At 67.1% G+C, this 57,468-nt stretch carries 52 protein-coding genes (1 of these 52 only partly in view); 31 read left to right on the forward strand and 21 right to left on the reverse strand.

The genetic code is table 11. The features are described 5' to 3' along the window. Positions 1 to 200, forward strand: a 200-nt coding sequence (locus AB0L57_RS20400; RefSeq protein WP_364965093.1) for a hypothetical protein, incomplete at its 5' end; no start/stop codon positions are given. On the opposite strand, the gene AB0L57_RS20405 is transcribed toward AB0L57_RS20400, so the two are convergent. The 3 genes from AB0L57_RS20405 to AB0L57_RS20415 are packed head-to-tail and all read right to left on the reverse strand — an operon-like array spanning position 131 to position 2,580. Then, the gene (locus AB0L57_RS20405) at positions 131 to 793 is read right to left on the reverse strand and encodes a TetR family transcriptional regulator (protein WP_364964343.1); all 663 of its coding nucleotides are present in this window, start codon (positions 791 to 793) and stop codon (positions 131 to 133) included. The two genes, AB0L57_RS20400 and AB0L57_RS20405, sit on opposite strands and share 70 nt — an antisense overlap. Positions 794 to 840: 47 nt before the next feature. Next, positions 841 to 1,740, reverse strand: coding sequence for an alpha/beta hydrolase (locus AB0L57_RS20410; RefSeq protein WP_364964346.1), 900 nt, complete (start codon positions 1,738 to 1,740; stop codon positions 841 to 843). 54 nt (positions 1,741 to 1,794) lie between these two features. Then, complete coding sequence (locus tag AB0L57_RS20415) at positions 1,795 to 2,580, reverse strand: glucose 1-dehydrogenase (RefSeq protein WP_364964348.1); 786 nt, start codon at positions 2,578 to 2,580, stop codon at positions 1,795 to 1,797. 155 nt (positions 2,581 to 2,735) lie between these two features. Here AB0L57_RS20415 and AB0L57_RS20420 point away from each other — a divergent pair, with 155 nt between their 5' ends. The 4 genes from AB0L57_RS20420 (at position 2,736) to AB0L57_RS20435 (ending at position 7,150) form a co-directional block, all read left to right on the forward strand. Further along, entirely contained in the window at positions 2,736 to 3,689 is a 954-nt protein-coding gene (locus AB0L57_RS20420; protein ID WP_364964350.1) for a PDR/VanB family oxidoreductase, read from the forward strand. Positions 3,690 to 3,726: 37 nt separating this feature from the next. Continuing rightward, positions 3,727 to 4,524, forward strand: a complete 798-nt coding sequence (locus AB0L57_RS20425) for an enoyl-CoA hydratase-related protein (protein WP_364964352.1) — start codon at positions 3,727 to 3,729, stop codon at positions 4,522 to 4,524. A gap of 239 nt (positions 4,525 to 4,763) precedes the next feature. Next, a complete protein-coding gene (locus AB0L57_RS20430; RefSeq protein WP_364964354.1) occupies positions 4,764 to 6,281 on the forward strand; it encodes an AMP-binding protein in 1,518 nt (505 codons plus the stop codon). Continuing rightward, a complete protein-coding gene (locus tag AB0L57_RS20435; protein WP_364964356.1) occupies positions 6,278 to 7,150 on the forward strand; it encodes an enoyl-CoA hydratase-related protein in 873 nt (290 codons plus the stop codon). The genes AB0L57_RS20430 and AB0L57_RS20435 overlap by 4 nt, the downstream gene beginning before the upstream one ends. 31 nt (positions 7,151 to 7,181) lie before the next feature. On the opposite strand, the gene AB0L57_RS20440 is transcribed toward AB0L57_RS20435, so the two are convergent. Beyond that, positions 7,182 to 7,961, reverse strand: a complete 780-nt coding sequence (locus AB0L57_RS20440; protein ID WP_364964358.1) for a GntR family transcriptional regulator — start codon at positions 7,959 to 7,961, stop codon at positions 7,182 to 7,184. A gap of 31 nt (positions 7,962 to 7,992) precedes the next feature. On the opposite strand from AB0L57_RS20440, the gene AB0L57_RS20445 reads away from it, so the two are divergent. Together AB0L57_RS20445 and AB0L57_RS20450 are read left to right on the forward strand one after the other, a co-directional pair. After that, complete coding sequence (locus AB0L57_RS20445) at positions 7,993 to 9,270, forward strand: YgeY family selenium metabolism-linked hydrolase (RefSeq protein ID WP_364964360.1); 1,278 nt, start codon at positions 7,993 to 7,995, stop codon at positions 9,268 to 9,270. Continuing rightward, positions 9,267 to 10,373: a diaminopropionate ammonia-lyase gene (locus AB0L57_RS20450; protein ID WP_364964363.1), complete on the forward strand. Its 1,107-nt coding sequence runs from the start codon at positions 9,267 to 9,269 to the stop codon at positions 10,371 to 10,373. Before AB0L57_RS20445 ends, AB0L57_RS20450 begins: the two co-directional genes overlap by 4 nt. Before the next feature lie 229 nt (positions 10,374 to 10,602). On the opposite strand, the gene AB0L57_RS20455 is transcribed toward AB0L57_RS20450, so the two are convergent. Beyond that, positions 10,603 to 11,967, reverse strand: coding sequence for an NAD(P)/FAD-dependent oxidoreductase (locus AB0L57_RS20455; protein WP_364964365.1), 1,365 nt, complete (start codon positions 11,965 to 11,967; stop codon positions 10,603 to 10,605). Then, complete coding sequence (locus AB0L57_RS20460; protein ID WP_364964367.1) at positions 11,948 to 12,682, reverse strand: GntR family transcriptional regulator; 735 nt, start codon at positions 12,680 to 12,682, stop codon at positions 11,948 to 11,950. Before AB0L57_RS20460 ends, AB0L57_RS20455 begins: the two co-directional genes overlap by 20 nt. A gap of 345 nt (positions 12,683 to 13,027) precedes the next feature. Here AB0L57_RS20460 and AB0L57_RS20465 point away from each other — a divergent pair, with 345 nt between their 5' ends. The 5 genes from AB0L57_RS20465 to AB0L57_RS20485 all read left to right on the forward strand — a co-directional run bounded on the left by AB0L57_RS20465 (position 13,028) and on the right by AB0L57_RS20485 (position 21,635). Beyond that, positions 13,028 to 14,161 carry a mandelate racemase/muconate lactonizing enzyme family protein gene (locus tag AB0L57_RS20465; protein ID WP_364964369.1) on the forward strand — a complete coding sequence of 378 codons (1,134 nt, stop codon included), beginning with the start codon at positions 13,028 to 13,030 and terminating at the stop codon, positions 14,159 to 14,161. Between the two features lie 74 nt (positions 14,162 to 14,235). After that, positions 14,236 to 15,663, forward strand: a complete 1,428-nt coding sequence (locus tag AB0L57_RS20470) for an aldehyde dehydrogenase family protein (protein WP_364964372.1) — start codon at positions 14,236 to 14,238, stop codon at positions 15,661 to 15,663. Positions 15,664 to 15,757: 94 nt separating this feature from the next. Next, on the forward strand, positions 15,758 to 16,645 hold the full coding sequence (locus AB0L57_RS20475) for a dihydrodipicolinate synthase family protein (RefSeq protein ID WP_364964375.1): 888 nt from the start codon (positions 15,758 to 15,760) through the stop codon (positions 16,643 to 16,645). Between the two features lie 34 nt (positions 16,646 to 16,679). Beyond that, a complete protein-coding gene (locus tag AB0L57_RS20480) occupies positions 16,680 to 18,125 on the forward strand; it encodes an aldehyde dehydrogenase family protein (RefSeq protein ID WP_364964377.1) in 1,446 nt (481 codons plus the stop codon). Between the two features lie 120 nt (positions 18,126 to 18,245). Then, positions 18,246 to 21,635, forward strand: coding sequence for a pyruvate carboxylase (locus AB0L57_RS20485; RefSeq protein ID WP_364964379.1), 3,390 nt, complete (start codon positions 18,246 to 18,248; stop codon positions 21,633 to 21,635). 54 nt (positions 21,636 to 21,689) lie between these two features. Here the strand turns inward: AB0L57_RS20485 and AB0L57_RS20490 are convergent, their stop codons facing one another. The 4 genes from AB0L57_RS20490 to AB0L57_RS20505 form a co-directional block, all read right to left on the reverse strand. Then, a complete protein-coding gene (locus AB0L57_RS20490) occupies positions 21,690 to 21,977 on the reverse strand; it encodes a hypothetical protein (RefSeq protein ID WP_364964382.1) in 288 nt (95 codons plus the stop codon). Between the two features lie 350 nt (positions 21,978 to 22,327). Beyond that, positions 22,328 to 23,542: a helix-turn-helix domain-containing protein gene (locus AB0L57_RS20495; protein WP_364964385.1), complete on the reverse strand. Its 1,215-nt coding sequence runs from the start codon at positions 23,540 to 23,542 to the stop codon at positions 22,328 to 22,330. A gap of 155 nt (positions 23,543 to 23,697) precedes the next feature. Then, positions 23,698 to 24,414: a hypothetical protein gene (locus tag AB0L57_RS20500; protein ID WP_364964388.1), complete on the reverse strand. Its 717-nt coding sequence runs from the start codon at positions 24,412 to 24,414 to the stop codon at positions 23,698 to 23,700. Positions 24,415 to 24,628: 214 nt separating this feature from the next. Next, on the reverse strand, positions 24,629 to 26,098 hold the full coding sequence (locus AB0L57_RS20505; protein ID WP_364964390.1) for an APC family permease: 1,470 nt from the start codon (positions 26,096 to 26,098) through the stop codon (positions 24,629 to 24,631). A 628-nt stretch (positions 26,099 to 26,726) separates the two neighbouring features. Between AB0L57_RS20505 and AB0L57_RS20510 the strand changes: the two genes are divergently transcribed. The 8 genes from AB0L57_RS20510 (at position 26,727) to AB0L57_RS20545 (ending at position 35,332) form a co-directional block, all read left to right on the forward strand. Beyond that, a complete protein-coding gene (locus tag AB0L57_RS20510) occupies positions 26,727 to 27,965 on the forward strand; it encodes an MFS transporter (RefSeq protein ID WP_364964393.1) in 1,239 nt (412 codons plus the stop codon). 50 nt (positions 27,966 to 28,015) lie between these two features. Then, complete coding sequence (locus AB0L57_RS20515; RefSeq protein WP_364964396.1) at positions 28,016 to 28,552, forward strand: DNA-binding transcriptional regulator; 537 nt, start codon at positions 28,016 to 28,018, stop codon at positions 28,550 to 28,552. A 201-nt stretch (positions 28,553 to 28,753) separates the two neighbouring features. After that, entirely contained in the window at positions 28,754 to 29,107 is a 354-nt protein-coding gene (locus tag AB0L57_RS20520; protein WP_364964398.1) for a cupin domain-containing protein, read from the forward strand. A gap of 628 nt (positions 29,108 to 29,735) precedes the next feature. Next, positions 29,736 to 30,635 carry a dihydrodipicolinate synthase family protein gene (locus AB0L57_RS20525; protein WP_364964400.1) on the forward strand — a complete coding sequence of 300 codons (900 nt, stop codon included), beginning with the start codon at positions 29,736 to 29,738 and terminating at the stop codon, positions 30,633 to 30,635. 84 nt (positions 30,636 to 30,719) lie between these two features. Beyond that, positions 30,720 to 32,333: a GMC family oxidoreductase gene (locus AB0L57_RS20530; protein WP_364964403.1), complete on the forward strand. Its 1,614-nt coding sequence runs from the start codon at positions 30,720 to 30,722 to the stop codon at positions 32,331 to 32,333. Continuing rightward, a complete protein-coding gene (locus AB0L57_RS20535) occupies positions 32,330 to 32,785 on the forward strand; it encodes a hypothetical protein (RefSeq protein WP_364964405.1) in 456 nt (151 codons plus the stop codon). Before AB0L57_RS20530 ends, AB0L57_RS20535 begins: the two co-directional genes overlap by 4 nt. 111 nt (positions 32,786 to 32,896) lie before the next feature. Then, positions 32,897 to 34,285: an FAD-dependent oxidoreductase gene (locus AB0L57_RS20540; protein ID WP_364964408.1), complete on the forward strand. Its 1,389-nt coding sequence runs from the start codon at positions 32,897 to 32,899 to the stop codon at positions 34,283 to 34,285. A gap of 192 nt (positions 34,286 to 34,477) precedes the next feature. Beyond that, a complete protein-coding gene (locus tag AB0L57_RS20545; protein ID WP_364964410.1) occupies positions 34,478 to 35,332 on the forward strand; it encodes an ABC transporter permease in 855 nt (284 codons plus the stop codon). On the opposite strand, the gene AB0L57_RS20550 is transcribed toward AB0L57_RS20545, so the two are convergent. Next, the gene (locus tag AB0L57_RS20550; RefSeq protein WP_364964413.1) at positions 35,304 to 36,692 is read right to left on the reverse strand and encodes a HAMP domain-containing sensor histidine kinase; all 1,389 of its coding nucleotides are present in this window, start codon (positions 36,690 to 36,692) and stop codon (positions 35,304 to 35,306) included. The genes AB0L57_RS20545 and AB0L57_RS20550 overlap by 29 nt on opposite strands. A gap of 211 nt (positions 36,693 to 36,903) precedes the next feature. Here AB0L57_RS20550 and AB0L57_RS20555 point away from each other — a divergent pair, with 211 nt between their 5' ends. From AB0L57_RS20555 to AB0L57_RS20565, 3 genes are all read left to right on the forward strand, one after another. Continuing rightward, on the forward strand, positions 36,904 to 37,548 hold the full coding sequence (locus AB0L57_RS20555; protein WP_364964416.1) for a DedA family protein: 645 nt from the start codon (positions 36,904 to 36,906) through the stop codon (positions 37,546 to 37,548). A gap of 62 nt (positions 37,549 to 37,610) precedes the next feature. After that, positions 37,611 to 38,234 carry a GPP34 family phosphoprotein gene (locus AB0L57_RS20560; RefSeq protein ID WP_364964419.1) on the forward strand — a complete coding sequence of 208 codons (624 nt, stop codon included), beginning with the start codon at positions 37,611 to 37,613 and terminating at the stop codon, positions 38,232 to 38,234. Positions 38,235 to 38,396: 162 nt separating this feature from the next. Then, positions 38,397 to 39,281: a hypothetical protein gene (locus AB0L57_RS20565; protein WP_364964421.1), complete on the forward strand. Its 885-nt coding sequence runs from the start codon at positions 38,397 to 38,399 to the stop codon at positions 39,279 to 39,281. A gap of 27 nt (positions 39,282 to 39,308) precedes the next feature. Here the strand turns inward: AB0L57_RS20565 and AB0L57_RS20570 are convergent, their stop codons facing one another. The 5 genes from AB0L57_RS20570 to efeU all read right to left on the reverse strand — a co-directional run bounded on the left by AB0L57_RS20570 (position 39,309) and on the right by efeU (position 44,291). Then, positions 39,309 to 39,980, reverse strand: coding sequence for a response regulator transcription factor (locus AB0L57_RS20570; protein ID WP_364964424.1), 672 nt, complete (start codon positions 39,978 to 39,980; stop codon positions 39,309 to 39,311). Between the two features lie 183 nt (positions 39,981 to 40,163). Beyond that, positions 40,164 to 40,874 (reverse strand): hypothetical protein, encoded by a 711-nt coding sequence (locus AB0L57_RS20575; RefSeq protein WP_364964426.1) that lies wholly within the window; start codon positions 40,872 to 40,874, stop codon positions 40,164 to 40,166. Between the two features lie 113 nt (positions 40,875 to 40,987). Further along, complete coding sequence (gene efeB / locus AB0L57_RS20580) at positions 40,988 to 42,268, reverse strand: iron uptake transporter deferrochelatase/peroxidase subunit (protein WP_364964428.1); 1,281 nt, start codon at positions 42,266 to 42,268, stop codon at positions 40,988 to 40,990. Then, positions 42,252 to 43,382: an iron uptake system protein EfeO gene (efeO, locus tag AB0L57_RS20585; RefSeq protein WP_364964430.1), complete on the reverse strand. Its 1,131-nt coding sequence runs from the start codon at positions 43,380 to 43,382 to the stop codon at positions 42,252 to 42,254. The genes efeB and efeO overlap by 17 nt, the downstream gene beginning before the upstream one ends. An 18-nt stretch (positions 43,383 to 43,400) precedes the next feature. Then, positions 43,401 to 44,291, reverse strand: a complete 891-nt coding sequence (gene efeU, locus AB0L57_RS20590) for an iron uptake transporter permease EfeU (RefSeq protein ID WP_364964432.1) — start codon at positions 44,289 to 44,291, stop codon at positions 43,401 to 43,403. Positions 44,292 to 44,679: 388 nt separating this feature from the next. Between efeU and AB0L57_RS20595 the strand changes: the two genes are divergently transcribed. Then, a complete protein-coding gene (locus AB0L57_RS20595; protein ID WP_364964435.1) occupies positions 44,680 to 45,348 on the forward strand; it encodes a response regulator transcription factor in 669 nt (222 codons plus the stop codon). A 218-nt stretch (positions 45,349 to 45,566) separates the two neighbouring features. Here the strand turns inward: AB0L57_RS20595 and AB0L57_RS20600 are convergent, their stop codons facing one another. The 5 genes from AB0L57_RS20600 to AB0L57_RS20620 form a co-directional block, all read right to left on the reverse strand. Next, entirely contained in the window at positions 45,567 to 46,265 is a 699-nt protein-coding gene (locus AB0L57_RS20600) for a hypothetical protein (protein ID WP_364964438.1), read from the reverse strand. Between the two features lie 131 nt (positions 46,266 to 46,396). Continuing rightward, a complete protein-coding gene (locus tag AB0L57_RS20605; RefSeq protein WP_364964440.1) occupies positions 46,397 to 47,788 on the reverse strand; it encodes an MATE family efflux transporter in 1,392 nt (463 codons plus the stop codon). Next, positions 47,788 to 48,858 (reverse strand): cysteine synthase family protein, encoded by a 1,071-nt coding sequence (locus AB0L57_RS20610; protein ID WP_364964443.1) that lies wholly within the window; start codon positions 48,856 to 48,858, stop codon positions 47,788 to 47,790. The genes AB0L57_RS20605 and AB0L57_RS20610 overlap by 1 nt, the downstream gene beginning before the upstream one ends. Before the next feature lie 30 nt (positions 48,859 to 48,888). Continuing rightward, complete coding sequence (locus AB0L57_RS20615) at positions 48,889 to 50,211, reverse strand: alanine racemase (protein WP_364964445.1); 1,323 nt, start codon at positions 50,209 to 50,211, stop codon at positions 48,889 to 48,891. After that, positions 50,202 to 51,167: an ornithine cyclodeaminase gene (locus tag AB0L57_RS20620; protein WP_364964447.1), complete on the reverse strand. Its 966-nt coding sequence runs from the start codon at positions 51,165 to 51,167 to the stop codon at positions 50,202 to 50,204. The genes AB0L57_RS20615 and AB0L57_RS20620 overlap by 10 nt, the downstream gene beginning before the upstream one ends. A 286-nt stretch (positions 51,168 to 51,453) precedes the next feature. Here AB0L57_RS20620 and AB0L57_RS20625 point away from each other — a divergent pair, with 286 nt between their 5' ends. The 7 genes from AB0L57_RS20625 to AB0L57_RS20655 form a co-directional block, all read left to right on the forward strand. After that, complete coding sequence (locus AB0L57_RS20625; RefSeq protein WP_364965033.1) at positions 51,454 to 52,584, forward strand: ABC transporter substrate-binding protein; 1,131 nt, start codon at positions 51,454 to 51,456, stop codon at positions 52,582 to 52,584. A 32-nt stretch (positions 52,585 to 52,616) separates the two neighbouring features. Continuing rightward, complete coding sequence (locus AB0L57_RS20630) at positions 52,617 to 53,660, forward strand: iron ABC transporter permease (protein WP_364965036.1); 1,044 nt, start codon at positions 52,617 to 52,619, stop codon at positions 53,658 to 53,660. Further along, the gene (locus AB0L57_RS20635) at positions 53,657 to 54,436 is read left to right on the forward strand and encodes an ABC transporter ATP-binding protein (RefSeq protein ID WP_364964449.1); all 780 of its coding nucleotides are present in this window, start codon (positions 53,657 to 53,659) and stop codon (positions 54,434 to 54,436) included. Before AB0L57_RS20630 ends, AB0L57_RS20635 begins: the two co-directional genes overlap by 4 nt. A 108-nt stretch (positions 54,437 to 54,544) precedes the next feature. Next, positions 54,545 to 54,940, forward strand: a complete 396-nt coding sequence (locus AB0L57_RS20640; RefSeq protein ID WP_364964451.1) for a metalloregulator ArsR/SmtB family transcription factor — start codon at positions 54,545 to 54,547, stop codon at positions 54,938 to 54,940. A 324-nt stretch (positions 54,941 to 55,264) separates the two neighbouring features. Then, positions 55,265 to 55,480 (forward strand): ferredoxin, encoded by a 216-nt coding sequence (locus AB0L57_RS20645; protein WP_364964453.1) that lies wholly within the window; start codon positions 55,265 to 55,267, stop codon positions 55,478 to 55,480. Further along, entirely contained in the window at positions 55,477 to 56,877 is a 1,401-nt protein-coding gene (locus tag AB0L57_RS20650; protein WP_364964455.1) for an FAD-dependent oxidoreductase, read from the forward strand. Before AB0L57_RS20645 ends, AB0L57_RS20650 begins: the two co-directional genes overlap by 4 nt. A 72-nt stretch (positions 56,878 to 56,949) precedes the next feature. Beyond that, on the forward strand, positions 56,950 to 57,468 hold the 5' portion of the coding sequence (locus AB0L57_RS20655) for a cytochrome P450 (RefSeq protein WP_364964458.1). It continues 771 nt past the right edge of the window; the window shows 519 of its 1,290 coding nt (coding positions 1–519); its start codon is at positions 56,950 to 56,952; the stop codon falls past the right edge of the window.

Consider the following 57,468-nt stretch of genomic DNA (forward strand, 5'->3'; position numbering starts at 1 on the left):
TGTGGCAGCTGGATCCGCGGATCGCCTATCTGACCGGCGACAGCGTGCCCGCGGGTGTGCGCGGATTCCGCATTCTCGACCTGCGGGATCCCGACCCGGGCCGCCCTGTCGGTACCCGGTTGCGCCGCGGTCAGGCCGAGACCGACGAGGAGGCGGAATCCTCGCTCGCCGTGGAATTCTCGTTGCGCAGCACGCCGTAGAGGAAGCTGCGCACCATCTCCTCGAACAGGCTCTTGGACGTCAGCGTGTTCTGCGCCAGCGCCCGCGCCAGGACCGGCTGTGATTCGGGGTCCACATTGGGGAAGATCGTGGTGCGCGTGCTCGGACCGCGCACGGCGTCGGTGAGGGCCGCGCCCAGTGTCAACCGCTCCATCCCGTCGAGAATCTGCACATGCAGATGCGTCGGCACACCGGAGGCCTCGAGAAAGCGGGCCGTCTCCTCGTAGGTGCCGATGAGCAGATCGCGCGGCAGGTACTGCAGCAGGATCGGCGCGGCGTTGGGGTGACGCAGAATGGAGCGGCGCAAGTTCAGAGCCAGCTGCACGAAGAACTCCGGCCAGTCCGGCCCCGGTTTGCGGCGCGGGATCGTGCCGGCGCCCGCGATATGGCGGGCCACCGCGGACAGAATCGCCGATCGGTCGGCGAAGTGGTGATACAGCGAGGGCGCGCTCACGCCGATGTATTTGGCGAGTTTCGGCAGGCTGAACGCGTCGAGGCCCTGCGAGTCGATGATCTCGATGGACGCCGCGATCACTGCGGAGCGGCTGATCAACGGTTGCGACGGTCGGGGCATCTGCGGCTTTCCACTCGGGGTCGCGCGAGGTCAGTTACCTAGCGCCGTTAAATTGGATGGTAGCCGGTGCCCGGTGGGTTGCCGTGCTCCGGCACCGCGTCGGCGAGGAATTCGAGCAGACCTTCGGTCAGCACGTCGTTGTCGTCGCCGCCGACCATGTGACCGGCCCCGCGCACGTCGATATGGCGGGCGCCGGGAATCAGCGCCAACAGATCGCGAACCCCGTCCGCGCCGACCACATCGGATCGGTCGCCGCGAAGCAGCAAGGTGGGCACCGAGATCCGCCGTGCCGCCGAGCGCGCCCGGTGTTCGCGCAGCGCGGCGTGGCCGGGGCCGTTGTCGCGATGGGTGAGGATGCGCGGATCCCAATGCCAGTACCACCGGCCGTGGCGCAGGCGCAGATTCTTGCGCAGCCCGTCGGGGCGGGGTGGCCGGAGCCGATGCGGGTTGTAGGCGGCGACCGCGTCCGCGGCCGAGTCGAGGGAGTCGAATCCGGCCAGTCCGTCGCGCATGAAGGCGGTGATCCGGTCGACCCCGGCCGGTTCGGATTTCGGCGTGATGTCGACGAGTACCAGGGCCCGCGCCAGCTCCGGATGGTCGCCCTGGGCCAGCAGCGCGGCCAGCCCGCCCATCGACGCACCGACCAGGACCACCGGGCCGGGCAGTGTGGCCACCAGCGCGACCACGTCACGCGCGTGCGCGGTGATCGCGTAATCACCGTCGTGGGCCCAGTCGCTGTCGCCGTGCCCGCGCGCGTCGACGGCCAGCGCGTGCCAGCCGTTGTCGGCCAGCCTGATTCCGGTGCGCCGCCATGAATGCCTGGTCTGGCCGCCGCCGTGCAGCAGGACCACCGTGGCGGGTGCGCCGTCGGCACGCGCGCCCCAGCGATCGGCGACGAGAGTGACGCCGTCGCCCGGTAGCCGGACGACGGTGGCGATGGCGTTCATGGCGTGGTAACTCCTTCGCTGCGGTACACGGATGGTGGTGTGGTGCAGGGATGTTCAGTGCCCGGAGGTGCCGCCGTCGACGGCCAGGGTGGAGCCGGTGATGTAGCCCGATCCGGGCCCGGCCAGGAACACCACCGCCGCATCGATCTCGCGCTGGGTGGCGGTGCGCCCGAGCGAACAGTCCCGCAGGAATTCCGCCAGGGTGTCACCGGCCATGTCACCGATCATGTCGGTGTCGACGAATCCCGGCGCTATCGCGTTGACACGGATACCTTTTCGTCCCGACCACTGATGGGACAGATCGCGGGTCAGTCCGATCAGACCGGCCTTGCTCGAGGCGTAGGCGGCCTGCGGCAATACCGATTTGACCAGGCCGAGCATGCTCGCGACGTTCACGATGCTCGCGCCGGGCCGCATCACCCGGGCGCAGGCCGCCGCCATCCAGTACGCGCCGAACAGGTTGACCTCCACAACCTTTCGATAGTCGTCGGGCTGCTCGCGGGTCGCGGGCGCGGCATGGGTGACCCCGGCGTTGTTGACCAGGATGTCCAGCCTGCCGAACTCGTCGATCGTGGCGCGGGCCAGCGCGTCGCACTGCTCGGGGTCGGTGACGTCGGTCGGCACCACCAGGCACCGGCGGCCCCGTGCTGTCACGGAGCCGGCGACCTCTTCGAGTTTGTCGCGCCGGCGTGCGGCGACGACCACGTCGGCTCCGGCCTCGGCCAGTGCCCGCGCGAACCCCGCGCCGAGCCCGGCGCCGGCGCCGGTGACGACCGCGACGCGTCCGGTGAGCCCGAACAGGTCCAGAACCGATCCGCCCGGGTGGTCCGCTGTGTCCATGCGATGACTTCCTGTGGGGTCGTCCAGTAGGTTAACGGTTATAGGTTTATACATTATTGTGGCGATGTGCAAGTGCATTCTAGCTGGGTATTGCGCCCCATTAACCTAATGGCTTAAGATTTAGCGACGATGTCCGGAGGGGATGGATCGGTGTGATGAGCGAAGAACGGGAACCCCGCCGGATGCGGGTGATCGGCAAGCGGGCGGCGGCCGCGGGTGTCGCCGCGGTGACGCTGGCCGACCCCGACGGCGGCCCGGTGCCCGAATGGCAGCCCGGCGCCCACATCGACCTCGTGCTCGGGGACATGACCCGGCAGTACTCGCTGTGCGGCGACCCGGCCGACCGGGAGTCGTTGACGGTGGCCGTTCTGCTCGAACCCGGCGGCCGTGGTGGCTCGGCGTATGTGCACGACAAACTCGAGATCGACGACGAGATCGTGATCGCGGGGCCGCGCAACGCTTTCGGGCTGTCGCCGGCGCCGTCGTACCTGTTCGTCGCCGGGGGGATCGGCATCACACCGCTGCTGCCGATGCTGCGGTCGATCGAGGCCCGCGGGCTGCCGTGGCGACTGCTGTACGGCGGACGGACCCGTGCGAGCATGGCCTTCGCCGAGGATCTGGCCGCCGCGCATCCCCATCGGGTCGATCTGCGCCCGCAGGACGAGTACGGGCTGCTGGATCTCGAGGCCGCCCTCGACGGCCTGTCGCCGGATGCGGCGGTCTACTGCTGCGGGCCGGAGCCGCTGTTGCGCGCGGTCGAAACCGCCTGTGGCGCACGCGATGAGCTCACCCTGCAGGTCGAGCGGTTCGCGCCCAAGGCCGTCGATCCGGATGCGCCCTCGGACTCGTTCGAGGTGGAATTGGCGCGGACCGGGGCCGTGGTCACCGTCGCGTCCGGTGAATCGGTACTCGACGCACTCGAACGTCGCGGTGTGGATGCCGAGTTCTCCTGCCGGGAGGGTACCTGCGGAACCTGCGAGGTCGCCGTCCTGGCCGGGCGGCCCGACCATCGCGATTCCGTACTCACCGCCGACGAGCAAGCCGCCGGCGACGCCATGATGATCTGCGTCTCCCGCAGCTGCACGCCCCGGCTGATTCTCGACCTCTGAACCCCGTTCTGCTTCCTTCGAATCCCTACGTCAGGAGATGACCGTGTCCCAGCCGGAACCCGCTGCCCGCTACGAGGTGAACGACCACATCGCCGTGGTCACCTTGAATCGGCCCGAGGCGCTCAACGCGGTCGACGCGGAGCTGTCCGCCGCGGCGGGAGCGGCGCTGGAGCGGGCCGCCGCCGATCCGCTGGTGCGGGCCGTGGTCGTCACCGGCGCCGGGCGAGCGTTCTGTGCCGGGGCGGATCTCAAGGAGCTCGCCGCCGGTAACAGCGTCTACGACCCCGATCATCGGGAATGGGATTTCGCCGGCATCGTGCGGCACTGGATTCCCAAGCCGGTGATCGCGGCGGTCAACGGGTTCGCTCTCGGGGGCGGCACCGAGATCGTCTTGTCGGCGGACCTCGCCGTCATCGACGAGCGGGCGTCGCTGGGGCTTCCCGAAGTCACTCGCGGGCTGATCGCCGCGGCCGGGGGCGTGTTGCGCATTCACCGGCAGGTGCCGCCCAAGGTCGCGGCCGAGATCGCGCTGACCGGTCGTCCGATCTCGGCGGCTCGCGCATATGAACTGGGTCTGGTCAACGCCGTGGCACCGGCGGGCGGTGCTCTGGCCGCCGCGCTCGAACTCGCCGGGGTGGTCGCCGCGAACGCGCCGCTGGCGGTGCAGCAGAGCAAACGTGTCATGCACGAGAGCGCCGTGGCGCACAACGGCTGGGGTGAGCAGGACTGGGCTGTCAGCCGGGCCGCGGCCCGCGTGGTGATGAGCAGTGCGGACGCCAAGGAGGGGCCACGGGCCTTCGCGGCGAAGCGCACTCCGCGTTGGAGTGGGCGATGACCCGAGAGGTGATGCAACATGAAACAAATATCGATTGACGTAATATGTAAACAAATGTAGTGTGGGTCACACCACCGGCCGAACTCGGCGGCGATACCGCCCGTGTCCAATCCGGTGCTCCCATCGCGAATCATCCAGAATTCCGACGCCGGATCGCCGGCCGTCCAGCTCGTGGGTCCACCGAGGTCGCCCTCCGAAACCACTGAGCCTGAAGCCATTTCACAACGAGAAGGACCACGATGGCTGCGACAATCGCTTCCGCCCTGTACTGGTGGGCAGACACCGCACCGAGCCGCACCGCTCTGATCGTCGAGGACGAGACCCTCACGTATCGAGAGCTGCAGGACTGGTCGAGCCGGGTGGCGCGACGCGTCGCCGAGGCCGGAATCGAGCCGGGCGATCGGGTCGGCGTACTCGGGCCGAACTCCCTGACCTGGCCGGTCCTCGCGCTCGGCGTACTGAAGGCCGGTGCGGTACTGGTGCCGCTCAATCCGCGGCTCACCGCGGCCGAATTGCGCAAGGTCGTCGATGACTCGGGCGCCGTGCTGACGATCGCGCCCGCGGAGTTCGCCGAACGCATCGAGCAGACCCGGACGCTGGGCGGTGATTTCCGGTCGCTGTCGTTCGACGACTTCCTCGATCTGCGGTCGGGTGAACGTGACGACTTCCGCGTCGACGTGGCGCCCGACGAGGCCGTCGCCCTGCTGTTCACCAGCGGCTCCACCGGACTGTCCAAGGGGGTCATCTGCACCAACCGGACGCTGCTGAGCATCGTCTTCGAGGCCACGCTCACCGAGGAGGGCTTCCGGCCCGGCTGCACCTCGTTGCTGCTGCTGCCGTTGGTGTTCACTCCGGGCCTGGTGTGGGGTCTGCTGATGTCGGTGGTCCTGGGCAACACCCTGGTCGTGGAGAAGGAGTTCCGGCCCGGCCGCGCGGTCGGGCTGATCGGGCGGCATCGGGTCAACGCGTTGTTCGGTGTGCCGCTGGTGTGGGAATCCATCGCTCGCAGTACGGAATTCGCCGGCACCGACCTGTCCTCGCTGCGCACGGCCATCGTCGGCGGTGCGGCGGTCACACCGGCCCTGCTGCAGGCATGGGCGGACAAGGGCGTGGCCCTGCGGCAGATCTACGGGATGACCGAGTCGGGCGGCGTCGCGACCGCGACCACGCGGGAAGAAGCCTTCAGCCACCCCGGAAGTTGCGGCGCCGGTTCGATTTTCACCGAATTGAAGGTGGTCCGCCCCGACGGGACCGAAGCCGGTCCGGGGGAGGAGGGTGAGATCGTGGTGCGCGGCCCCGGCGTCACGCCCGGCTATTGGAACGACGCGGAAACCACCGCGCGGGCACTGCACGGTGGCTGGCTGCACAGTGGTGATCTGGGCACCCGCGACGACAATGGCCGCATCACCTTCGTCGATCGGATGAAGGACCTGATCATCACCGGTGGTATCAACATCTCGCCGGTGGAGATCGAACGTGTCATCGCGGATCTGGACGGCGTCGAGGAGGTCGCGGTGATCGCCGCGACCGACGCGCGATTCGGTGAGACGCCCGCGGCGATCGTCACCGTCAGCGGCGATGTCGACGTCGCCGCGATCATCGCGCACTGCGACGGGCTGGTCGCCGATTACAAGGTGCCCCGCTACGTGATCATCCGGGACGAACCGCTGCCCCGGCTGCCCAGCGGCAAACTGTCCAAGACCGCGATTCGCGCCGAATACCGTGATGTCGCAGACCGATTCGAGAAGGTGCGATGAGTGTGAACGCCGAACCGCTGGTGGCCGACGATCGTCCGGTGCTGATCGAACGGCGCGGTGAGATCGCGATCGTGCGCCTGCACCGCCCCGATCGGCTCAACGCGTTCACCGCCGAGATGTGCGAGCGCATCATCGCCGCCTTCGACGAGACCGATGCCGACGACACGGTTCGTGCGGTCGTGCTCACCGGGACCGGCCGCGCGTTCTGCGCCGGCGCCGATCTCGCCGCCGGAGGCGACACCTTCGTCCTGGGCGACGACCCGGACTCCGGGGGCGCGCCCGCCGACAACGGCGGCCGCGTCACCCTGCGGATCCATCGGTCGCTCAAGCCGGTCGTCGCCGCGATCAACGGGCCCGCCGCCGGTGTGGGCGTCACGATGACCCTGCCCGCCGACATCAGAATTGCGTCGGAGACAGCCAAATTCGGCTTCGTCTTCACCCGCCGAGGTCTGGTTCCGGAAGCCTGCTCGACCTGGTTCCTGCCGCGTGTCGTGGGCATCTCCACCGCATTGGAGTGGACGCTGAACGGGCGGATGGTGAGCGCGCGTGCAGCGCTGGAGGGTGGCATGGTGCGTGAGCTGGTACCCGCCGACCGCGTCCTGGACCGGGCGATCGAGCTGGCCCGCGACCTCGTATCCGGTACGGCTCCGGTCTCGGTGGCGCTGACACGGCAACTGATGTGGCGCATGCTCGGAGCCGACAGCCCCGAGGTCGCACATCGCGCCGAGTCCGAGGCGATCTATCTGCGCGGTGTGTCCGACGATGTGCGCGAAGGCGTGGAATCGTTTCTGGCCAAACGAGATCCGATTTTCCCCGACCGGGTGTCGGGTGGGCTCCCGGACCTCTTCGAGACGCCGGCCGGCCCGTAGGGCGGCGCACCCTGTATCGGGACGCCTCGCGTCATCGGCTCCCGGTGTTGATGGTGCGCCGGATGAAGAACTCGAAATGATCGGGCAGCAGCCATGCCTGGCTCCAGTTGACGATGGATCCGGCCGTGGTCCTGGTGAGCTCGTCGAACAGTAACGACACCGCCCCCTCGGCGGTGTCGAGCTGCGTCGATTGTGCCGCGGTGAGGGCCACCGGCGTCAGCTTGCAGTCCGAGTGGTCGACTTCGAGTTCGGTGTGGGCGAGCAGGACATCGAGGACCGACCCGCGGAATTCGCCGGCGAGAACGGAGTGCGCCAGCACGCCGGCCGGCACCCAGTCGATGATCAGCCCGACCTTGACGTTGCCGTACAGCTTCGTGCGACTGACGAGCGTCACGGCCGAACCGACAGGTATGTCCAGCTTGGCGGCGACCGTGGCGTCCGCGAACCGCTCGGCGATCTCCACGTCGACACTGTCGACCGACTGGTCCTGGCGGGCGGCGAACGTCTCGAAGGAACAGAGCTGATCGATGCCGGACGCGATTGCTTCCGGTCGCGGCAGAACCGTCGAACCGAGGCCCTGGCGAATCTTGATGAAGCCCTTGTCCTGCAGGCTCCGCAATGCCGACCGCACGGTGATTCGCGAGACGCCGTAGCGGTCACAGAGTTCCGCCTCCGTGGGCAGCCGTTCGCCGGCCGCGATCGCCCCGCTCAGAATCAACTCTTCGGTGATCGCGTCGCGGACCTCGTCGGTCAATGAGCGGCGTGCGCGTGACAACTTCGGTCCGGGGAGTGCCGTGTCACGAGATGCCATGGGGGTGAGGGTAACACGAAAAGAAGCACAAATGTCACCTGTTCATAGATTGACTGTTGTCATACAAGTGGCTAGGTTGAGGTGGGCCCCCGGGCCGCTCACCGACCAACGTAGTGATTGTGAGATTGACATGTCGCACACGTACCCGGTGGATTCGCAGGCGATGGAGGCCTTTCTCCTGCGCCTGATCGCCGCGCAGAGCTATTCGACCGAAGAGCAGGATGCGGCCGCGATCCTCCGAGACGAATTGTCGCGTCTCGATTTCGAGACCACCGTCGACGACTGGGGCAATGTAGTCGGGACGCTCCGGCTGGGCGATGGACCGACGGTTCTGCTGGACACCCACCTCGACACCGTGCCGGTGGTGGACCGGACCGAATGGAAACACAAGCCCGAGGGCGAGGTGGTCGGCGGTCGCGTGTTCGGCCGCGGCTCGGTCGACATGAAGGGCCCGATCGCCGCCTGCGTCCACGGCGCCGCCGCGCTCCGGGGGCTCGGGGCGGGCACGATCGTCGTCAATGGCGGTGTCGCCGAGGAACTGGTGGAGGGGCCGGCCGCCGTTCACGTCGCCAGGCGGGTGCGGCCGGACTTCGCCATCATCTGCGAGCCGTCGCGGCGTCGGATCGCCCGTGGGCAGCGTGGCCGCGCGGAGGTGGTCGTGGAGGTCGCCGGGAAGTCCTGCCATTCCGCGTATCCCGCGGCCGGTATCAACGCGGTGGAGGTGATGGCCGACGTGATCACCGAACTCCGTCGTCTGGCGCCGCCGACCGATCCTGTTCTCGGCGAGGGGATTCTGGTCCTCACCGACATTCTGTCCGCGCCCCATCCGGGGTTGTCGATCGTGCCCGAACGGTGCACGGCGACCTTCGACCGGCGGACGCTGGCCGGCGAATCCGAGGACGACATCGTCGATCCCATTCGCGCTGTGGTGGATTCGGTGACGGCGCGGTGGGCGACCCAGGGGTGGGTGCGGATCGCCGACGACGACTACACCACCTATACCGGTGTTCGTGTCACCGCACCGAATTTCGCCCCGGCCTGGTTGTTCGAGGAGGGTGAGCCCATTGTCGAGACGGCCGCGGCAGGTCTGGCATCCGTCGGACTCGACGCCCGGATCGACCATTACCGATTCTGTACCAACGGCTCCGGCACCGCTGGGGCACTGGGCATCCCGACGATCGGTTTCGGCCCCGGTGACGAGGACCAGGCACACACCGTCGACGAATCCATCGCCCTCGACGACCTCCACCTCGGCGCGCAGGGCTATGCCGCCATCGTCGAGAGCCTGCTGAAAGGTGACCACCGATGACGACCGCACGCGGCGTGCTGGCGAACCCAGCCGCCAACGGCCGGAGCGCGGAGTGCGCGGATTCGGCCCCGGTGTCGAGATTCCATGGCTCGCTACCGGATTACCAGCCCACACCACTGGTGTCCGCACCGAGCCTGGCCGAACGCTTGGGGGTCGGATCGGTGCACGTCAAGGACGAATCGAATCGGCTGGCGATGCCGTCGTTCAAGATTCTCGGCGCCTCGTGGGCCACCTTCCGAGTGCTGTGTGATGTGTTCGGTGCCGATCCCGATGTAGTCGCCGATCTCGATGGTCTGCGCCGGCTCGTCGCCGATTCGGAGCTCACACTGGTGGCGGCGACAGATGGTAATCACGGGCGCGCCCTGGCCCGGATGGCCGGGCTGCTGGGACTGGACGCGCAGATCCTGGTGCCACAGGACATGGTGGCGGCGCGGATCCAGGCGATCGAGGACGAGGGTGCCGAGGTCGTGGTGGTTCCGGGGACCTATGACGAGGCGGTCTCGGCGTCGGCGCGGCTCGCCGATGACCGCCACATCGTCGTGTCGGACACGTCATGGGAGGGATACCGCCAGGTGCCCGGGTGGGTGATCGACGGCTATTCGACCATCGTCGCGGAGGTGTCCGAGCAACTGGCCGCATCCGGCGAGCGGGCGCCGACGGTCGTCGTGGTGCAGATCGGCGTGGGAGCGTTCGCATCGGCGATGATTCGCGGTTTCCTCCCGCGAGGTGCGCGCATCATCGGTTCGGAACCCACCCTGGCCGCATGTGTGCTCGAAAGTGTCCGCGCGGGCCGGCTCGCCCGTGTCGGTGGGCGGCTGGACTCCAGTATGGCCGGGCTCAATTGCGGCACACCCTCTCCCATCGCCTGGCCGGAGATGCGGTCGGGGATTTCCACCCTGGTCGCCGTCGACGACGCGGACGCCGAGGAGGCGATGCGTGCGCTCGCCTCGGTGGGGGTGGTCTCCGGCGAGAGCGGCGCCGCCGGTCTCGCCGCGCTGCTGGCCTTCGGTCCGGAACTGGATCTGCGCGCCGACGACCGGGTACTGATCATCTCGACGGAAGGGGCCACCGATCCGGTGGCCTACGCGAAGATCGTCGGATGAATCAGCCTGTGCTGGAGTAATTGTCGGCTCACGTGCGAGTCGGGTGAAGATTCACATCCGGCATGTGGCGACCGCAGGCCGATCCCTCGTCGCGATCCTTCGGAGCCGGTGGACCACAAGTCCACCGGCTCCGTTGTCGTCGCGGTCCGGCCGCGGCGTCTTGTGTGCCGACTGCCGCGGCTTCACTCAGCGTCGGTGAAGTCGCTGGTCGCGATGGATCACCGGAAGCTCAGGGGCGGGAGCCCAGGTCGGCGCGCACGTGGTCGGCCGCGTGCACCGCGGAGCGTGCCGCGGCCTCGATGGTGCCGCCGAGTTCGGCGAAATAGTCGCCCGCGAAATACACGGGCTGCCCGCCGTTTTCGCTGTGCGCCAGCATCGCGTCGAAGTTCGTGCCGGGGGTCTGGTAATAGTTGCCGATCGCCCACTTCTGGACACGGGTTTCGGTCACCGTGCCCCGCAGTTCCGGATAGATCCGATACATGTCGGCGAGGAATCTGCCGGTGATGTCCTCGTCGGGAATCCCGAGCAGATCGCGGGCGGGCTGTCCGCCCGCGTAGCACATCAGGCTGCCACCGCGTGCCGGTCGGGATCGCACCGGATTGCCATGGTTGAACAGCATGTCGAAGGCCATGCCGGGGGTGGTCATCGCGTAGATGTCGTCCCAGGGGGCGGGGCCGCTTCGATCGGTGAGGACACCCATCGCCACGAACGGTCCGTAGGTGATCGACGCGAGGGCGGCATCCAGTTCGCTTGCCAGCCCGCGCACGATCGTGCGCGCCGCGTCGGCGGGGACCGCGACGATCACCCGCCGTGCGAGAACGGTGGTTTCCGCGGTGCCCGTCCGATAGGTCACCGCGGTGTGGTCCTCTCCGGTGACCACTTCGGTGACCTCGGCCCCGAGAATGATCGACTCGGGCAATCGTGAGTGGACGGCGTCGGGGAGCCTGCCGGAACCGCCATCGAGGTTGATGACGGTCTGGCTGTTGTCACCCACCCAGAGCGCCCCGAACAGCGACAGGCCGCAACCGGCACTCTGTTCGTCGATCTCGGCGGCCGCGCGGCGCGCGGCGGACCGGAAGATGGCATCGACGCGTGCGGGGGGCCGGCCGAGCAGATCCCGGAATGTGCGGTGGCTCTCGAATGTCGCGATGCGGCGGCGCTGCGCCAGGACGCTCTCGCCCGGGCGGCGCGTGGTCGCGCGATACCAGAGCCGCACGCGCAGCATGACTTTCAGGCCGGCCAGTGCGAGTGCGATGCGCTCGCGAAGGGTCAACGGCAATGTGAACGGGTAGGTCTCGGCGCGCGGTGAGAGATAGGGCCTGCCGTCGAAGCCGAGGGCGGTCTTGACCCCGGGAATGGTGAGGGTCCGCAGGCCGAGCTCATCGATCATGGTTCCCATGTGGGTATCGCCGCCGGTGAACAGGTGGGCGCCGAGATTCATCCAATAATGGCCCCGGTCCAGCGATTTCAGGCGGCCGCCCAGGCGATCGCGCTGTTCCAGCAGCAGGACGTCCAGGTCGCGCAGCTGCCAGAGGGCGCGCATACCGGCGGGCCCGCCGCCGATGACGACGACGTCATGGATGCGTGCCGGCACCGTGGGTCTCCTTTTCCGCCGCGGAGGCGACGGTGCTCGCGACGTCCGGGGCGTGGATGTGGCGTCCCAGTTCACGGCTGATCGCACCGAGATCGCCGGTGTCGACGATGGACAGCAGCCGCTCGTGGTCGGCGACGACGTCGTGCAGATCGGCGAAGGTCCGGTGATCCGCCGAGAAGAACAGCTGGAGTTGGGCCTCCCAGCCGCGCCACTGATCCAGAAGCAGGCGATGCCCGGAGAATTCGTAGAAGGTGCGATGAAAGGCCATGTGCGCGTCGATGGTTCGAGTGACATCGGCGTCGTCGGCGGCCCGGGCCATGTCCTGTAGTGCGCGGACCAGCTTGCTGCGCCCACCGGCCGCGAGGCGGGGCAGTGCGAGTTCGATCGCATACGGTTCCAGCCTGACTCGCAGACTCGCGATCTCGCCGATGGCCTCGGCGCTGACCTCCGCGACGAATGCGCCCTTGTAGGGGACCTTCACGACCAGGCCCTCGTCGGTGAGGATGCCGAGAGCTTCGCGGAGCGGAGCCCGGCTGACGCCCATGTCGGCGGCGATGTGCGCCTCGCGCAGTTGACTGCCCGGGGTCAGGGTGCCGTCGAGAATCGCCGCTCGCAGCACCCCGGCCACCGTGCCCGGGGTGGTGCGCTGCTCGATCCTGCCGAGCTGGATGTCGCGAAAGGGCTCGGGTCGAGGTGATTTCGGTGTCGTGGTCATCGGCAAGGTCCTCTCCGGTCCCGAACCATCCGCTCGTGCCGGCACGATATCGGCCGACGTGACTGCTGTACTCCGCCGAGCTTAGATGATTGTCGACAGTTCAACAATGCGGGCTGCTGCGGTCGGAAATCGGGCCCGTGCCGACCGTGTGCTGCGGTGGTGGCCGACCGTGGCCCGTGCGCGGAGATGCCCCGCTGATGCTGTTCCACCTGCGATTTCCATGGTGACGGCGAGAATGCTGCGCGTAGCCGGCAGTGCGCCGCCGGCATCGAGGGCTTCCCCTGGACGCCAATCGCCGCTAGTGTTTATTGTCGACAAGCGACGATCTGAATGAGGTGAGCGAACGTGCAGGTTCGAGAACTGAGCAGTTTCACCGTCGATATCCCGACACAGCAGGACGAGTACGTCATGTCGCACGGACGGGTGCTGAGCGCATTCCCGAGTGTTGTCGTCAAGGTCGTCGCCGACGACGGGACCGTGGGATTCGGCGAGGCGGGTACGTTGGGCAGCAACTACCTCGATGGTTTCCCGGCCAGTGCCCGGGAAACCGTTCGCCTGCTTGCCGACTGGGTCTTCGAGTGCGATGTGCTCGAGGCGGGCGTTCTGGTCGACGGCATGGACGACCGCGTCATCGGCAACCTCACGGGCAAGGCCGCCATCGACATCGCCATGTGGGATCTGCGCGGCAAGATACTGGGCCGCCCGGTGGCCCAGCTGCTCGGTGGCGTGAAGCAGGCCTCGTTCCCCGCGGTGAAGGCGATCAGCCTCGCCCACCCGGTCGAGATGGTCGACGCGGTACGGCACGCGTCCGACTTCGGTTACCGGGGCTGGCAACTGAAGATCGGCGACAACCCGATCGAGGACGCCGCCCGGGTGCGTGCGGTCGCGCAGGTGGTGCCCGATGACTCCACATTCATGACCAGCGATGCGAACAAAGGCTGGACCGTGGCGCAGACCCTTCGTTTCGTCCGGGAGATTCGCGACGTCGACACCTACCTGGAACAACCGTGCCCGACCACCGCGGAGCTGGCGCGTGTCCGTGCTACCGCGGACCTGCCGGTGATGATCGACGAATCACTCAAGGAGGGGGCGGATGTACTGGCGGCGCTGGCATCCGGCGCCGCGGATGCGGTGAACCTCAAGATCGTCCGAGTCGGCGGTCTCACCAAGGCCGCCCGGATCCGCGATCTGGCCCAGATCGCCGGTTGGCCGGTCTTCGTCGACGAACCACAGGGCGCCGACCTGGCCACCGCGGGGATAGCTCACCTGGCGGCGACCATCGAGCCCGGCCATTTCCTGGGGGCCGCGTATTTCATGGGCGAGGAGATGAAGATCTCCTACCAGCGCCCGGGCGCCACCACCGGACCGACGATGGCCGACGGCCGGATTCACTACTCCGACGCGCCGGGCCTCGGTGTCGAGATCGACGAGAACTCGCTCGGCCAACCGGATTTCACCATCACCCGCGCACGATCCTGAAGTGCTGGGGGATCCGCGGAGTCGTCCGCCGACCCCCACATTCGGAGCAACCGCGGCGAATTCGAGGAGTAACCATGGAGAAATTGAACAACTACATCGACGGCAAGTCGGTCGCGCCATCCAGCGGCCAGTACTCCTCGATCATCGATCCGACGAACGGCCGGCCCTACATCGAGGTGCCGCTGTCCCGCGGCGAAGACATCGACGCCGCCTGCCTGGCCGCGCAACGAGCGTTTCGCACCTGGCGCCGGACGACGCCGGGAGAACGCAGTCTGCTGCTGTTCCGCATCGCCGATGCGCTCGAAGCCCGCGCCGATGAACTGGTGGCGGCGGAGGTTCGAAATACCGGCAAACCGCTGAATTTCATGCGTGACGCGGAGTTTCCGGGAGTGCTCGAATACCTCCGCTTCTACGCGGCGGCGGCACGGGATCTGCGCGGTCTGGCCGGTGGGTCGTTCGTGGCCGGTCACGAGTCCACGGTCCGCCGCGAACCGGTCGGCGTATGCGGGCAGGTCGCGCCGTGGAACTACCCGCTCGCGATGGGCGTCTGGAAGTTCGGTCCGGCGCTGGCCGCGGGCAATACGGTGGTGCTCAAACCCTCGGACACCACACCGGTCAGTACGCTGCTCGCGGCGTCCATCATCGGCGAGATCCTTCCGCCCGGTGTACTGAACGTGGTGGCCGGCGATCGCGATACCGGCCGCGCGCTGGTGTCGCATCGGATTCCGCGCCTGATCTCGGTCACCGGCAGTGAACGTGCCGGTGTCGAGGTTTCCTCCGCTGCGGCAACGGATCTCAAACGAGTCAGTCTCGAACTCGGCGGCAAGGCTCCCGTACTCGTGTTCGGCGATGCCGATATCGACAAGGCCGTCGCGGGTATCGCCGAGGCAGGCTTCCTCAATGCCGGACAGGACTGTGAGGCCGCCACCCGCGTCCTGGTCGCGGACACCATCCACGACGAGTTCGTCTCCCGATTGGTGGCAGCGGCGCAGGCGACCGAGTACGGGACCGACCCCGACGCTGCGTACGGTGCGCTCAACAGTGCCGCGCATCTGGCCAAGGTCGAGGGATTCCTGGAACGGCTCCCCGCGCACGCGACGGTGCTCACCGGCGGGAAGGCGGACCGGACCGGGGGTGGCTATTTCTTCGAGCCCACGGTGATCAGCGGTGTGGAACAGGCCGACGAGATCGTCCAGGAAGAAGTCTTCGGCCCGGTCATCACCGTGCAGAAATTCTCCTCGGAGGACGAGGCGGTGGAGATGGCAAACGACGTCCGCTTCGGGCTCGCCGCGGGCGTGTGGACCGCGAGTCACGACCGGGTGCTGCGCGTCGGTGACGCACTCGATTTCGGCAAGGTCTGGGTGAACTGTCATCTCGTGGTCGCGTCCGAGATGCCCAACACCGGGTACAAGCACTCGGGTCACGGCAACGACATGTCGGTGTTCGCGATCGAGGAGTACACCCGGCTCAAGCACGTCATGACGGCGGTCGCGCCCGCGTGAGTCGGCGGCCGTCACGGCTTCCCACATGTATTGGCCCGCAAGGCAATTCCACGACGTTTACACGTCGTGAACCGATGACAGAAGAGAGCACATCATGCAGTTTCACGGAATCTTGTCCGCTGTGGCGACCCCGTTCGCCGGTGACACCCTCGAGATCGACGAGCAGCGGCTGCGCGATCTCGTCGACTGGACGATCGGCGCCCGGGTACACGGCCTGGTCGTCGGCGGGTCGACGGGCGAGTTCCCGCGCCTGAGTGCCGACGAGCGCAAGGTGTTGCTCGAGGTCGTGATCGACCAGACCGCGGGCCGGGTGCCGGTCATCGCGCACACCGGTTCATTGAGCACCACCGAATCGATCAGGCTCACCGAGCACGCCCAAACCCACGGCGCCGCAGGTATTCTCGCCGTCAGTCCATTCTACGAACGGCTGTCCTTCCCGGAGGTCGCGTCCTTCTATCGCGGTGTCGCCGGTGCCACGTCGCTGCCGGTGATCGTGTACAACGTGCCCGGACTCACCGGGGTGAATCTGACGCCGGAGAATATCGCCGAACTCTCCGCGTCGGCGTCGAATATCGAGTACGTGAAGGATACGTCCGGTGACTACCACCAGGTCGCTCGCCTGATCCACGACTACGGTGACGTCGTCAAGACCCTCGTCGGCTGGGACACCCATCTGTACGCGGCGCTGCTGGAAGGCGCGGCGGGAACCATCAACGGTGCCGCCAACTTCCTTGCGTGCCAACTCGTCGCACTGGCCGAGGCGGTCGAGACCGATGACCTTGCGGTTGCCCGGTCGACCTGGAACGCGATCTTCCCGGTGCTCCGGTTCCTGCTCTCGGGGGGCTACAACACCGGTGTCAAGGGCGCCCTCGATGTTCTGGGCGCTTCCATCGGCGCACCCCGCGGTCCGATCTCCGAGCTCGATCTCACCCGCCGCACCGAGCTCGAATCGATCCTGAAGGTTCTCGACCTGAATCTCTGAGTCCGCAGCGCATCTCGTGAAAGGCACCAATCCCATGACGTCGGAGAAAGAACTCGATCCGGTCGCCACCATCGTCGACGGGCAACCTGCCCACGGTGGGGCGGATCACCGAATCGCCGTGCTGAATCCCTCGACCGGAGCCCGGATCGCCGAGCTCACGGAATCGTCGGCCGAGCAGGTCGACGCCGCGGTGGCCGCGGCCAAGCGGGCGGCGAAGGATTGGGCCCGCTCGAGTCCGCGGGCTCGCGCCGAGGCACTGTTCGCCGTCGCCGATCTGATGACGGCGAACCTCGCGGAGTTCGCCCGCCTGGAATGCCTCGATGCGGGCAAGCCCTACACCACCGCGCTCGAGGTCGAGGTGCCGGCCATTCTCGACGGCCTCCGCTACTTCGCGGGGGCCGCCCGGTCGACCTCCGCGCCGGCCGCGGGAGAGTATGTCGCGGGCAACACCACGATGGTGCGGCGCGAACCGGTGGGTGTGGTCGCCGCCATCACGCCGTGGAACTTCCCGCTGCTGCAAGCGGTATGGAAGATCGCGCCGGCGCTGGTCACGGGGAACACCGTGGTGGTCAAACCGGCGGAGAACGCGCCGCTGTCCACCACACGGTTCGTCGAACTCGCGAATCAGGTGTTGCCACACGGAGTGCTGAACATCGTGCAGGGCCGTGGGCCCACCGTGGGCGAGCGGCTCGTCCTGCATCCGGATGTATCCCTCGTCTCGTTCACCGGCTCCACCCGGGCCGGTAAACGTATCGCCGAACTCGCCGCGTCCGGTCCCAAGCGACTGGTGCTCGAACTGGGCGGCAACGCGCCGGCAATCGTGTTCGACGACGCGGATCTCGACAAGGCGATACCGATCCTCGCCACGGCCGTGCTGTTCAACGCCGGTCAGGAATGCATGTCGGGCAACCGTGTGCTCGTCGCCGAGTCGCTGTACAGCACTGTGGCCGAACGGCTTTCCGCGGCGATGGCGAGCTGGAAGCTCGGTGATGCCGCCGCTGCCGACACCCGGCTCGGACCGTTGATCAGTGCCGCTCAGCGTGACCGCGTGGCGGAGATCGTGGCGAATCGGTCGCAGCGCACCGAACTCATCATCGGTGGCGCACAAACCGATTCGGAGGGGTTCTTCTACGAGCCGACGCTGATCGGTCGAGTGGCGCAGTCCGATCAGCTGGTGCAGGAGGAGGTGTTCGGCCCGGTCGGGACGATCCAGACCTTCGCCACCGAGGAGGAGGCCCTGCGGCTCGCCAACGACACCCCCTACGGTCTCGCGGCATCGGTGTGGACGCGTGATGTGGGGCGGGCCCTTCGATTCGTCCGAGATCTCGAGTTCGCGAATGTGTGGGTGAACAACCACATGGCTCTCGGCCCGGAGGTTCCCCAGGGCGGGTTCGGAGCGTCCGGTTATGGCAAGGAAGGCGGACAGGATGGGCTCGCCGAGTTCACGCAACTCAAACAGGTTGTCGTGAGTCTGGGCTGAGCTCGGTTCTCCTGGTCCGCACTGCCGGAGCCCCACCCGCGGGGGCTCCGGCGCTCGTCCGCCGCGGTGTGTCGCTCGTGCAACATTCAGCTGTCCGAAAACTGTTCGAAGGTAACGAATTTGTTCAGAAAACTGTTGGTGGCCAACCGCGGTGAGATCGCGATCCGCGCGTTTCGTGCCGCATTCGAGCTGGGTGCCCGAACGGTAGCGGTCTTTCCGTATGAGGACCGGAACTCGGTACATCGATCGAAGGCCGACGAGTCGTATCAGATCGGCACCGCGGGCCATCCGGTGCGAGCGTATCTGTCGGTCGACGAGATCGTGGACGCCGCGGTGCGGTGCGGGGCCGATGCGATCTATCCGGGCTACGGGTTCTTGTCGGAGAACCCCGAGCTCGCCAGGGCATGTGAGCGCGCGGGGATCACCTTCGTCGGTCCCTGTGCGCGTGTGCTCGAACTCGCGGGCAACAAGGCGCGCGCGATCGCGGCGGCGAAGGAGGCGGGCCTGCCCGTGCCGGTGTCCTGCGCGCCCTCCGCCGACATCGACGAGTTGCTCGCCGCATCGGAATCGATGGAGTTCCCGCTGTTCGTCAAGGCGGTGGCCGGTGGTGGGGGACGCGGCATGCGCCGCGTGCACGAGCGCGCCATGCTGCGCGAGGCGATCGAGGCCGCCGCGCGCGAGGCCGAGTCCGCCTTCGGTGACGCGACCGTCTTCCTCGAGCGAGCGGTGATCGACCCGCGCCACATCGAGGTGCAGATCCTGGCCGACCGCCACGGCGATGTCGTCCATCTCTTCGAACGGGACTGCTCGGTGCAGCGCCGCCACCAGAAGGTTGTCGAGCTCGCACCCGCGCCGAACCTCGATCCGGATCTGCGGGCACGTATCTGTGCCGACGCCGTCGCGTTCGCGCGCGCGATCGGCTACAGCGGTGCGGGCACAGTCGAATTCCTGGTCGACGGCCAGGGCCGGCACGTGTTCATCGAGATGAATCCGCGCATCCAGGTCGAGCACACCGTCACCGAGGAGATCACCGACGTCGACCTGGTCCAATCGCAGCTGCGGGTGGCCGCCGGTGAGTCGCTGGCCGAGCTGGGGCTGAGCCAGGAATCGATCGTGCCACGTGGGGCGGCGCTGCAATGCCGGATCACCACCGAGAACCCGGCCGACGGCTTCCGGCCCGACACCGGTCGCATCACCGCGTACCGCTCGCCGGGCGGTGCCGGGGTGCGCCTCGACGGCGGTGCCGTGCTGGCCGCCGACATTTCCGGACATTTCGATTCGATGCTGGTCAAGTTGACCTGTCGGGGAAGGGATTTCCCGGCGGCGGTGCGGCGTGCCCGCCGGGCGCTGGCCGAGTTCCGGATCCGGGGTGTGGCCACCAACATTTCGTTCCTGCAGGCGGTCCTCGACGATGCCGATTTCTGCGACGGACGGGTGACGACGTCGTTCATCGAGGACCGGCCGTGGCTGCTGACCTCACGAACCTCCGCCGACCGTGGCACGAAGATTCTCAATTATCTGGCCGACGTCACCGTGAACAAACCTCATGGCCGGCGCCCGGCCGGAGTGGACCCGCGCACCAAGCTACCGGCCGCCGGCACGATGGCGCCGGCCGCACCGCGTGCCGGCTCGCGGCAGCGGCTGCTGGCCTTGGGGCCGGAGGGCTTCGCCGTGGATCTGCGTGATTCGCCGCGACTCGCGATCACCGACACCACATTCCGTGACGCACACCAGTCGCTGCTCGCGACGCGGGTGCGCACCACCGACCTGCTGGCGGTGGCACCCTACGTGGCCGCGTCGACGCCGCAGCTGTTGTCGATCGAAGCCTGGGGCGGGGCAACCTACGACGTGGCGTTGCGCTTCCTGCACGAGGATCCGTGGGAACGGCTGGCGGCCTTGCGGGAAGCCGTGCCGAACATCTGTCTCCAGATGCTGCTGCGCGGCCGCAACACGGTCGGCTACACGCCGTACCCGGAGCGGGTCACCCGGGCATTCGTGGCGGAGGCGACGGTCACGGGCATCGACATCTTCCGGATCTTCGACGCCCTCAACAATGTCGACCAGATGCGCCCGGCGATCGATGCGGTACGCGAGACCGGAACCGCCCTGGCCGAGGTCGCGATGAGTTACACCGGTGACCTCGCCGACCCCGCCGAGAACCTCTACACCCTCGACTACTACCTGCGGCTGGCCGAGCAGATCGCCGGCGCCGGCGCCCATGTGCTGGCGATCAAGGACATGGCCGGACTGCTGCGCCCGCCGGCGGCGCGCACGCTCGTCGCCGCGCTGCGACGCAACTTCGACCTGCCGGTGCATGTGCACACCCACGACACCGCGGGTGGTCAGCTCGCCACCTATCTCGCGGCCTGGGAGGCCGGCGCGGACGCGGTGGACGGCGCGAGCGCTCCGCTGGCGGGAACGACCTCGCAGCCGGCGCTGTCGGCGATCGTGGCCGCGACGGCGCACACCGACCGTGACACCGGAATCGACCTGAAGGCGGTCTGCGACCTCGAACCGTACTGGGAGGCGGTGCGCCGGATCTACGCGCCGTTCGAGGCCGGTCTGTCCGCGCCGACCGGACGTGTCTACGAGCACGAGATTCCCGGGGGGCAGCTGTCGAACCTGCGGCAGCAAGCGATCGCGCTCGGTCTGGGTGACCGCTTCGAGGAGATCGAAGCACGCTACGCCGAGGCCGACCGCATGCTGGGCCGGTTGATCAAGGTCACGCCGTCGTCGAAGGTCGTCGGAGACCTCGCACTCGCGCTGGTCGGCGCGGGCGTCTCGGCGGAGCAGTTCGCCGAGCAGCCGGGCCGCTACGACATCCCGGCCTCGGTGATCGGTTTCCTGCTGGGTGAACTCGGCGAGCCGGCGGGCGGGTGGCCGGAGCCCCTGCGAAGCCGCGCGCTCGAAGGACGAAGCGGCGCAACACCTGTCAACGAGCTCACCGGTGACGACCTGGTGGCGCTCGACATCTCGGGGCGGAAACGTCAGCTCACGCTCAACCGGCTGCTGTTCCCCGGCCCGGCCGGGGAGTGGGAATCTCATTACGAGACCTACGGCAACACCTCGTGTCTGCCGACGAACCAGTTCTTCTATGGGCTGCACAACGACGAGGAACACCGGGTCGAACTCGAACCCGGAGTCGAACTGCTCATCGGCCTCGAATCGATCGGTGAACCCGATGATCTGGGCATGCGCTCGGTGATGTGTGTCCTCAACGGGCAGCTGCGGCCGGTTTCGGTACGTGACCGTTGCGTCGACTCCGCCGTGGCGACCGCCGAACGCGCGGACCGCTCCGAACCCGGTCACATCGGCGCCCCCTTCGGTGGGGTCGTGTCGTTGTCGGTCGAACTCGGCGACGAGATCGCGGCCGGCGATGTCATCGGCACCATCGAGGCCATGAAGATGGAAGCAGCCGTGACATCGCCCACGGCGGGGACGGTCACCCGGATCGCCATCGATCCCATCGCCCAGGTCGCGACCGGAGACCTCCTCGTGGTGATCGGCTGAGGCGGGCGTCCGACGACGACAGCGCATCGAGCCACCGCGGGCTTTCGCGGATGGTCATGCGCTGTCTTTCGTCATCTTCGTCACCACGATCGGTCCCGACCATCCACACGGAAGTCCGCAGGCCCCCTCGGTGGTCGTCACCGTTGTGTCATTTCCGTAGTAGGTCGTGACGAGGAATGCCTGTGTCGTGTAGCCGCACTCCGGGCAAGGGCGAAAATGGTTGAGTATCTCCCGGATTCGCCGCCGCTGCACGATATGGGCGGGATCCGGCGAGGCGGTGGGTCGACGATGCGCATGCTTTTTCATGGTGATCATTTCCGTGTGTGGTCCGGTTTCGGTCATCGGGCGGGGGAGCGGTCCCAGTGCGCGATGAAATGGAGCAGTGGGATTCGCCGGCGTGGTCGCGTTGCCGGAATCCGAAGTTGTGACGCCATCCCGGTGCTGCCGCACGGTGTTCGGGCGGAGTGTCGAAAACGACTACGGCACAACATGTCTGCAATCGACTGCCGAGCGGTGCCCGGCCGATCGTCCTGACTCCGCATTGCCGCTCTCGAATCCGGTTGCGTTGCAGGTCGACAGGTGTGAATTCTTCTCCGTACTCGGCCGCCGGACAATTCTCGGCGAGCCCAGGAAATGCGGCTCGAGGGTGGGCGCTACGCCCACTGTGCCTCGCCCGGGTCAGCGGCGAGGGCTCAGCCGGCCTGGTGTTCGAGCAGTTCGCGTGCGGTGAGAGCCAGTGAGAGTTCCAGATGGTCGCGCGGGCTCTCCAGGCGCCGTCCGAGCAGCGATGTGGCCCGCTGGAGCCGGTTGATGACGGTGTTGCGGTGGCAATGCAGCCGCGGCGCGGCGTGGGCGGCCGAGCAGTTCTCGGTCAGCCAGACCCGCAGTGTGCACAGCAGGACGTCGCGCTCTCTGGCGGGCAGCGCCAGAATCGGACCCAGCGACCTGTGCACCAGCAATTGCGCCAGATCGGGCGATCGCAGCAGCAATGCCTCGGGGTAGCGTGCGTCGAGACAGGTGAGGGCGCCTTCGCCGGGTGTGTTCGTGGTGTCGAGCGCGAGTGCGGCGAGGGTGTGCGCCACATCGATCTCGGCCAGGCCCGTGACGGTGGAGGACAGGCCGGCGCGTCCACCGATGAAGGGCCGCAGCTCATCGGCGACCTGCTGTGGCGAGCGCGGCCCGAGGGGGATCAATCCGACGGTGGAGTCACCGCGGTCGTGCCAGATGGATCGAATTCCCTTGGCCGCCAACGAAGTTTCGGTGCCGAGCCGCAGCGGGTGCGGTTCGCCGACGGCAACGGCCACGACGTAGTGTCCCTGCACGGGAATGTTCAACTCCCGTGCGGCGTGCGCGGCGAAGGGTGCGTCGTGGGCCCGCCCGGAGAGTACGTCTTCGATGAGCGCGTGACGGCGGCGCTCGTCGCGCCGGACCCGATCGAGTTCGGTCCCGCGATACGAGGTGACAAGGGCCGAGGACATTCCATCGATGACAGCCCACATGGCGGTGCCGGTCTCACGGAACACCGATGGCGGGATCGCCTCGCTCCGGTCCAGCAGCGCCTCCCACACGATGCGCCCACCCAGCCGGAAGGTGCGCAGCATCGCCTCGAGCGGAACGCCCTGTGCGGCGCGTTGCCTGCCGATGGCGGCGGCGACATCGTCCTGCTCGGCGCCCGCGGCCTTCGTGCCGAGCAGATCCAGCACCCGAGTCAGGAACCTCCGGCACCCGTCCTGGAGATCCGCCCGAGTGACGGGGGAGTAGTCGGTCCATTCCGGAATGTCGGTGAAGACCGCCTCCATCAGCCGCTCGGTCAGCTGCGCGACGTCGTCGCGGCATGCCCGGACCGATGACGATGCGTCCGTCCGAAGGCAATGCCCCGAATCCGCACGGGTTGCGATGCTGTCCATCGCGGCGGCCTCCTGCTCGCAGTCGGTGTGGTGAGCCACCTGAGGCGCCGGCGTACCGGAGACGGCCATCAGGTGGGGGAGTTCGGTGTCGAAAACCCAGGGCCGGCACCGCATGACGGGCCGGCCCTGGGGAGCGCGCGGGTGAGTTCCGATTCTCAGAGTTCGCCCTGCGCGTGCAGCTTGTTGTACTGGTCGACAGCGGTGGCGATACCGACCGGCGCTCCGACCACCGCGCCGCCGACAACTGCCCCCACCCCGCCGATGGTGCCTGCGCCGATCAGACATCCGAATGCGGCGGCGGGCAGGGTGAGGGTGGCCAGCGTCGTCGGAACGGCCACCAGGCCGCCGGTGACCGCGCCGACGGGGCAGCCGATCACCGCGCCTCCCACGCCGCCGGCCATCGCGCCCACACCGGTGGCCAGTCCGAAGTTCGTCGCCACCACGCCGACCGCCGCATTGATGTCGGCTTGCGGGTCTCGGGTCGAATCATCGCTCACCGCGGTGACATTCGGTGCGGTCGACGTCGCGCCGCCGGGGAGATACCGGGCGGAGTCGTCGGATCCGGGGGACTGCTCCGGCACGTCTGCCACGGTCGGGTTCGTCCCAGGGGCTCCGAAGAGGGTGTTGCCCTGGTTGTCCGATACTCGGTACTGGCCGCGGTCGGAGACGACCGTCCCGAATGGGCCGGAGATCCGGGCCGTCTGCGTCGACGGATTTCCGGAGTAGTCGATACCGGGAAGTACCTGGACATGAACGGTCGCGTCCGAAGTCGACGGATCGTCGGCAGCGGCGGTCCCCGTGGACGCGGCAATGGCCGCGAGGGCGGTCGCTGTGAGGGCTGTTGTCGCGGCGGCGCGGGTGAGAGCATTCATGATCGATTCCTTCGGTGCAGGGGGATTTGTTGTTGCAGTAGGGGTTTCGTTGTTCGCGGTCCATTTTTCGCCGCGGCGCGGCGCGGCTGCGATGATCGCCGGGGCGCGCCGCTGTCGTGCGGCCGGGATGCCGACCGCCGGCCGGTTCGGTCCACGCCGGGGCCGGCCGGTTCGCACGTCGTGAATCGACGCGGCCGGCAGGCAGCTCGGCGGGTCAGTCGACCTGTCGCCCGATCCGGTCGTAGGCATCGGGGCGGTTCTTCTTGAACCAGAGCGCGGCCGCGACGCCGACCGCGATGATCAGGATCAGCCCCAGGGCGCCGAGCATGCCGACGATCTGGTTGCCGACCATGAGTTCGAGGTTGGTCAGCGCGAAGATCAATACTGTCGCCAGGCCGACGAAAGCGAGACCCGGTGCGATCCAACTCTTCCAGGCGTTCTCGCCGTGTCCCGGATTCTTCTTGAAGAAGAGGATCACCGAAGCGCACGTCCCGAGGAGCAGCGGCAGCAGGAAGATCGTCCCGAATCCGCCCACGATGCCGTAGATGAGCGCCGCGTTGTCACTGGACGCCTGGACGCTGAGGTAGATCGCCAGGCACAGTCCGATACTCACCATGACGGCGACGTAGGGCGAGCCGAGCCGGGTGTGCACTCGCGCCAGCCCCGACGGGAGCACCCGGTCGTGGCCGAGGGTGTAGAGGTAGCGGATGGCTGTGGCCTGGCCCGAGTTGACCGCGGCGAGCTGGCTGGTGACCAGCAGGACGGCGACGAGAGTCGGAGCGAATCCGCCCATGTAGGTTTCGACCGAGCCGGTGAACGAGTCGACGGGTGCGTTGCGCGCATCGTCGATGACGTGGGACGGCCCGATGGCGATGATGTAGGACCAGGCGGCGAGGGCGAAGAACAGAGTCGTGAAGGTGATGGCGCCGTAGGCCGCGCGTGGAACCGTCCGCTGCGGGTCGCGGACTTCCTCACGGAAGACCGCCAGCGCCTCGAGGCCGGTCAGCGTCGACAGGGCGAACAGGACAGCGAGCCCCGGGCTGCCGCCGAGGAATTCCATCGGGGAGAACGATGCGGGCGAATACCCCTCGGGGCCGCCCTTGATCAGCACGACCGCCTCATAGGCGGCGACGATGATGATCTCCAGGATCACACCGACCGCGACCGCCTTCGCCGACAGGTCGATCCGCAGCAGGTTGAGCACCGTGACGATGGCGAACACGACCAGTCCCCACACCTGCCACGGGAGCAACGGGCTGCCCGCGACCTGCTTCATCAGGTTCCCGATGATCACGCCGGTGTAGACGTATCCGGACACCGTCATCGTGATGTAGGCGGCGAGTGCGAGGAAGGATCCGGCCAGCGCGGCCGGTTTGCCGATGCCCTCCGCGATATAGGTGTAGAAGGCGCCCGGCCTCTTCATCCGCCGGCTCATGGCGAGGGTTCCCACCTGGAAGAGCAGGAACAGCGCTCCGGCCGCCAGGAACGCGGCAGGCGCGCCGATGCCGTTGCCGAACGCGATCGCGGGCTGCAGCCAGCCGGCCAGCACGGACAGTGGTGCGGCGAAGGCCACGAAGATGAAGCCGAGCGTGAAGGTGTTCAACGTGCGCGGGAGACGATGACGCTCCTGCGTGGGAATCGTCGCCGGTGCGGAATCCGAATCGAGTGGTGCGAGTTCGGTCATGGGTCAACACTCCAATTCGGATCGACTTACAGCTTCTCGCGAGCCGCGGGGCCCGTCACTCGAAGGAGACTGTGAGCGGCCTCACTCTGAGTTGGGCTCAATTTAAGTACTTGTAGGACAACTGTCAATAGTCAGATGTTGAATGCACTCTGAGTGTGGACTGCGACGACGTCGCGTTGCCGATTCGGGCGTCGCCGACGTCACGGCCTCATGTGAGCAGGTCTGTCGCGCCGCCCAGCGCGTCACCGGCGACGGCGTCACCTGCGCACACCGTCGGTTCCCGGATGAAAGTTCGTGCCGGCCCGGCACGTCGATCCCGTGGCTCGGGCGCGTGGATCTTCCGGGCTTTGCGGCGCCCCGGCGGTCGTGCCGACTGCCGGTTCCGGTGCTGTCCCGGCGCCTCGGCGGCTGCTCGCGGGCGGCGACGGTGGGAGCGGGACGTTCGACGTCGCTGAGTGCGTCGAGCCGAAGCCGGGTCGAGTCGGCTGGAGCATAGCAACGTCGACGATCGGTCATTCTCCGAGTGTCCCTATGGCCGAGGTTTCGATGTTCGATGACTTTCCGCTGGTGAGAGCCTTGAGTGACAGGTGATTGTTCGGCACTCGCCCCGTAATGTACAGTTGTACATATGCGAAAAAGCGGCGGTTCGCCGGTGCTCCGGAGACGACGCTTCGCCCTCTTCACGCTGTTCACGCTTCCCGGTCTCGCCATCGCCTCGTGGGTCGCGCGGACCCCCGACATCCGGATCGCCATCCACGCCTCGACCCAGGAGATGGGAATCGTCCTGTTCGGCGTTTCCATCGGGTCGATGCTCGGAATTGTCCTGTCGCCCTGGTTGATCGCCCGTTTCGGAACGCGCGCGGTGACCGCGGCCGGCATGGCCTGCATCGTCGTCAGCATGCCCGTCGTCGGTCTCGGCGCCGAGGCGGGCCTGGCGGGTGCCGCAGCGGGTGGCCTGTGCCTGTTCGGCCTGGGAATGGGCGGAAGCGAGATCGCCATCAACTCCGAGGCGGCCGCCGTCGAACGCGCCGCGGGCGTCTCCGTGTTGCCGGCCATGCACGGCTGCTTCAGCCTCGGGACCGTCGTGGGCTCGCTCGCCGGAGCCTGCTGCAGCCTGGCCGATGTCTCGATAGGCGTGCATCTGGTGCTGGTGGGGTGCATCGGAGTTCCGATCCTGGTTGCCCAGGTCCGCCACCTCTCCCCGCACGGGCGTTCATCCGTTGCCGGTGATCGCACCGAGCCGGTGGCGCCGAGCGGGAAGCGGTGGCGAGACCGCCCGCTTCTGCTGATCGGTGCCATCGTCCTCGCCATGGCGCTCGCCGAAGGCGCCGCGACGGACTGGTTGCCGCTGGTCATGGTGGATGGTCATGGCTCGAGTCCGGTCGCCGGATCCCTGGTGTTCACCGCCTTTTCCGCTGCGATGACCGTCGGCCGGTTCGGTGGCGGACGGCTGCTGAACCGCTTCGGACGGGTCGCCGTCTTCCGGGTGAGTGCGGCGACCGCTGCGATCGGTATCGGGTGCGTCGCCTTGGTGGACAACCAGATACTGGCCGCTCCTGCGGTCCTGCTCTGGGGACTCGGACTGTCCCTTGGCTTTCCCATCGCGATCTCGGCGGCCGGTGATTCCGGTACCGACTCGTCGGCGCGGGTGGCCTTCGTGGCGACGATGGGATACGTGGCATTTCTGGTCGGTCCGCCCACTCTCGGAATCCTCGGTGAGGACTACGGGTTACGCGCGGCGCTGTTGTTGCCGCTCGGCCTTGTCGTCGTCGCATTCCTCCTGACGCCCGCACTGGGCGTGTCCGTGAACGCGGGCCGTCCGACATGTGCTTCCAGCGACCGGCTCTGCGATTCGCCGCTGCGGTAGCGTCGGCCGGCGGGCGCAACTCTGCTCTGCCCGGACAGTGAGGAGATCAGGTGCCAAAAGGGACGGCCGATCGCGAGCGACCGCTACGGATCGCGCTGGCGGCACTCGAAGTGGTGGCCGACAAGGGCGTCGAGGGTCTCACCCATCGAGCGGTGGCGGCGGTCGCGGACATCCCCCTCGGCTCGACGACCTATCACTTCCGGACGCTGGACGACCTGCTTGCCGCGGCGATCGTCGAAGCGAAGAAGGCAACCGACGACGATCTCGCGGTGTGGGCCGACGGTCTCGGTCCCGGCAGTGACCTCGCGGATGCGGTGACGGACTACGTGATGAACGCACTCACGCAGCACTGGGATCGGCTGGTCGTGGAGCACGAGCTCTATATGGCCGCTCTCCGCCGACCGCAGCTGCGGTCGCTGAGTCGTGAGTGGGACAAGGCTTTTCCCGCGGTGTTGTCCCTGCACACCGACACCGTCACGGCCGAGACCGTGGCGATGGTGGTCGACGGGATGTTCGTCCGGGCGCTCATCCACGGTATGCCGTCTCGCGACGAAGTCCAGCAAGTGCTGCGTCGTCTCCTGCCGTAGCCAGGTGGTCGTTGCTCGTCCGGCCCGAGGCCGACCGCACGATCTCCAACCGATGATCGCGTCGCTCTGCGAGGGCGTTGACGTGCCATATCCCGGAATGTACATTTGTACTTATCTTTTTCGTGTATGCCGCACGCCAGCGACGCGACAGCGGACGGGTGCGACACGCGACTTCATCCCTGACTGAGAGGAACCGTTCGGGTGACCGACCACAGCACTGCCGTACCGCATTTCAATGTGCACACCGCCACCTACGATCCAGCGCCCGAGGTCAACGGGTTCAAGAAGTGGCTCTACGAATCTCCCGACGGCGCCCGCAGGGCCGGTTCTTTCAAAGAGCACGGTCGCTTCGACGTCGTCACGCCGTGCGACGAGTTTCTGTATGTGGTGGCGGGCAGTACGAGGCTCACGCTCCAGGACGGCGAGACCTTCGAGCTGACCGCGGGGGGATGTTGCTTCTTGCGCAAGGGGTTGACGGTGACATTCGAGACATCGGCCGATTATCACGACGTCTCGGTGTTCATGTCGCTGGACGACAACGACTCCGGGGCGTAGCCGCAGTCGAGTTCTCGAATCGCTGCTGTCGAATCGCACACGGTGCGGCAGCGAACGTCGTCCGTTTGTATTCGGGCGAAAGGCAATTCGTTCAGGTGACCTCTGGCCACCGTCTTGGACGTTCATCACGCATATGTTCGCCTGCACCGTCGGTCGGCTCTGAATCTCATTCCCGGGCCCGAACCCGGAACTGCTGTCGCGCGACTGAATCCCTTTCTCGGCAACCTGATTCGCATCTGTGCGATGGTGCCTCCGGGTGAAACATCTTCGAGTGGTCCTCGAATTCGTGCCCGATCGATGTGATTCGGTCTGCGCATCCCGAAGTGATCGGCGCACAAGTCGTCTCGGCCTCGCCGCGTGTCTCGTCATCGATGAATCCGCTTTTCCGGAAATGGGCCGTGTTTTTTTCGGCGGAGATCGGTGACAAAAGTCGGGTGATCGGTTGACGACATCTCGAAATAGAATGTACAGTTGTACATATCGAGAGGCTTCGCCGCCGAGTTTTCCCTCCCACCTGATCAGACGGTGATGCGAGTGGCCCGGTGTTGTTCACAGTCGAGCTCTCTCGGTTCCAGATGAGGTGCTCTCGCTGTTCGGCGGAGCAGATCCGACAGGTCGAGGAGTACGCATGAGTCGGCAGATGTGGCCCACCGGTTTGGTCACGGCACTGGTGTCGCCGTTGACGAATGACGGGATCGATGTCACCGCGACGAGGCAGTTGGTCGAACGGCAGGTGCAGGCGGGCGTCGGCGGCATTCTGGTCGCCGGGGGGACCGGTGAACACGGCGTACTCACCTTCGACGAGCGCGCCGAACTGGTTCGCACCGTGGCCGAGACGCTCGACGGGCGCCTGCCCTTCATCGTTCAAACCGGGGCACTCGCCACCCGTGACGCCGTGCGGCTCAGCGTGCAAGCTCAGCAGATCGGCGCCACCGGAGTGCTGCTCCCGGCGCCTTTCGGCGAGGCCGTCAACTGGCGCGAGAAGCGGGCGTTCTACGAGGAGGTCGACGGCGCGATCTCGGTGCCGATCATGTTGTACAACACCCGGACCGCCGGTGTCATGGCCCTCGAGCAGGTGGCGGAGCTCGCATCTCTGCCGAACGTCAGCGCGATCAAGGACAGTTCGGGTGATGCGACCCTGCTCGGTGATCTGGTGGACTGGGCGGCGACGGCCGACTTCGCGGTGTACACCGGCTGGGACGACCAACTCGCACCTGCCGTGCTGGCGGGAGCCCACGGCGCCGTGCTCGGCGCCGGCAATGTGGTGCCCGAGCTGATCGTCGAGGTGCTGAACCTCTGCTATCGCCGGCGGCTCGACCACGAATTCGATTCGGCCTGGGGACGACTCCGCCCATTTCTGCGCTTCATCGGCCAGTCGGAGAACTACGTCAGCATCGTCAAACTCGCTGTGCAGATGCGCGGGGTGGATGTCGGCGACGTTCGCCGGCCGTATCTCCCACCCCGGCAGGACGAACGAGCGGCGCTCGTCGCGGTGTTGCGCGACCTCGATGGCGATCGGGCGTCGTGATGTCGGAGACGCGCACAAGCAACCAGCGGACCGGGTCCAGCGCCGGCCGTCAGCTGGATCACGAGTGAAGAGGTGACAGGTGCAATGACGAACGAATCAAGCAGAGACCGAGTCGACGTACTCGTCGTGGGCGCGGGCCCCGGTGGTGCCGTCGCGTCGCATACATTGGCCGAGCGTGGGTTCTCGGTGGTGTGCCTGGAGCAGGGCGACTGGGTCGACGCGCAGGACATGCCGGGCACCAAACCGGAGTTCGAACTGTTGACCCGGGGGAAATGGTCGGTCTGGCCGAATGAGCGCAAGGGCCGTGCCGACTACCCCCTGAACGTCGATCATGCCGACGCCGACCCGATCATGTTCAACGGCGTGGGAGGTGGCTCGGTCTTCTACGGAGCACACTGGATGCGTCTGTTGCCCAGCGACTTTCGCGTACGCACCGTCGACGGAATCTGCGACGACTGGCCGATCGGCTACACCGATCTCGCTCCGTTCTACGACGCGGTGGACCGGTTCATCGGAGTCTCGGGCCTGGGCGGCGATCCCGCCTATCCCGAGCACGACTATCCGTTGCCGCCGCACCCGATCGGCCCCGGCGGCACCCAGATGGCACGGGGCATGAATGCGCTGGGCTGGCACTGGTGGCCGGGGTCCAACGCCATTCCGTCGACGGCCTACAAGAGTATGGGGCAGTGCGTGCGGTGGGGTCTGTGCGAACGGGGTTGCCCGGTCGGCGCGAAGGCCTCGTTCGACCTGGCCTACTGGCCGCACGCCACCGCCGCGGGCGCCAAGCTCATCACCGGAGCCCGGGTCGCGCGCATCACGGTCGACCACCGGGGACTTGCCAACGGCGCCATCTGGATCGATGTCGAGGGCACGGAGCATCGGATCGAGGCCAATGCGGTTGTCCTGGCGGGCAACGGCATCGGCACACCGCGCATCCTTCTGATGTCGGACGACGAAAACCCGGACGGTCTCGCCAATTCCAGCGGTCTGGTCGGCAAGAACCTGATGTTGCATCCGGTCAACAGCGTGCTCGGCACCTACGAGGAGGAGTTGGCGGCCTGGTACGGGCCTGCGGGACAACTGATCTACTCGATGGAGTTCGCCGATACGGACATCTCGCGTGGCTTCCTGCGGGGCGCCAAGTGGGCGCTCATGCCTCCGCTCGGTGTGCTGCACGTGCTCGACCACCTCCAGGAGCGAGCCTTCGACGAACGGTGGGGCCCTCAGCTTCACGAACTCGCCGCCTACACGGGCCGTTCGATGATCTGGTCCGGGGTGATCGATGATCTTCCGGACGAGTCCAACGCCGTACTGCTCGATCATTCGTCCACCGACAGCAGCGGTCTGCCCGGGGTGAAGCTGAACTATCGGCGTGACAAGAACGCCGATCGAATGATCGACTTCATGGACGCTCGCATGGTCGAGGCGCACGAAGCGGCGGGAGCGACCCGGACCCTCATCGCTCCGGTGACCGAGTCGGGCCACCTGCTGGGCACCGCGAGGATGGGAGCCGACCCGCGGACCTCCGTCGTCGACGCCTTCGGCCGGTCGCACGACGTGCCCAACCTCTTCATCGTCGACGGAAGTGTGATGGTCACCGGCGGTTCGGTCAACCCCACGGCCACCATCGCGGCCATGTCTCTGCGGACCGCGACCCACCTGGCGGATACGGCCCACGATCAGCGGGTGCCGGCATGAAGATCACAGCAGCACTGTCCCCAGAGCAACTCGACCGCATTCGCGGGGTAGCGGCGGTGCTGATTCCCGGAGCGTCGGTGTCGGTTCCCGCGCCGTCGCTCGCGGACTTCGACGACATGGTGCAGTGTGCGGCGGCCGCGCTGGACGGACAGAGCAGAGCCCTAGCCGCGGCGATCGAAGCGATCCCCGCCGAGCCGTCCTGGCAGAATCTGTCGGCCTTCGCCGACGCGGATCCCTCGTCGTTCGAGCAGGTCTCGCTGCTCGCGGTCGGCGCCTACTTCATGTCACCTGCGGTACTGGACGCATTGGGCCTGCCGACCGGGAACCGCCGGCCCGCCAAGCCCGAACAGGTCGTCGACGAACTGAGCACCGGGATCCTCGACGCGGTCTTCGAACGCGGTTGCCCGGTCCGAACTCTGGACGATGTGGCAGGTGCCGCACGTGCCGACTGAGCGCTCGACGAACACAACCGACACACCCATCCCCGTGGCGACGGGCATACCGGAGCGGCTGCGCCAGTTCACGATCCACGACAATCACCGGAGGTACCTGTAATGAGCACGATGACGCGGGACGTTGTGATCGTGGGTGGTGGTCCCGCGGGGATGGCCGCGGCGTGGCAGCTGCGTGACAAGGACATCGTTCTTCTCGAGAGAAACGACGTCCTGGGCGGGCGCCTGAAGTCCGCTGCGCGGGGCGACTATTGGCTCAACCTCGGGGCGCACCTGTTTCCCGCCGACGCAACCGGCTCCCATATTCGGAAGATACTCGCCGACTTGGGTCTGGACACGATCGACGTCCCCGGGTCGAAGACTGCGATGGGCCTGGCGGGAAAGGTCTACACGAACCGTCGAGCCGAGACCTATCCGTTCACCCTGCCGCTGTCGCTGCGCGAGCGGATTCAGTTGATCAGAGCGGGCCTGCTGGTCCGGGTGAAGGTCATGTCGTTCCTCTCCGCGAGTCGCGCGCGGCCCGGTGAGTCCGAGGCGGACCGTCGTGCCCGTATGTTGCGGTTCGAAAGCCATCGGACTTTCCGGGATCTACTCGGTCGGCTGCCGAAGCCGGTCGAGGCGATCTTCACCACCGCCGCGCGTCGAGTTCCCGCGGAGATCGACGACTTGTCCGCGGCGGCGGGGATCTCGATCTTTGCCGGGAACTGGGCCGGCAAGGCGAGCGGTTCCCCGGTCAATCTGCTGGGCGGCTCCGGCGAGATCGGCGCGGCGATGCATCGTCGCCTGGCACAACGCGTCATTCTGGGGGCGACGGTGTCGTCCATCGAACCCGATGGTGAGGGCGCGATTGTCCATTACGACACGGCCGACGGACGATTTTCCGTTGCGGCACGACATGTCATCGTCGCGACCCCCGCACCCATTGCCCGAAAGCTGGTCCATGGCCTGCCTCGCGACGTCGAGGAATCCCTGGGGGCGGTGGCGTACGAGCCGTTCGTGTCGATGGCCGTACTGACCGACGAATCGGGCCCCATGCCGTGGGATGACCTGTACGCGATTCTGACACCGGACATGGCTTTCAACATGGTGTTCAATCACGCGAATCCGTTGCGCGGCAACTCTGTGCGCGAGATCGGCGGAAGCTTGATGTGTTATGCCGGGGCAGAACTCGGGCGTGCGCTGATGAACGTCGCGGACAACGACATCGAACGCCGATTCCGGGAGGATCTCTACCGCCTGTATCCCCAGCTGAAGAGCCTGATCACCGAGGCGGTGGTACAGAAGTGGGAGTTCGGGAACTGGTATCGGACGCCGACCAGCGACTTCGAGGCGGTGATGCGGTATCGCGAACGGGCAGCGAACGTGATCCACTTCGCGGGTGACTATTTCGCTCCGGTCAGCGGCTCGGTCGAGGACGCGGCCAAGTCCGGTGTGGAGACCGCGGCGGCAGTCGCGACCGCTCTGGATGGCCGGGTGCGCTCCGGGGCGTCTCGACAGTAGGGAGTCGGGAGTCCCGCCGACGGACTCTGCGGCACTACGTGCCAGTCTCACCGCAAGCGGGCCTCGGCGAATGTCCAAGGCCCGCTTGCGGATCCGACGCGATTCGTCGGGTGCGCCTCGCATGCGGTATCGAGCCGGCCTTCCGGGATGAGCGCGGTGCAGTCCGACAAGTCCGAGAGGTGATGGGACAGAATGAATATCGCCGCTGCGCCGGGACCGGGACTGGTGACGCTGTGCGTGGTTCTCGTGGCCGCTTCCGCGGCCGTGTATCGCTTCGCACAACTCGGTCCGGTGCGGGTCGTGCCTGCCGCCGCTACCCGTGCGATCCTCCAGCTGGGGATGGTCGCTGCGGTTTTGGGTGCCGCGTTGACGCGACTGTGGTCGTCGTTTCTCGTGCTTGCCGTGATGTTCGCGGCAGCGGTGCACACCGCGGGCCGGCGGGCCTCGGCGGGCCGCTCCGGTGTCTGGCTCGCGGTGGCCCTGGCGACGGGGTGGATCGTGGTGCTGGCGATGATGATCGGCACCGGCGTGGTTCCCATGAAGGGCGTCGCCATCGTGCCGGTCGGTGGCATCGTGCTGGGCGGCGCCATGACGGCGACCAGCCTGGCCGCTCGTCGCGCGTTGGATGTCGTGCGTGATCGATTCGGGGAGGTCGAGGCAGCGCTGAGTGTGGGCCTGTCCGAGCGTGATGCGCGGCTCGAGGTGATTCGCCCGACAGCGGCCGACGCGTTGCTGCCCGGTGTCGACCAGACCCGCACGGTCGGACTGGTGACCCTGCCGGGTGCTTTCGTCGGTGTCCTGGTTGCCAGTGGCTCGGCGGTACAGGCGGCCGCGGTACAGGTGCTGGTCCTGTTCGGCCTGCTGTTGACGCAGTCGTGCGCGGTGGCGATCACGGTCGAACTGGTCGCGCGTGGCCGGGTCCACCGTGATCGCGGATCGCCGGGCGCTCCTGACCCGAGATCCGGGCGCCGCCGCAGCAGCCGGGAGGTATCGACGGCTCGGGCCGTGACGCGAGGGATCAGGCGTCGGCCGGCAGGGGGAGACTGACCACGACACGGGCTCCGCCCCGGGGAGAGTCGTCGAAGACGACCGTACCGTGGTGTGCGGCAACGATTTCGGCGACGATCGCCAGTCCGAGGCCGGTGCCGCCGCTGTCGCGGCCGCGGTCGTCCTGGAGGCGGACGAATCGTTCGAAGACGCGCTTGCGTTCGGAGACGGGAAGTCCGGGGCCGTCGTCGTCGACGATGAGTTCGGCGTGGGTGGATGTCTGCCTGGTGTGGATGTCGACGACGGTGCGGGTGTGGATGAAGGCGTTGCCGATCAGATTCCGCGCTACTCGGGTGAGTGCCCTCGCGTCGCCTCTGATGCGAGCGGGATGCAGGTCGGTGGTGACGGTGACGGTGTCGCGTCTGCGCACCGCTCGCAGGGCGATGGCGGCGACATCGTCGAGGTCGACATCGGTGGCATGGATGGTGAGGCCGTTCTCGTCGGCGGCGGCGAGGGTGAGCAGGTCGTCTATCAGGTAGCGCATCCGTTCGGCTTCGGGGAGCAGGGTGTCGGCGGCGAGGTCGGTATCGAAGGCACCGGGGTGGTCGCGGGCCAGTTCGAGACCACCGAGAACGGTGGCCAGTGGGCTGCGCAGCTCGTGGGAGGCGTCGGACAGGAACCGCCGCTGCGCGAGATGGCTGGCCTGAACGCGGCCGAGCATTTCGTTCATGGTGACGGCCAGTCGGGCGACCTCGTCACGGGCGAGGGGCACCGGGACCCGTTCGGACAGATCGGTGCTGCTGATTCCCGCGACCCGGGACCGGATCGCCTCGACCGACCGCAGTGAGCTTCCGACCAGCGCATAGCTGGCTCCCGCGGCGACCACGACGACAATCGGCGCGCCGATGGCCAGCGCAATGGCCACTTCCTCCAAGGTGTCCTCGACGGGCTCGATGTTCGCTGCGACCATCGCGGTGATCCGTCCGAAGGGGGAGTCGATCACGCGTGCGGACAGCCGCAGGTCCGAATCCCCGCCCAGTGATTGGCCGACGACGGTTTCGGCCTTCGGGACCAGTGGCGGATGGTCCACGGTGCGGGCCGAGGATCGCAGTACTCGCCCCGAGGCATCGGTGATCTCGACGATGTCGACGTATCCGTTGGGCGCGAGCAGTGCGGTGTTCAGCGTCGCGGGTGCGGTGGTGCGCAGTTGTGCGGTGATGTCGTCGAGGCGGGCGGTGGCGGCGCTGTCGACGGTGTCGATCAATGACCGGTACAGCAGCCACAGCATGATTCCGGCGCCGAATCCGAGTACGACGGTGATGACCGCGGTGGTGACCAGTGCCGATCGCAGCCGTAGACCCCACCGCGAGGGTGGCCACACATCGGCGAGGCGCTCGGTGACCCATATCGGCGCCCGCATGCTGGCTCCGTCCGTTCTCGGCGACACGATGACCTCCACATTGTGGGCGATCGATCGCTGATCTCGTGCATCGCTCTCAGCGTGGTCACAGTCGCCCGGTGCCACAGTGTGTCGACATCTCGTCGCGCTTCCGCGACCGCGCCACGCGCCCATCGCGGTGTCGGCAGGTCGCCCATCGACCGACCATCGTCTGCAGAAGGCTCCCATCACCATGCAACATCTGATCGTCACCTACGGACTGCTCGCCATCGTGGTGTTGATGGCGGCCGAATCGGCGTGTATTCCGATCCCGTCGGAGGTCACGATGCTGCTCGGCGGCGCGCTGGCCGCTGGTGCGGTCGGTGGCGCGCACCCGAATCTGGTGGCCGTGATCGTGGCCGGCACGCTCGGCAATGTCGTGGGCAGCTATCTGGCCTGGCTGGTGGGGCGCTGGGGCGGTCGCCCCGCCTTGCACCGGTGGGGGCGCCATGTGTTGTTGCGCACCGAGGAGGTCGACCGCGCACAGGACTGGTTCGACCGGCACGGCCGCGCGGCTGTGTTCTGGGCTCGGCTGCTGCCCGGCATCCGCACGTTCATCTCGCTGCCGGCCGGTATCGCCGAGATGCCGGCGATCCGGTTCGGGGTCTACACCGTGGCCGGCTGCCTGCCGTGGACCGCGGCGCTCGCGATCGGCGGCTACGCCGCGGGCGCGAACTGGAAGCATGTCGAAGATGTGTTGCGCGGCCCCAGCTACGCGGTCGCGGCGATCGCGGGAGTCGCGATCGTGGGCGCGGCGGTGTGGTACCTGCGGCGGCGTTCGCGCCGGGACACCGCCACAACCGGATCAGTTGCGCAGCTGGACGTGAACACCCGATGATCCACCATCGGAACGCCGTCGGTCTCAGCGATTCCACAGCCACGTCATGTGACGGTGGCAGCATGACCCCGGTTTCGCACAACCTGCTCTGGTTGCTCCTCGACGACGACACCGGCCGCCCGTTGCTCGACAGGGCGACCACGGGCAGAGCGTTGACCGTCGCAGCCGTCGCGGACATCGCCTGCGGCGCACCACGACAGCACGGTCGTAGCTTGTCGTCACGACAGCGTCGCGAGCGATCGCTGGCTACGTTGCACAGCACTCGGTGCGTGCGGCGCGACAGCATCCGGATGGGCGGTGTGGTTCCACGTACGGTATGGCCCACAGTGGATCTGCCCGGCAAACAGGCCCTGCGGCGCGCGCTCGAGCGGGCACTGTTCGATGCCCAGCAGCCGGATCGCCCGACCCGCGCGCTGATCGCGATCCTGCACGCCGCCGACGTGCTGGCGGTGCAGTTCCCACGCTGGCCCCAGCATGAAACCGGCTACTGGGCAGGGCAATTCATCGTGCGGCACAGCGACTGCGCGGAGCTCGCCGAATCGCTGCGTCGGCTCGATCGCGAGGCGCTGGCCGATGCGCTCGGTTTCGGTGCTCGCCCGCTGTTCGTGCCCAGAACTCCTCCCGGTCCACAGCCGGTGTCGCCGGTCGGCCACCGAGCGCGCGCGGGCCGATCAACTGCCGAGTGACCGTAATTCGGTGCCGATTCATCGCAGCGGCCGGTCACCGCGGCAAGAGGCGGCAATCTGGACCGTCTCGCCCGGGTGCCGCGGTTTCACAGCGTCCTCTCAGCGCCGGTGGCGCACACTGCGCGACTGTATACCCGATTCGACGAAGGAACGCCCACGTCCATGACCGTGCAGACCGACAACGCGTTCACCCACTACAAACTGCCGCAGATCACCGTGATGTTCTGGGTGCTCAAGATCGCCGCGACCACTCTGGGGGAGACCGGCGGCGACATGATCTCCCAGACCCTGAAACTCGGATATGTCGCCGCGACGGTGTTGTTTCTCGCGATCTTCATCGTCAGCCTGCTCGCCCAACTGCGGGCACGCCGGTTCCATCCCGCCCTCTACTGGACGGTGATCGCCGCGACCAGTACCGCGGGCACCACGATGTCGGATCTGATCAATCGCGGGCCGGGCCACGACACCTCCACCGACGGTGGGCTCGGCTACGGCGCCGGGGCGGCGATCCTCATCACCGGACTGGCGATCGTGTTCATCATCTGGGGATTCAGCGGGCAGACCTACGACGTCACCAACATCACGACCCTTCGTGGTGAGCTGCTGTACTGGGCCGCGATTCTGCTGTCGAACACACTGGGCACCTCCACCGGCGATTTCCTGTCCGACAGCTCGGGATTGGGCTACTGGGGCAGCGCCGTCCTGATCGCCGCGATCATGGCCGCCATCCTGGGCGCCCACCACTTCACGACAATCCCTGGCCCGCTGTTGTTCTGGATCGCCTTCATCCTCACGCGCCCGCTCGGCGCCACCGGCGGTGACCTGCTGTCGAAACCCCGGTCCGCGGGCGGGCTGGGCCTGGGAACCTACGGAACATCCGCGGTCCTGTTCGCGATCCTCGTGCTGGGCATCATGGGTATCCATTGGCAGCGGCGCCGCAGCCGGGCCGGTGACGAGTTCGAGCCGGCCGTGGCGGCGGGCCGGGCCGGCGCCACGGCGCCGGAGCCGATACTCGGGGACGAACAGGTATCGCGGCCGCATCGTTGACCGGTCACCGGCGACCGGGTGCGCGGGCTACGGTTCGAGCATCCGGTAGCCGACTCCGCGGACCGTTTCGATGCTGCGAATCCCGAACGGTGTGTCGATCTTGCGTCGCAGGTATCCGATGTAGATCTCGACGACGTTGGCGTCGCCGTCGTAGTTGCTGTCCCAGACCGACCGGATGATGTCGGTTTTGCTCACGACGGTGCCGGGGTGGCGCATCAGGTACTCGAGGACCGCGAATTCGCGTGGGGTGAGCTCGATCTGCTGCTCCGCGCGGTGTACCCGGTGCCGGCCGGGGTCCAGTGACAAGTCGCCGACCGTGATCACCGGTGGTCGCTCGGTGCTGCCACGGCGTTGCAGGGCGCGCAGCCGGGCGGTGAGCACGACCTGTGAGAAGGGTTTGGTCAGATAGTCGTCGGCGCCCAGATCGAACGCGTCGACCATGTCGTAGTCGCCGTCCTTGGCCGACAACATCAGTACCGGGGTCCAGATGCGGCGTTTGCGCATTTCGCGAACGATTTCGTAGCCATTGAGGCCGGGCAGCATGATGTCGAGCACGATTACGTCGAAGTCTCCGGTCGTGGCGAGATCGAGACCGTCGACACCGTCGTGGGCGAGCTCCACGACGAATCCCTCTGCGCGCAGTCCCCGGCGCAGGGTTGCCGCCAGCAATACCTCGTCGTCGACCACGAGAACGCGCACGAATCACCTCTACTTCCGCGAGTGGATGCCTCCATTACAGCTCACCACCACGGTCGGGCGCGTATCGATCACAGCGTCGCCACAGGTTCGGTGCGCACAGGGCGCATCGCCGGACGACGGGGCGTGCGCCGAGCCGGGGGGGGCGAGCATGCTGGTGCCCGCCACCCGGCCCGGTGGAATCGGTCAGTTGTCGGTCTTGGGTGGGGTGTTGACCTCGTTGTAGAACTGGATGGCGCTGGCGATGGCGACCGGAACGCCGAAGATGATGGTTCCGGCGACGACGCCGAGACCGGCACCCGCGGCAACACCGGCCAGGCACATTCCGGCACCCGCGGGCAGGAACAGGGGCGGGAATGCCAGGGTGGTGCTGGCGAGCGCGATACCGGCCACACAGCCGCCGATCGCGCCGACCACGGTGCCGATCAGCGAACCCACTCCGACGGCCAGGCCGATGTTGTTCGCCGCGACACCGACGTAGTCGTTGAAGTCGGACTGGGCGTCGACGTGGCGCAGACCCGACAGGTCGTGTGGTCGCGCGTCGGCCGGGTCGGTGCTCGGGGTGAGCACCGCGGTGTTGCCGTCGATGCGGGCGGCGATGGGCCAGTCCTTGCCGTCGCGGTTGTAGGTCAGGGGGACTCCGGCCACCATCCGCCCCTGGGAGTCGAGGACCTGCAGTTGCGTTCCGAGGGTGGTCAGCGAGCCGCCGTCGGTGGTGACGACCACGGAGTGGTCGACGATGCTGGCGCGGTAGTGCACACCGGGCAGGACATCGGTGCTGATCGTGGTCGGGTCGGGCTTGTCCGCCGGCGCGGGTGCCGCGGCCGCGGTGCCGCAGGCGGTGCTGACGGTCGCCGCGACGAGAGCGGCGGCGATTGCGGTCTTGCGTACCTTCATGATTGCTCATTTCCGATTACGTGCGTGAATGGGTGAAAGGGCATGGGTGAACTACTCGAAATCTCTCCGTAGGTGCCGAATTACCTTGTTCGGTAGCGGAATTCGTAGTGCGATCACGTCGCGAAGAGTGTTGATCCCCAGTACTCCCCGGGGCCGGGTCCCGGTGGCACGGCGAAGACGGCCGATCCGACGTGCTCGATGTACTCGTTGAGCGCGTCGTTGCGTGCGAGGTTGTGCTGCATGGGAACGAATTGGGTCTGCGGGTTGCGGCAGTAGGCGATGAAGAACAGCCCGGCGTCCAGGTGACCGAAGCCGTCGGATCCGTCGGTGAAGTTGTAGCCCCGGCGCAGGATCTGGATGCCGCCGAGTTCTTCGGCGGAGGCGAGGCGAACGTGGGCGGCGGTGTCGATCAACGGGCCGGTCGGTCCGGCGGACTGCAGGTCCAGTTCGTCGAACTCGTGGGTGGCGCCCAGCGGTGCGCCGGTGGACTTCGACCGGCCGATCACTCGTTGCTGCTCGTGCAGGCTGGTGCGATCCCATGGCTCGATCAGCATCTGGATCCTGCGTGCCACCAGGTAGGAGCCGCCGCCCAGCCAGGCCTGGTCGTCGCGCGGGTCGACCCACACGAAGCGTGAGACCGCGTCGTGGTCTTCGCTTTTGATGTTGCGAGTACCGTCCTTGAAACCGAACAGGTTGCGGGGTGTGGTCTGTGCGGCCGATGTCGACGAGGTGCGCCCGAATCCCAGTTGCGACCAGCGCACCGATACCGCTCCGAAGCCGGCCCGGGCGAGGTTGCGGATGGCGTGGACGGCGACCTGCGGGTCGTCGGCGCAGGCCTGGATCGCGATGTCACCGCCGGACCGCGCCGGGTCGAGTGCGTCACGGGTGAACCGCGGGAGTTCGGTGAGGGCCCGCGGCTTGCGCGGGGCGATCCCGAATCGGTCGGCACCGCCGGAAGTGGTGAACAGTGTGGGCCCGAATCCGATGGTCAGCGTCAGGTGTGCGGCCGGTAGATCCAGTGCTTCGCCGGTGTCGCCCGGCGGCTGATGGGTGCCGCCGCCGACCGCGCCGCCCGGGCTCGCTTCCTGGCCCGCGGTCATGCGCTCGGCCATGACGGTCCAGGTCTCGAGCAGTTCGATCAGTTCCGTGCGCGATTCGGTGTGCACATCGAAGGCGACGAAATGCAATCGGTCCTGCGCCGGGGTGATGATCCCGCTTTGGTGCGGGCCGCGGAAGGGTTCGCTCCCGTCGTGGCCGGTGGCCCCGGCGCCGGCCGATATCCGCCCGGCCAGTGCTCCGCCGCCGACGGCGAGCGCTCCGGCGCCGACCGCGCCGAACAGCCCTCGCCGCGATACCGCGGGCGAGCGTGGGGCACGATCATGATCCGGCGACAACGCCTTGTACCTGACTCACGACGGCGGACAGGGCATCGATGCGGCGAGCGAACGCGGCGCGCTGATCCTGGGTGACGGTGTCGTAGCCGACGTGGCCGTCGCCGCGCCGGTATCCGGCCAGTTCGGTGTCGAGATCGGCGAAGCGCTGGTCGATCTGCTTGCCCAGCTGTGGGTTTCGTTCGTCCAGGATCGGGCGGACACTGGCGATGGCTGCCTGGGAGCCATCGATGTTGGCTTGGAAGTCCCACAGGTCGGTGTGGGAGAAGGTGTCCTCCTCACCCGTGATCTTGGTGCGAGCAATCTCGTCGAGCAGGGTCTGCGCGCCACTGGCGACGTGGATGGGGTCGACCGAGAAATCCGCGCTGTCGATGCCGTCGGCCAGTTCCGCGACATCGGTGCTGAGCTGATCGGCGATCTGACCGGTGTCAGGTCGAAGTCCTTGTGCCCACAGGTCCTTTTCCAGCCGGTGGAACCCGGTCCATTTCTGGCCGTCGGCCAGATCGGCCTCTCGCAGATCCAGCCGCGGGTCCAGATCGTCGGGAAAGCTCTCGGCGACCGGCTCGATCCGCTCGTAGTAGGTGCGGGTTACCGGGTACTGCTTCTTCGCCTGCTCCACATCGCCGGATTTGATCGCGGCCACGAAGGAGGCGGTGGTGTCCTTCAACGCTGCCACCTGAGCGGTCAGGTAGCGCTTGTATCCGGCTGCCGCCTCGGCCAGTTTCGCGTCCTCGCCGGTGTTGTGTGCCTGGCCGGTCACGGTGAAGTCGTGGCGGATACCCGCACCGACCATTCCGGGCTTGCACGCGGTCTGATAGGTGCCGGGATCGGGCAGCGACACGATCAGCTGCCGGGTCAGGCCGGGCCCGATATTTTCGACCTCGCCCACGACGCGGTCGCCGGCGCCGTAGACGTAGAACTCGGTGACCTTGGTGCCGTTGTTGGTGATCGCGAACGTCGCGGGTCCGGTGGTGGCAGAGTCGCGCCCCACCTCACACGCGGAATCGCTTGCGGTCACCGAGATGTCGTCGCTCGACGAGGCGCCGCCCTTGCTGGTGCACCCGGCCAGCAGGGCAGGAAGAGCGAGTGCCGCAACGGCCAGAACTGAACTACGCACGGAAGATGTACCTTTCACTCAACGCGACGTCGCGGAGGTGCGGGTGGCAGGCCGAGCGGCCGCCCCTGCCACCGGACGCAGAAACAAGGCCAGGACGGCGATCACATACAGCGCCCAGGCCGCCAGCTGCAGCACCGTCGGATCGGCGCGGAAGTTGAAGACCCCCTGCGCCACCGTGCCGTACCAGCTCGACATCGAAAACCAGGACGAGATGTCGAAGGCCGTATTCGACAGTCCCGGAAGCCATCCCGCGGTCTGCAACGCGCGGATGCCATAGGCGAGAATTCCCGCGGCGACCACGATCAGCAGGACTCCGGTGTATCTGAAGAAGGTCGCGAAATCGATCCGTACCGCACCGAAATACAGCAGTACCGTCAGCAGGGCGGCGATCGCGATTCCGCCCAGCAGTCCGATCAGCGGCCACGCGCTGCCCGCGGTGTTCTCCGCGTACCCCACCATGAGCAGAGCGGTTTCCACTCCTTCGCGCCCCACGGCGAGGAACGCCAGCGAGATCACGGCCAGGGGTCCCAGCTCCAGCGCCTTCGACATCCCGGCCTTCAGTTCACCGGAAATCGAGCGCGACGCAGTACGCATCCACAGCACCATCCAGGTGACGATGATCACCGCGGCCAGTGACGCGATACCCGAAATCAGTTCCGCCGCAACACCGGACACCGTGGACGTGCCGTAGTGCACGACCGCGAAGATCGCGACGACCATCGCGATCGCGCCGCCGACCCCGATGGCCACGAAGGTGAGCGCGCCGCGCCGGTCCGACTTGACCAGGAACGCCACCAGGATCATGACGACGATGCCGGTCTCGAGGCCTTCGCGAACGCCGATCAACCCCGACCCGAACAGTTGTGCCGCGATCGATGGCGCTCGTGTCCCCGCTGCCAGCCCTGTCATCGCCGCTCGCCTTCGCCGCTGAGGACAGCCTCATCACAGTGAGGTGAGGCAAACCTATCCATCTGCACGGACTGGGACAATAGGGATTCGATGCTGTGGCGAACCTGTGAAATGTCCGATCCGGCGCGGAGCGCGGCAAGTGAGGGTGGGTCGGTGGAGTCGGAGTCGGATCGACCGATAAGTTTGGTTAGCCTAAGTTAATATGTCAGGGTTGAGTCCTGGGTCGGTGGTCCGCATGGTGGCCGCTACCGCTGCGTGGTGCAGTCCGCCGGGTCGGCAACGATCCGGCGGTCGCACCGCTGTGCGAGGCGACGACCGCAGTCCGGCACGGGTATTCGGTGATGAGGAAGTCCGCGGATCGGCGTGGGCGCGGAAGGGGGCGACGCGGATGCGTGTGCTCGTGGTCGAGGATGAGGCACCGTTGGCCGAAACCGTTCGCCGTGGTCTCCAGCAGGAGGGCTTCGTCGTCGAAATCGCGGGCAACGGGCTCGATGGACTGTGGCTGGCCACCGAGTACGACTTCGATGTCATCGTGCTCGACATCATGATGCCGGGGCTGAGCGGGTACGAGGTCCTGCGCCGAATTCGGGCCCAGGATGTGACCACGCCGGTGCTGATGCTGACGGCGAAGAACGGCGACCACGAGGAAGCCGATGCTCTCGATATGGGAGCCGACAACTACCTCACCAAACCGTTCTCGTTCGTCGTGCTCATCGCTCGGCTGAGGGCCTTGATCAGGCGGCAAGCGCCGCAACAGCGCGAGATTCTCACGGTCGGAGATCTGGTCCTCGACCCCGGCCGTCGCACCGTGTGCCGGGGCGATGCCGAGATCTCGCTGACTCCCCGGGAATTCGGTGTGCTGGAGTATCTGATGCGCCGGTCCGGGGAGGTGGTCAGCAAAACCGAGATCCTGCACAACGTTTGGGACAGCCACCACCACGGTCCCGACAATGTGGTCGCCGTCTACGTCCGCTACCTCCGCAGCAAGATCGATCTCCCGTTCGCGCGTGCGACGTTGAAAACCCATCGTGGCGTGGGCTATCAGCTGACCGACTAGATCGACCCGGTCGGTGCCGGGCCCGCAGCGCTCGGGTTCCGTACCGGCCCGGGCCCGGCCGTGCGATCGGTGGACCGCGCAGATGTGGCGGTCGCGTAGCCTGGCGCGGCCGAGCCTGGGACGACGACAGACGAGTCGATCGCCGCCCGCTCCCTCGGCGTCGCAGGATCGGAACCGGCCACGGGATACGTGCGGCCCGCCCGGCGTGAGTACCGGTGTCACTTCCCGGGCAGTGGTGAGTTGATGGTGGTGAAGTACTGCATCGCCGCGGCGACACCGACCGGTGCGGTCACCAGCAGCAACCCCGCCACGGTTCCGAGCGGGGCGGCGGCGATCGTGCCACCCAGGCACCCGACGGCCGCGGCCGGCACGAAGGGCCCGAACATTCCCACGATCGTCGCGGCCGCGACGGTGGCTCCGGCGATGCCCCCGAGAAGGCATCCCACCGCCGCGCCGCCGAGGCCGCCCACCGCTGTACCGATCGTGGATCCCATGGCGATGGTCGTGGTCATCCGGCTCCACGCCGCTTGTTCGCGATCGTAGGAATTCTTCCACGGCGCCTGGTCCTCGAATGGCATCGCCACCGGTGTGTACATCGCATGACGAGCGTCGAAATGCGGTGTGAGAGTGGCGGTTTTCCCGCGGATCTCGGCGGTGATCGGGAATTCGAAGTCGTCGACGCGGAAGCGCAGCGGGGTGCCCGCGAGCACGGTGTGGTCCGGTGCGGTGATGGTGAACATTCCGTTCTCCGCGATCAGTGCACCGGAGTCCACGGTGACGGTCGTCGCGTTGTCGTGCTCGGTCGCTGTGAAATGCACCGGAGCCGGGGACGACGGCGGTTCGCCCGCCTGCGCGGTGCCGGCACTCACGGCGAGCGTGGTCATGACGAGCGCAGCAGTGGACAGCATCTTGTTCATGGTCTTTTCCTTCGATCGTTGTGTTCGAAACCTGCGGTCGGCAGGTGTCAGTGGGCAGCACTCACCCACACGGCGCCGACGAGCGTCCGGACGCCGAGAATGTGGTGGCCTGCGGGGGTTTTCGGTGGTTGCTATGCCTTGTGCAGGTCGGTGCGGAACTGTCGAGCCAGCAGGACTGCGGTGGCTCCGAAGCCGGCGCACAGGCCGAGCCATACCCCGTATCCGTGCCAGTGCAGGGCGTAGGCGGCGACGAGCATGACCGGTATGCCGATGCCCCAATAGCCGATCAGGGTGATGCGCAGGCTGGAGGTGGTGTTGCCCAATCCGCGCAACAGGCCGACACAGATGTTCTGTGTGCCCTTGAGGTACTGGTGGGCGATCGCGAACCAGAGCAGGGTGGTCGCGGTGGCGACGACCTCGGCGCTGTCGTCGTCGTGCAGGAACGGGGCCAGCACGGCTCCGGGGATCAGGCAGTAGATCACGGCGATCACGGTCATGATCGCCACGGCGACCGTGAGCGCGCGACGTGCGATGTGGGCGGCCTCGGAGCGGTGACCGCGGCCGACACTGCGGCTGACCAGGATCGAAGAGCCCTGGGACAGACCGATATTGAGCTGATAGACGATATAGGCGAGTTGGTTGACGATATTGCCGGCGGCGAGCACGGCCGGGCCGAAGGCGCCCATCAACACAGTCGCGACCGAGGTGATCGCGGCCTCGTTGCCGTAGGTGAATGCGATGGGAGTGCCCATCGTCAGGATCGATCGCACCGTGGCCCGGTCGAGCGTCCACCAATCCGTGGCCAGCAGGCCCGCCAGTTGGGGATCGCGGCGAATCTGCCGATGGAACGCGACGAGGGTGAAGACCTGTACCAGTGTGGTGGCCACACCCACGCCGGTGGTACCGAGCTGGGGGAGACCGAGCCATCCGTAGATGAAGGCGGCGTTCAACGCCGCGTTGACGGCGATCGAGACCAGGGTGACGCGCAGCAGCGATCCCGGACGGCGCATGCCGACGGCGAACTGGCGCAACACATTGAGCCACAACATCGGTAGCAGGCCCGGAGCCAGGGCGATCATCATCGGCCGGGCGGCCTCGACGACCTCGTGGCGTTGCCCGAACCACTGTAGTGCGAAGCCAAGGCCGATCAGCAGCGCGGCGGCGCCGACGGCGACGATGGTCGCGACGAACAGTCCGGCGCGGACCAGATCACGAATCTCGTCGCGGGCTCGATCGTCGAGATCCTCGGTGCCGGTGCGGGCTTCACCCCGGCCGACGGCCCCGGCGATCTGATTGCCGAGTCCGGTGACCATGCCGACGCTCATCGTTCGCAGCTGGTTGTAGAGCAGGATGGCCATACCACCGGCGGCGATCGCGGTGACCCCGAGCAGCCCCATCATCGCCAGATCGACAGTGGTCAACGCGACTTGGGCGAGCTGGATTCCGGCGATCGGGGTGGCGATCGCGACGACGGGACGATAGTCGCGCAACCAGTCCGATTTCCCGGCGAGCAGGGTGGGCATCAGGCACCTGCCTTGCGGTAGAGGTCCGCTGCCGCGATTCCGACCGAATCGGCGTAGGCGTTGAGCAGACGGTGCAGGCGACGGTGGGCGGCCTCGTCGAGCAGGCGCCGATCGCGCAACCAGTCGTCGTCGTAGATACTGTCCAAATACTTCTCGCCGGCATCGCAGACCAGCACGACCATCGTGCTGCCCGCCGCGACGACGGCGAGGCGCCGCAGCGCCAGACTCACTGCGGCACCGGCTGTTCCGCCGATGAGCAGGCCGGTGCGGCGAGCGACGACCCGGGCGGCGGTGAAGGCGTCGACATCACCGACGGCAACACCTTCGTCGACACAGTCGTAGTCGACGTTGCTGCCCACCGTGAATCCTTCCGGGCTGCCGGCTCCGGTCTGCCAGTATCTGCTCCCGGGACCGCCGAAGATGATCGAACCGACGGGTTCGACTCCGATGGTGGTGACGGCGGCTCCGCGGCGACGCAGTTCTCGTGCTGTGCCGCACAGCGATCCGCCGGTGCCGACCGCGCCGACCAGATAGTCGATGCGGTCCAGGACATCGAGCAGCTCACCGGCGAGGTCGGTGTATCCGTCGCTGTTGGCGGGGTTGTTGTGCTGGTCGGGCCGGAAAGCTCCGGTGCGAGTGGCGATCTCGTCGGCGACCCGGCGCCTTTCGACTGTGCTCGGCGCGTCGCTGACGCCGGTGTCGACGACCACCAGTTCGGCGCCCATGGCGGCCATGGCCCGCACTTTGTCCCGGGCGGCGTGTGTGTCGACGACTGCGGTGAATCGGTATCCGCGTTCGAGGGCGATCAACGCCAGTCCGAGTCCGGTATTGCCGGAGGTGGGTTCGACGATGTGGCCGCCCGGCAGCAGGGCTCCGGTGCGTTCGGCCTCCAGGATCATCTGCCGCGCCATGCGGACCTTGCTCGAGCCGGTCGGGTTGAACTGCTCGAGCTTGAGCAGCAGCCGGGTTCCCGCCCCGGTGCGGGCGAGTTCCAGCAGGGGCGTGTCACCGACCAGAGCGGATGCGTGATCCGGGATCGCAGTGTCGGTGCGGCTGATCGTTGTCAGCATGGTGGCAGTTCCTTCGAGTCGCGGCGGGCATCAGTCGGCGTCCAGCGACCACGTGTGCCGGCCGTCGCGGGTGTGGATGCAGATCTTGGGCGGCAGCGGCAGCTGATGGAATCGGCTCTCGTTCTTGTCCATCTGATAGCCGGCCGTGTTGGGATAGATGATCAGATCGCCGTATCGCGGCGTCCGCGCGAAACCGATCTTGCGCCAGGTCAGCACGTCGTATTCCAGGCAGCTGGCCCCGGCGACGAACGCCGTCACCGATCGATCGCCGGACCGGGGTTCGACAGGCCACAGCAGCGGGTCGGGCAGAAATTCGCTGCCCTTCCATTGCTCGGAGACACTCATGCTCAGCCCGCCCACGGTGATCACGGCGTGATCGCCCCGCGGCTTGCAGCCCTGTACCGGGAACACGGTGAATCCGGCCTGGTCGAGCAACGCGCGCCCCGGCTCACACAGCAGTCGCGTGGAGGTCGCGGCGAAGCGCGGCCCGACTTCGTCGAGAATGGCGGTGAGCATCGCTGCTCCGGCCGGGGCCTGGTGGTAGGGGTAGAAGCGGCCGAATTGCTTCCCGGCGTGGAACCAGTCGTCGCGGTAGTCGTCCTGGAATCGCTGCCAGTCGGCGGAATCGACGTAGTCGCAAGCGAATCCGCCGCCGATATCGATGGCGGTGGCCGCCAGACCCCGCTCGCGGGCGGCCAGACAATGATCGATCAACCGGTCTGCCAGCTCGGCCCGCGGGTGTGGGAGGTAGCCGTCCAGGTGGAAGGAGAATCCGTCCATCGTGAGCGCATCCCGGACCTGTACGCAGCGGTCGATCGCCTGGTCGAGTTGTCGGGGGTCCAGGCCGAATCGGCTGTGCGGGCCGGTCGGTGGCAGCACCCGCAGCAGAATCCGCGCGCGAACACCCACGGCGACCAGTCGCTCCAGTTCGTCGAGGTCATCGATGGTGATGAGGCAATCGTGGCGAGCGGCCAGCCACAGCAGGTCGGTCGACTTCGCGGGACCGGTCACCACGATGTCGCGCCCGCGCACCCCATGGGCCAGCGCGTGCACCAGCTCCGGGGCGCTGGCGACATCGACGCCACCGTCGTGGCGGGCGCACTCGTCGAGCCAGGCGCCGGCCTTGTTCGCCTTCTTTCCGAAGTAGATTCGTCCATCCACACCGGCCGTGCGCAGCGCTGCCCGGAATGCGGTGAGGTTGGCCGCGAACCGATCCGGATCGATGACATGGAAGGGACCGCGGACCGAGGCCGCGATATCGCCGAGCAACACCGGGTCGGACTGGATGGTCACCGCCCACTGTGATTGCAGCGCGGGCAGGGCGGGCCCGAGTACCGGAGCTTTCACGTCCACAGTTCGACTCGCTGTCCTCGTCCCGCCGCGATGGCGCGAGTGGCGAAGGCGTGCGCCACGGGAATGTCGGTGATGATCATGCCGCTCGAGAACGCGAAGACGCGATCGCCGGCGCCTGTCCGCCCGGCAGCACGCCCGGCGAGGATGTCGGGAAGCACCGCATCGATGTGCACATCGGCGCCATTACCGGCCAATCGTGTTCCGGTGACGCCCAATTGGCCGATACTCGTGGTCACGGTGTAATCCGCACTGCGTAAGGCCCCGGAGGCGACACCTTTGCTGGCGACCGAGATCATCACCCCGCCGGGTGGCAGCCAGTGGGTTTCCACCAGCGGATGGGCCACCCGTCCCGAGGCCACGACCACGATGTCCGACTCGGCGACCGCGGCGGGCACATCACGCACCAATTCCAGCTCCCGATCCGGAAAGTGTTGCCGCAGAGCCCGTTGCGATGCGGCGATACCGCCGGCGTGCGTGCCGAATAGGCGCAGTGTCTGCAACTGCGGTAGCACGGTCAGCAGGTACGGCAGCGTGTTCACCCCTTGAACGCCGGTGCCGATCATCAACGCCGACCGCGCATCCGGGCGGGCGCAGGCGCGGGCGATCAGTGCCGTGGTCGCCGGTGTACGAGAGGCGCCCACCCGCTGGCAATCCATCAGCACGTAGGGGAGTCCGGTCGCGTCGTCGTACAAACTGATTGTCGTGTAGTACTTCTCGTTGGTCTGGCTGCCCTGCCGATACGACGTCTTGAAGCCCAGCTGCTCCAGGTGGGCGTCGTAGCCGAGCATCGAGTACGACACGGAATCTCGCCGCGCGTCGGGCAGCGGCATCATGAGTTTGGTCGGGCATCGGGACTCGCCTTGGGCCAGGGCGAGATAGCCGTCTTCGACGGCGCTGATCACGTCCCGCGGGGAAACGTCCACGTCCGCGAGATCGCTCCGGGTGAGGATATGCATGGGGATGCGGTCCAATCGTGATACTGGGAATCCGCTGAGAACCGGCGGTAATTCGGAGGCTAGCCTTACCTAAAACACCGACGCAAGGATTTAAGAAAAGACTTGGTCAGAGCAATTTTTCGGCTCGACCGACGGTCTTGACAGCTGTCGAGCGACGCGCTTAGCCTGCCAGAAAATGAGGGAAGGCTAACCGAATATGTTCAGGTATCTGTCACCACCACCGGCTGTCCCGCCCGGCTCGCCCGCATCGTCCAGGGGCCCGAGAAGACCCACTCTCGCCGCCGTGATGATCGCGACGATGCTCGTGCTGATCACCGGGTGCAGCGGCTCCGGCACACCGCCCACGTCCAGTGGGCACACAACGACCATCACCGATGTGCTGGGACGTACTGTCAGCGTCCGGCTTCCGGCTCAGCGGGTACTGCTGGGCGGTCAGCGGTTGATCTATACGACCGCCTTCCTCGACAAGGACGACCCCACGCGCTCGGTCGTGGGCTGGCCCGACGATCTGCTGCAGAACGATCAGGACTCCTACGACAAGTACCGGGCGCGCTTTCCGCAGATGGACAAGGTCACCACGACCGGCGAAGTCTCGGCCGGGTCGCTGTCGGCCGAGCAGGCCCTGCAGTTGCGGCCCGACGTATTCGTCGTCAGCGCGGCGAGTTTCGCAGCAGCTCAGGAAGCCGGAATCGTCGACAAGCTCGCCAAGGCCGGCATCCCGACGGTCGCGATCGACTACTTCGTCGACCCGGTGGCACATACGGTGCCCAGCGTCGGCATACTCGGCCAGATCTTCGGCCGCGAACATGAGGCCGAAGCATTCATCGACCACTACCGGTCGAAGGTCGCCATGGTGCACGATCGGCTGGCCGCCGCGGCCGCCAAGCCGACGCCGGCATTCCTGTGGCGCGCACCGGGCTACTACGACTGCTGCTCGACATTCGCGCGCAGCAACCTCGCCGCGCTGGTCACGGCGGCCGGAGGTGAGAACCTCGGTGACGAGCTCCTGTCCACCCCGCAGGGCACCCTGTCGCCGGAAACGATTCTCTCCCGCGATCCCGCCGTTGTCATAGCCACCGGAGCGAACTGGGCGCCGGGCAGAACCCCCGTGAAAGAAGGCGGTTTCGTTGCCCTCGGCTACCAGGAAAGCTCCGATGCCGCGAGTCGCCAGCTCGCATCGGTGGTCGCCCGGCAGGCCGGATTCGGCAACCTGTCCGCTGTACGCGATCACCGCACCTTCGCGCTGTGGCATCACTTCTACGACTCGCCCTACAACTACCTCGCGATCGAGTGGATGGCGAAATGGCTGCATCCGGAACTGTTCGCCGATATCGACCCCACCGCGGACCTGGCCGAATTGCACGACACGTTCCTGCCCATCGCAGCCGGGGGCACCTTCTGGACGGGGCTGCCGTGAGCACCGAAAACCTCTCCCGTACAGGGCAGTCGCTGTCTGCGCAGGCCTCGTATCGATCGCTGACCAAGCGACGGATACTGATCGTCACCGCCCTGCTGATCCTCGCCATCGCGGTCTTCTGCGGAGATGTCGCGATCGGCGGGGCCGCCATGCCGCTCGGTGATCTCGTCCGCGCCGCGGTCACCCCGTGGCAGGTCGCGCCCGTCGACCGTCAGATCGTCTGGGACATACGAATTCCCATGTCCGTCACCGCGATACTCGCCGGCGGCGCCCTGGCCGCGGCCGGTGCGGGCATGCAGACGATTCTCAACAATCCACTCGCCGAGCCTTACACCCTGGGAGTGTCCGCCGCGGCCGGCTTCGGTGCGGCACTGGCTGCCGTCACCGGCCTGACGACACTGCTTCCGCTGGGCAACGAACTCGGAATGGCCGGCAGCGCATGGCTGTTCGCCGTCATCGCCTGTCTGGTGATCCTCGGATTCAGCCGCCTGCGAGGAACCGGGGCCGAAACCATGATCCTGCTCGGGATCGCGATCGTGTTCCTGTTCAACGCGTTGCTGGCATTGATGCAATACGTCGCATCGGAGGTGCAACTGCAGCAGGTCGTCTTCTGGACTCTCGGATCTCTCGGCCGCGCGAGCTGGCCCCAGATCACCACACTGGCTGTGGTCACCGTCGTGTTGCTGCCTTTCTTCTATTGGCAGAGTTGGGCTTTGACCGCGATGCGCATGGGTGACGACCGCGCAGCGGCTCTCGGTGTTCCGGTGGACCGGCTGCGAACGGTGGCGATGCTGGGGGTGTCGCTGCTGGCCGCCACCGCGGTCTCCATCACCGGAACCATCGGCTTCATCGGACTCGTGGGGCCTCATATCGCCCGTATGCTCGTCGGCGAGGACCAGCGCTACTTCTTCACCGCCTCGATCCTCAGCGGCGCTGTCCTGCTCACCGGCGCCTCGATGATCTCCAAACTCGTCGTCCCCGGCGTCATCATCCCGGTCGGCATCATCACCTCGCTGGTCGGCGTTCCGGTATTCCTGCTCATCATCATGACTCGGCGACAGCGGACGTGGACATGACCATCACCATCGACAACCTCGGCTTCCGGCACGGCCGCACGCCGATCCTGCGCTCGATCACACTGCCGCCGATCGAACCCGGCGCGGTCAACGCTGTCGTCGGCCCGAACGGAGCCGGCAAATCCACCCTCCTTCGCTGTGTCGCCGGACTGCAGCGACACTCCGGCACCGTCACAGTCGACCGCGACCCGGGAGCCGCCCCCTCGCCCTCGGGGAAGGACGCGGTGCTGTATCTACCTCAGGACCCGCCCCCCGCGACCACGCTGACCGTATTCGAAAGCGTGCTGCTGGCCCACCAGCAGGGAGCGGGATTCCGAGTCGAGCGCACCACTGTCGACCTCGTCGCCGATGCCCTCGACGATGTCGGCCTCACGCCGGTGGCCGCACGGCCGATGACCCAATTGTCCGGCGGGCAAAGGCAACTGGTGAGCCTGGCGCAGGCGATGGTCCGCCGGCCGTCGATCCTGCTGCTGGACGAACCGACCAGCAACCTGGACCTGCACAACCAACTCGCAATGCTGGAACTCATCCGCGACTATGCCACCCAGCAACCCGCGGTCGTGCTCACCACCATCCACGACCTCACCCATGCGGCCCGATTCTGCGACCGAATAATCGTCTTGCACAATGGCGCGGTGCACACCACCGGCACACCCCGCGACGTCATCACGGAAGACATGCTGCGCGAGGTCTATCGCGTCAACGCGCGAATAGAATTCGACGACGACGACACTCTCGCACTGGCGGCAACCTCGGCATATCTCGCCCGCGACTGAGGTGGCGAATGTGCTGCGGGGTCCATTCCCTCTTTTCCGGAGCGCCAAACCACTTTCTCGATCAGCTTCTCATCGTTCTCTAACACACATTGTTCTACCGTTCTTCTCATGGACGCTTTTGGGGTTGTCGGCCATCCGACTCGCCGGCATATTCTCGAATTACTGGCATCCGGAGAACAGTGTTCGGGCACGATCACCCGTGCAATCAGCGAAGAACGCGGAATATCGGAAGCGGCGGTATCACAACATCTCAAAGCGCTACTCGACAACGGTCTTGCCAGCGTGCGCCCCGCCGGGATGAATCGGTTCTACACCGTGAACCCCGATGGGCTCCGCCGAATAATGGCGTGGATCACGCAATTCCCGCAACTCGATTCTCGCGAACCGCGCCCCGAGAACAAGGAGGCAGCAGCCGTCGAGGCCGTGCCCGCGCACCGCCGATTCCCACACCGGCACACAACCCGATCTTCCGGGCTGCACCCGTATACACGACGAGTCAATTGAGAGCGAAAGCGTCCGCACGGGTTCGCGAGACTGTCTCTGAAGTCAAGATCTTGGCAGGATCTTGGTGCTCACATTATTGATGCGGCCGCCGGTGGGATCGCCCGAGCACGCTGGGAAATAGCCGATGATTGTGCGCCTGCTTCTGGGTCTTCTTTCCAGGACCGGGATGAGGGCTGACGCCGTGGACACGGTCGGCGCGGGTGTCGCTTGCTGCGGGACGGGACCTTCGGGTGTGCGATGTAAAATTGATCCGGGTCGGCGGCTCGCGGGTTCGGCGATCGAAGGGTGGGATGCGGGAAGAGCGGCTTCACGAAGGAGCTGGGTATGCGCATCGTGGTGGATCTGAACAAATGTGTGGGGTACGCGCAGTGTGTGCCGCTGGCGCCGGATGTGTTGCGGCTGCTGGGTGACGAGGCGCTGGTCTACGACCCCAATCCTGATGAATCCCAACGTCGGCGTTTGGCCCGGGCGGCGGCGGCGTGTCCGGTTCAGGCGATCATCGTGGAAACCCTCACCCCTGGTGAGGGGGATACAGGGTGAGCACGGCGTCGTTGCTGTCCGAGCTGGTGGCAGCGTTTCGTGCGGAGGGTCGCATCGTGATCGTAGGGGCGTCGCTGGCGGGGCTGCGTGCAGCGGAAGCGTTGCGGGAGCGCGGTTTCCGCGGCCCACTCACCTTGATCGGGGATGAGCCGCACGAGCCTTATGATCGTCCGCCGCTGTCCAAGCAGGTCCTGCAAGGGTGGGTACGCGCCGATCACACCACGCTGCCACGGCTGCGGGCCGTGGAGGCCGACTGGCGGCTGGGGGTCGCCGCACACGGCCTGGACCGGGTGAACCGCCGAGTGCTACTCGCCGACGGGGACGTCGTCGGTTATGACCGGCTGCTGATAGCCACCGGGGTTCGGGCGCGGCCGTGGTTCAACCCGCGAGAAGCTGCGTTCGAGGGCGTTTTCACGCTGCGCACCTGCGATGACGCGGCGCGGTTGCAGGCCGCGCTGCACGCGGGGCCGCGGCGGGTGTTGATCGTCGGGTCGGGGTTCGTCGGGTCGGAGATGGCTTCGGTGTGCCGGGGCCTGGGTGTGCCGGTGACCGTCGCTGAACGTGCGGACGGGCCGCTGGTCGGCGCTTTGGGTGGGGTGATCGGGGACATCGCCGCGGACATGCAGCGTGCGGCGGGGGTCGATCTGCGGACCGGGGTCGCGGTGCAGGCGTTGGAGGCCGACGGCGACGGGCATGTGCGGCGGGCCCGGCTTTCGGATGGGACCACGCTCGATGTCGATGTCGTGGTCGCGTCACTGGGGTCGATCCGCAATGTCGAGTGGCTCGAGGGTGCGGGTCTGGCCGCCGGTTTCTGGGGGGTGGGGTGCGACGCGGGCTGTCGCGCGTTCGATATCAACGGTGTGGTGACCGACAACATCTTCGTTGCCGGTGACATCGCCCGGGCTCCGCACGTGCTCTACGAATACCAGTTCATCTCCATGGAGCATTGGGACAACGCGGTGTTCGGAGCGCAGGTGGCCGCGAACAACATGATCAGCCTGGAAACCGAGCGCTGCGCGCACCTTCCGCTGCCGATGTTCTGGTCGGCCCAGTTCGGCGTGAACATCAAGGGGGTGGGGGTGTGCTCCTTCGCGGATGAGATCGTGTTCACCCAGGGCTCGCCGGACCGGCGCCGTTTCGCTGCCGCGTACGGGCGGCGGGGACGCATCGTCGGTGCGGTGACGTTCGACCATGGCAAGTGGCTGGAGTACTACGCCGCGCTCATCGAACGGTCCGCGCCGTTCCCGCCGCCACCACCGGGCTACGACCGGCCTCCGGACGCGACACCGAGGCTGGCCCGCTTCCCGGATCCACGCGTGCCCACCGAGATCCCGAGCGTGGTGCTCACCGGCCACGACCCGACCTCACGGGGAGCCGAGTTCGGTCCACCGCGCTGACCGCCCCCGCCACCACACCGTTCGGATCGAGCCGGAAGCGAGGAGAGATCGAGGACAGATCGAGGAGGGATGATGAGTGCACAGACCACCTGGGCCGACGCGATGACCTACCGGCACCGGGCCGATCCGTACCCATTCTTCGCGCAGCTGCGCACAACCCCCGTGGTGCAGGTGGCTCAGGACCTGTATGTCGTCACCGGCTACCGGGAGGTGCTGGCGCTGGCGCACGACCCGCGGATCAGCTCCGATATCCGCCGCAGCCCGCTGGCAGCCCACGTGGCCGAGGACACCGATTCACCCGTGGGCCTCGAGGACCTGCGAGCGCACAGCGGCCGCGAACCCAGCATCATCGTGTCCGACCCGCCGGATCACGACCGGGCCCGTAGGCAGGTCCTGCGCCACTTCGGCCCGCCGCACTCGCCGGAGGTGATCCCGGGGATGGAACCCCACATCCTCGCGCTGGCCAACAAACTGCTCGACGCCCTGGAAGCCCGAAACGCAACCACGTTCGACGTCGTCGAGGACTACGCCTACCCCATTCCGGTGAGCGTGATCTGTGCGATCCTGGGAGTCCCTCTCGCGGACGAGCCC

The organism is Nocardia sp. NPDC052254, from assembly GCF_040679495.1.
GTDB lineage: Bacteria > Actinomycetota > Actinomycetes > Mycobacteriales > Mycobacteriaceae > Nocardia.

Coding starts and splice junctions, on each gene's coding strand:
- AB0L57_RS20510 (WP_364964393.1), top strand. CDS start 26,727: ATGCGAAAAAGCGGCGGTTCGCCGGTGCTCCGGAGACGACGCTTCGCC.
- AB0L57_RS20560 (WP_364964419.1), top strand. CDS start 37,611: ATGACCCCGGTTTCGCACAACCTGCTCTGGTTGCTCCTCGACGACGAC.
- AB0L57_RS20430 (WP_364964354.1), top strand. CDS start 4,764: ATGGCTGCGACAATCGCTTCCGCCCTGTACTGGTGGGCAGACACCGCA.
- AB0L57_RS20420 (WP_364964350.1), top strand. CDS start 2,736: ATGAGCGAAGAACGGGAACCCCGCCGGATGCGGGTGATCGGCAAGCGG.
- AB0L57_RS20475 (WP_364964375.1), top strand. CDS start 15,758: ATGCAGTTTCACGGAATCTTGTCCGCTGTGGCGACCCCGTTCGCCGGT.
- AB0L57_RS20450 (WP_364964363.1), top strand. CDS start 9,267: ATGACGACCGCACGCGGCGTGCTGGCGAACCCAGCCGCCAACGGCCGG.
- AB0L57_RS20525 (WP_364964400.1), top strand. CDS start 29,736: ATGAGTCGGCAGATGTGGCCCACCGGTTTGGTCACGGCACTGGTGTCG.
- AB0L57_RS20480 (WP_364964377.1), top strand. CDS start 16,680: ATGACGTCGGAGAAAGAACTCGATCCGGTCGCCACCATCGTCGACGGG.
- AB0L57_RS20610 (WP_364964443.1), bottom strand. CDS start 48,858: ATGCTGACAACGATCAGCCGCACCGACACTGCGATCCCGGATCACGCA.
- AB0L57_RS20535 (WP_364964405.1), top strand. CDS start 32,330: ATGAAGATCACAGCAGCACTGTCCCCAGAGCAACTCGACCGCATTCGC.
- AB0L57_RS20640 (WP_364964451.1), top strand. CDS start 54,545: ATGGACGCTTTTGGGGTTGTCGGCCATCCGACTCGCCGGCATATTCTC.
- AB0L57_RS20620 (WP_364964447.1), bottom strand. CDS start 51,167: ATGCATATCCTCACCCGGAGCGATCTCGCGGACGTGGACGTTTCCCCG.
- AB0L57_RS20540 (WP_364964408.1), top strand. CDS start 32,897: ATGACGCGGGACGTTGTGATCGTGGGTGGTGGTCCCGCGGGGATGGCC.
- AB0L57_RS20470 (WP_364964372.1), top strand. CDS start 14,236: ATGGAGAAATTGAACAACTACATCGACGGCAAGTCGGTCGCGCCATCC.
- AB0L57_RS20600 (WP_364964438.1), bottom strand. CDS start 46,265: ATGAACAAGATGCTGTCCACTGCTGCGCTCGTCATGACCACGCTCGCC.
- AB0L57_RS20625 (WP_364965033.1), top strand. CDS start 51,454: ATGATCGCGACGATGCTCGTGCTGATCACCGGGTGCAGCGGCTCCGGC.
- AB0L57_RS20495 (WP_364964385.1), bottom strand. CDS start 23,542: ATGGACAGCATCGCAACCCGTGCGGATTCGGGGCATTGCCTTCGGACG.
- AB0L57_RS20460 (WP_364964367.1), bottom strand. CDS start 12,682: ATGACCACGACACCGAAATCACCTCGACCCGAGCCCTTTCGCGACATC.
- AB0L57_RS20605 (WP_364964440.1), bottom strand. CDS start 47,788: ATGCCCACCCTGCTCGCCGGGAAATCGGACTGGTTGCGCGACTATCGT.
- AB0L57_RS20445 (WP_364964360.1), top strand. CDS start 7,993: ATGTCACCTGTTCATAGATTGACTGTTGTCATACAAGTGGCTAGGTTG.
- AB0L57_RS20635 (WP_364964449.1), top strand. CDS start 53,657: ATGACCATCACCATCGACAACCTCGGCTTCCGGCACGGCCGCACGCCG.
- AB0L57_RS20575 (WP_364964426.1), bottom strand. CDS start 40,874: ATGAAGGTACGCAAGACCGCAATCGCCGCCGCTCTCGTCGCGGCGACC.
- AB0L57_RS20645 (WP_364964453.1), top strand. CDS start 55,265: ATGCGCATCGTGGTGGATCTGAACAAATGTGTGGGGTACGCGCAGTGT.
- AB0L57_RS20565 (WP_364964421.1), top strand. CDS start 38,397: ATGACCGTGCAGACCGACAACGCGTTCACCCACTACAAACTGCCGCAG.
- AB0L57_RS20550 (WP_364964413.1), bottom strand. CDS start 36,692: ATGCGGGCGCCGATATGGGTCACCGAGCGCCTCGCCGATGTGTGGCCA.
- AB0L57_RS20545 (WP_364964410.1), top strand. CDS start 34,478: ATGAATATCGCCGCTGCGCCGGGACCGGGACTGGTGACGCTGTGCGTG.
- AB0L57_RS20405 (WP_364964343.1), bottom strand. CDS start 793: ATGCCCCGACCGTCGCAACCGTTGATCAGCCGCTCCGCAGTGATCGCG.
- AB0L57_RS20505 (WP_364964390.1), bottom strand. CDS start 26,098: ATGACCGAACTCGCACCACTCGATTCGGATTCCGCACCGGCGACGATT.
- AB0L57_RS20530 (WP_364964403.1), top strand. CDS start 30,720: ATGACGAACGAATCAAGCAGAGACCGAGTCGACGTACTCGTCGTGGGC.
- AB0L57_RS20555 (WP_364964416.1), top strand. CDS start 36,904: ATGCAACATCTGATCGTCACCTACGGACTGCTCGCCATCGTGGTGTTG.
- AB0L57_RS20500 (WP_364964388.1), bottom strand. CDS start 24,414: ATGAATGCTCTCACCCGCGCCGCCGCGACAACAGCCCTCACAGCGACC.
- AB0L57_RS20425 (WP_364964352.1), top strand. CDS start 3,727: ATGACCGTGTCCCAGCCGGAACCCGCTGCCCGCTACGAGGTGAACGAC.
- AB0L57_RS20415 (WP_364964348.1), bottom strand. CDS start 2,580: ATGGACACAGCGGACCACCCGGGCGGATCGGTTCTGGACCTGTTCGGG.
- AB0L57_RS20410 (WP_364964346.1), bottom strand. CDS start 1,740: ATGAACGCCATCGCCACCGTCGTCCGGCTACCGGGCGACGGCGTCACT.
- AB0L57_RS20490 (WP_364964382.1), bottom strand. CDS start 21,977: ATGACCGAAACCGGACCACACACGGAAATGATCACCATGAAAAAGCAT.
- AB0L57_RS20595 (WP_364964435.1), top strand. CDS start 44,680: ATGCGTGTGCTCGTGGTCGAGGATGAGGCACCGTTGGCCGAAACCGTT.
- AB0L57_RS20440 (WP_364964358.1), bottom strand. CDS start 7,961: ATGGCATCTCGTGACACGGCACTCCCCGGACCGAAGTTGTCACGCGCA.
- AB0L57_RS20435 (WP_364964356.1), top strand. CDS start 6,278: ATGAGTGTGAACGCCGAACCGCTGGTGGCCGACGATCGTCCGGTGCTG.
- efeU (WP_364964432.1), bottom strand. CDS start 44,291: ATGACAGGGCTGGCAGCGGGGACACGAGCGCCATCGATCGCGGCACAA.